Below are 57,671 nucleotides of genomic sequence, written 5' to 3' on the forward strand. Positions count from 1 at the left end.
CCCAATTATTGATTGATGGTCACAATAATTCTTACAAAGATTTAATCTTAAATTCTGGAAAAACATGGACAGATGCCATGTATTCTGATGACAATGCAACTCGTGTCGCAAAAGTTGGAAATGCTTCTTCTGTGAGTTTACCGCCAGATTTGTATGATTTTGCTAATCAGAAAATGATTACGCCAAAGTACAACACCGATTGGCAAGATGAGCTTTACCAAACCTCTATGGTACAGCGCCATAATTTGTCATTCACAGGTGGTAATGGTTCTACTCGTTATGCCATTAGCGGTGGATATTTGAGTCAGCCCGGTATTATCAAAAGTACTAAGCAAGACCGTATCAACTTCCGTGCAAATGTAGATGGACAGGTTAGTTCGAAGTTACGTGTAGCTGCCAACTTGGCTATTACGACCAATGAAAACCGTGAAGTGCAAGAAGGTCGTTTCAACCAAGGACCAATCATGGGAGCGCTTATTTATATGCCAATTTTCCGGGCGTATAATGATGATGGTTCATTGAGAAAAAATGAAGCTGCTGGTCTTTCAGCCAATTACGCCTACCAATCCGTTGAGAACCCTGTGGCGCTAGCGACTGAAACAAAGATTTCGAGAAAAGGCGTAAGAGGTACATTTAGTAGTAATGCTTCGTACCAGATTTTACCAAGTTTGTTGGCTAAAATTAACCTTGGGTTACAGACTTACAATGAGAAATACGAATTTTATCAACCAACAACTTTAAGTAATGGTGCTAACCCTCCAGGTTCTGCACAAGCAATTGCAGCGGCCAATGCAGTGGCACAAACTCGTTCAGAAATGGATAAATTGGTGGAATATACCTTGAATTTCAACAAGCAATTTGACGGACATTCGATTGGTGCATTGGCAGGTTATTCGGCGCAACAACTAGATGTTGATGTGATTAGTGTAACGGCGAAAGGTTTCCAAGATGACCGTATTCCAGAAATTACAGGTAAAGGTGCTGATGCTACCAATTTTACCTTGAATGGTGCAACTGGTAAATCAACCACTACTTTACTTTCTTACTTAGCTCGTTTGTCTTATAACTATAAAGAAAAGTACTTCTTAACAGCTTCTTATCGCCGTGATGCTTCTTCTCGTTTTGGTCCACTAAACCGTTGGGGTAATTTCCCTTCAGTATCTGCAAGTTGGGCACTTTCGAGTGAGCCATTTTTTACTGAAAAATTTGGTCCTGAAACAAGTCTAAAACTTCGTGCTAGCTGGGGATTAAGTGGTAATAATAATATTGGTAATTACGGTTTTGCTCAAACGATGTCAAGCCCAACAGGGGTTGTTTTTGGGAATGGAACGGTAGCGTCGGCGGTATATCCGAATGCCTTGCGTGACCAAAGTTTGGGTTGGGAATCTACTTCACAATACAATATCGGAGCAGACTTGGGCTTATTCAACAATCGTATTTTCTTGATGGCTAACTATTATTTGAGTCAGTCAACAGATTTATTGTTTAACCAACCAGTGTCAGCCGTATCAGGAACATCAACGATTTTAACAAACTTGCGTAATTCTAAAGTTCAAAACCAAGGTGTTGATTTACAGTTAGATGCAAGAGTTGTTCAAACGTCAGATTTCCGCTTAAACCTTTCTGGAAACTTCTCGCTTAACCGTAATAAAGTATTAGACTTAGGTGGTGCTAATACCATTTTGACTAACGGAGCAGAACGTTCATACTTGACACATATTACTCAAGAAGGTCAGCCAATCGGGATGTTTTACGGATTCAAAGTAAAAGGTATGGTTCGTGAGGCAGATATGGCCAACATTGCAGAGGATAACGCCAATTATAATGCAGCAACTCAGACTTATACTGCTGGTTATAAAATCAAAGGACCAGCTCGTTCTACTGCTTCAAGTAATCCTTTAAAACCAGGAGATTTGTATTTTGAAGATACCAATGGCGATGGCGTTGTGAATGATTTGGATAAAACAGTCATTGGTTCTCCTTATGCTAAATTTACGTATGGTTTTGCGATTACAGCTTCTTATAAAAACTTCGACTTTACTTCATCTTTCAACGGGGTTTATGGAAATCAAGTGCTTGATGGGCAGTATTATTATACTTTCAATATGGAAGGTTCGGGTAACCAATATGCAGATGCTGTGAATCGTTACCGCTCAGAAGCTGAACCTGGTAATGGTATGATTTATCGTGCTTCTCGTGGTGGTACACAAAGTAACAGTACTCGTTTGTCGACCTTCTATTTGCAAGATGGTTCATTTTTGAGATGTACCAACATGACCTTAGGATTTACGATTCCAGACAATTGGTTGAAAGGACAAAAAGGCTTGAGTGGTGCACGTATTTATCTGGCAGTAGACAACGCCTTTACGTTGACCAATTACAGAGGTTATAACCCAGAAGTAGACTACAACAACGGCGCAAACCTTACGCCAGGGGTAGATTATGGAAAGTATCCGCTTGTAAGAGCCTATACTTTAGGAGCTAAGTTGACTTTCTAGTCTTTTGTAGAAAACTATTTTAAAAAGAGAAAAATGATTAAGAAAATATCACTTTTGGCACTTGTAGCGCTCAGCTTAAGTGCTTGTTCGGACGATTTTGTAATGCAAAACGACCCGAATGCCGTAAATGCTACAGACTTTTTTAAAACCGAAAACGACGTTTTACAAGCGGTCAATGGCGTATATCAGTCTTTGAGAAGTTCAAATAACATTGGTGAAAATAGTGGTTTATATACCGACGAACGCTCAGACGATGCTGGTCGTAATGATAACCAATCAAATGCAGGAGAGCCATTTCAGTTTAATGACTTTTCAATTTTACCTAGTAATACTTACTTGAAAAGTCATTGGTTAGCACTTTACCAGACTATTTCTCGTGCCAATCAGGTGATTTCAAATATTGATAAGGTAACATACACCACAGCAGCTAATAGAGATATCTACAATGCAGAGGCGAAGTTTCTTCGTGCTTTAATCTATTTTCATTTGGTTCGTAAATGGGGTGATGTGCCTTTGGTTATTCAACAATTAAATACAACAACTGATGTAAAAAACAGCACTTTCCGTGAAAAGAAAGAAAAAGTATATGATCAAATCGTAGCTGATTTGAAAGAAGCTGTAAATTCTAACCTACCTAACCACCAGTCTGCATCTGACAAAGGTCGTGTGTCAAAAGCTGCTGCTAATGCCTTGCTTGGTCAGGTGTACTTGACTATGGCAACGACCTTAGATCAGGCGAATCGTGGGGCAAATTTAGGAAATGCTAAAACTTATTTGTTGGCAGCCTACAACATGAAGGCATTTACTTCATTGAAGGATATTCCTTATGCAGATGTGTTTGATGTAGCCAAGAAAACTACAAACCCTGAAATCATTTTCCAGATTGTTAGCAAACAAGGTGATCCAACGTATTCGTCTTCAATCGCAGCCAATAACCAAGCAAAAGGCGAAACGCTAATTTCTCTTAAGCCAAGTAGTGGTGTAGGAGGTAACGTAAAGGCGGACTTAGTAAAAGAATACGAATCGACTGATTTGCGTAAGGATTTCTCTATCAAATATGCCAACGATGCCACGGTGAAAGATTGGTATATCACCAAATTTAGAGATGTAAGTTCAGCCGCAGGTGCTAATGGTTATGGTGGAAACGACTGGCCTTTAATTCGTTATGCAGATGTGATTTTGATGTTGTCGGAAGTAAGTTTGTATTTGGGCGAAGAGGCTAACGCGATTATGTATCTCAACCAAGTACGTGAGCGCGCTAAATTACCGACCTACGAAGTTTCGAAATTAGACCCAACATACAGTCAGAAATTCCCAACCTTGAAGTTGGCTATCTTGCACGAGCGTCGTGTCGAGTTGGCGTTCGAACACCATCGTTGGTTCGATTTATTGAGATTCTTCAATGCTACAGAGTTAGTTAACTACATGAAATCCAAATCGCAATCAGATTATGGAACAGCCAAAGTTTCTAACTTTGGTACAAAGGACTATTACTTCCCAATTCCATTTGATGAATACAAATTAGACCCTGTGAAAATGTACCAAAATGCAGGATACTAGTTGTTAATTGTGAGTGGTGAATTGTGAATTATCTTTTGTCCTTGCCTAAACATGAGTCATCCTAAATTTAGTGATTATTTTTAATCTAGATGTTACTAGTAGAGACGCAATGCTTTGCGTCTAAAGAGATGTCATGTTGGAATATAGTATGTAAAAAGGTGGTCGAAATGAGTTTTTCGACCGCCTTTTTGCATAAACAGTACAATCGTTCACCTTGTTGAATCCCAATAAACACAAACAAGAGGTCTCTATTTTAAGTTATTCCAAAATTCGGGATGACTCATATAGCTAAAGTATTTAAACTGATTGAAAAAATAATCGCTCAAACACTCAATTACTAAATCACTAAATTTAGGATTTACACCAACTCCATTATACGCTGACGGTGTTTAACACCCCATTGGTGCATGGACATGACTACTTCTGAAAGCGTTTCGCTGTATTCTGTCAAGGCGTATTCTACTGTGACGGGTTTGGTATTACACACTGTTCTGGATACCAATCCATGACTTTCTAGTTCCTGTAATTCTTTCGATAAAATTCTAGGGCTAATATGTATTTCCCGAGAGAGCTCATTAAACTTTCGAGGACCATGTCTCAAGACTGAAATCAAGACTAATTTCCATTTTCCTCCAACAACATCTAGGGTATCTTGAATAGCTAGTCTTGCTTGTTTGCAAGATTTAGCTGTACGAATCTCTTCCATCTTATACTATTGTTTTTGATACTACTATCTATTTTGTAACTAATAACAAAAGTATAGTATATAGATTTAATTTTGTAAAAAAATAAACAAAATTATGAACTCGACGATGAATAAAATTATTACTTGGGGCTTAACTATTTTAGTAGCATTTGTATTTACTGGAAGTGGATTATTCAAACTATTTGGTGGTGAAGGAACTGCCGAAATGGCCAAAACTTTGGGAGGACAAGCGCATCTTACCTTTCTTGGAATTTTAGAGTTAGTTATTGTTGTTCTTTGGTTTATTCCAAGAACTGGCGTTGTAGGAGCCTTGTTAGGAATGACTTACATGAGTGGAGCCATTGCAGTTCACTTTGTGAGTAATCAGCCTGTTGCTATTCCTGTAGCTATTGAGGTTTTGATTTGGATTGCAACTGCGGTAAGATTTCCTGAAGTAAAAAACCGTCTATTTAATACTGCTGCTTAACATGAGTCATCCCGAATTTTAAGATTAGGATTATTCTCTAAATTTTCATCAAAAGGCGGTCGAAAAACTCATTTCGACCGCCTTTTTGCATACTATATTTCAACATGACATTTCTTTAGACGCAAAGTAATGCGTCTCTACTAGTAACATCTAGATTAAAAATAATCACTAAATTTAAGATGACTCATGTTTTATCACTATTGTACTTCATGTTCCATAAAAACTCTATAGTCATACGTTTTTTCTTGCACTAAATCTTCATAATGAATCGTAAATTCTTCTTTGGTGATACTGTATTGAGTGATAGAAATGGTTTTTAGTTGATTGTCAAAATTGACTTTAAGATTACTTTTTGCATGACCTTTTCCACCCAAATGATGGAAGCCTAATAAAGATTCTTTATTAGGAATTTCTTGTAAAAAATCATTAAACCAAGCCTCTCGTTGCTGAATTATTTCAGGTGAATAAAGGGTAACGGATGACCATATATGTGCAACGTTGGCTTCTTTTTCTTGATACAAAATTTCCTCACCAGTCCATCTGATTTCATGCAAAATTCGTTCTTTTTGACTTTCGATAATTACTAAAGTAAAAGGTTCTATTCCATTGAAACTGTAAGATTGAAGGAAAAATTGAACTGAATAATATTCAAAAAAATCTAAGATTACTTTGCCACGACTTTGCCGATAAGGAGGTTTGGGGGTATGTTTTTCAACGCCCCCATTCAGCAAACAAAGTGTAAAGTTTCCACAACTTCCAATCCAAGTTCCGTCTCCTTGGGGATCTTTTGGGAAAAACACATATTGCCCTCCAAGCTGATATTTTTTGGGTGGTATAGCCAAAACTCTTGAGACGGCTTCGTCTCTATTGGATGTTAATATAAATCCTTGATTTTCAGTTGGAAAATAAGTCAGTACGCACATGTGTATTAATGCAGAATATGAATGTAAAAAAATACTTATGCCGAAACACTTTCTCGATATTTAATGGTAGAATATGCTACGCCAAAGCTGTAAGGCAATGAAACCTCAGGGAAATTTTCTTGAACTCCAATGCGAACCAACGCAAAATGGTGGATAGAGTGCTCTATCAAATACACCAACTCTCGTTGCACATTAGAAACGACCATTTCTGGAATGACTTCATCGTAATAAGTAGCTATCAACATTAATTTTTGAGCATCAGATATTTCTAGAATTTGAGCTGAAATATTTCCTAAACAATCTAGCGTATAGGCTATATCGTTTTCAATTTTCATATCTCTTTTGCGAGCATCATAGTCAATAATTCCGTTTTTTAGACCACCAATAAAGCATTGAAAAAACTCAACGGTATGGCGTATATGTTGCCCCAAGCTACCACCATTAAAAACTGTCAATGGTTGGGTATATTGAGATTCATCCATAGCGGATAACAAATCCTCTAACTGCTTGATAATCTCCAAAGAAATGTTTTTGCTTCTCATATAACGATGGTATTTAGGGTAACAAAAATCGTAACAATATCACCTAGCAACGCACTAGACTCTCCAATGCTAAAGTCTAGCCGATTGATTTGAAAGGTCGCTCTAAATTGCCCTGTATTGCTGGTCTGAATGAAGTTAAATGGAATTTTAAGGCTCTTAGTTTTATTTTTAATAGTTACCTCAAAGGTTCCTAAGTATTCATTTGCTTTAGCATCACGTTCAACTTGAGTACAGGTTATTCTTATTGTAGGATATTTTTCTACGTCGAAATACTTTGTTCCTCTCAATGTTTTGTCCCGTAAGCCCAAATCTGTGTCTATTGTTCGGGCTTCGAGACTGGTATTCATACTTGTCTTGGATAATTGATTGGTGTCAAAATATATGGAGCTATTCAAACCTTTAAAACTACCTTCCGCAGTGGAGCCGAAGGCATGTTTGACTTTAAAAGTGATAGTATTAGAAACAAGTTTCCAGTTTTGAGAAAAGGCTAGATGACTAAAAACCATTAGTATTCCTGTAAAAATACTTTTGTAATACAGCTTATTTTTTATGACCAATTTGGTAAGATATTGCCAAAAATGGTTGCAAGATTTTGTGTCTAAAACGGTCATTTTCAAAGGTTAGTAAACGGTCTGTTTTATATTCTAAAAACTGAAAACTTACTCCTGAACGTAAACTCCATTTGGTGTTGAGGTGATAGGAGGCATAAAGTTCAGAATTCAGACTTCCTAAATCGCTATCGCTAATCAGTAGTAGATTGAATGTACTAGGTTTAGCTACTTGCGTGGTATTGTTGAGAGAGGCAGATTCAGCAGAGATAAATTTCCCAGTTTGATTCCCTCCAAAACTTACCCCAATCGCATCGATATTAAAGCCAATATCAAATTTTCTAAAACTATATTGTAACACTATTTTGGCATTAAATGAACCCAATGCCGTTTTTGATAATCGTAGAGTATCGATATTTCCAACGAGGTCATCAGAAAAAAGTGCAAAAATACTAGACTGTCCAGAGGTTAAACGGGCGGGCGCTGTTCTGTAATTTTTTTCACCACCCAAAAGAGCATTAGCCCTTAATCCCCAACCTATTTTAAATCTTTTATTTTGTCCCAAAGCATAAAGTTTCTGGTACGAAAATGATGGAGCAAATGACTGCCCAAAAGCGACTGAAAAATCAATACTTTCTTGTTTTTGAGCATATTGACCATAGCTTGCCAAAGCGTAAAACGATAACAAGACTAAAAGGATTTTTTTCATAAAATGGTTATTTGAGTTCTGCAACACCAAACAATACAGAGAAGCTTTTACACCAAATCAAAACATGATTTTGCTTCGATAAATCAACGCCTTTGGGAATCTCATACACGATATTGCCGTGTTGTACTTTGTCCGAAACCTGAATGAAATTAGTCACTGCACGGTCTTCGGCAAGGTATATCCGTAAGTCTGGTCCTGCATCTGTTTTGAAGTTCTCCAATACGAGGGTATAATGCTTTTGAGTCGAATCAACCAATATTTTCGCAACCCCAGAGGTTTGATGAACTGCATTCATGAAGTTTCCTATCAAAACCAGTTTTCGGTTGTTAGTAAGGTTTCGGGTACTGATACTATCTAGTTTTTGCGGAGTGGATGAGGTTTCTTGTTGCATTGGAGCAACCTCTTGTGTGCACGCAACAAGCCAGCCTCCGACACATAGCCAGAGGATTAAATATCTAATCATAAAAATTCAAGGGAGAAGATTAAGTCAATTATTAGCTTTTTACACCCATATAATTAGCTGCTACGCTTGTCTTTTTGAGAATGATTTCAGTTCGAGAATAGTCTAAAATCCCTTTATCTTTAAACTCATTGAATAGCTGAGTAACAGTTTGGCGAGTGCTACAAATCAAGCTTGCTATGTCTTGATGTGTGAGGTAATTGTGAAGCACAATATCCTCATCTTGCTGGGTGCCTTCTTTGGATGCCCACTCGTTCATGAAACTCATAAATCTGGTACGGACATCTTTGAACATCAAATTGGCATATCTGTTTTGTAACCTTTTAAATCTAAAACCTATCCATTTTGTATAAGATAGCCCTAATTGAGGGTTTTGCTCAAGGAGCTTTTCGAAATCCTCCATTTTAAAGCTACAACAAATCACATTATCAGATACTGCTACTGCATATTCATCGGTGTCGGATTCGGTGAGGGTAAACTCTCCAAAAATATCACCTTTTTGAATAATATCTTTAACGATTTCGTTGCCTCTATCATCTACTTCCACAATTTTCAGTGTACCTTTTTTCAAGAAATATACTCTTACAGCTTCGTCATGCGAGAATAGGATGATTTCGCCCTTCTTTGCAGTTTTGAAGTTGGTAATCATACAAATTGATTTTAACTCGGAGGAAGAAAGCACACTAAAAAGTCTGTGGTCTCTTAAATACCAATATTTTGTGTCTAAATTCATAGGTATTTGGGGGATTGATGATTCCCAAATATACAAAAATGCTAAAGCATTGTATAAATAAATACTTTAAGAGTACTCCGTGTTTGGTAAAGTGTGTAAATACAACCAATCAGTGCGACAAGAGCCATATAAAATAGTTGCCCACGATCGTCCATTACTTCAATGCCCAATATAAGCAGATGTGTAAAAATAGCACCAATCATAAGTCCAATACCTAAAATGGCTCCCCAAAATGCTTGTCGATTAAGTAGTAGTAAAAATGAAGCTAGTAGTTCTAATACACCAGTTCCAATACGCCCCCATGGTTCCAATCCAACACTACTAAAGATATATACACTTTCAGGAGCAGCCGAAAACTTAAAGAACAAGGTTTGGAGCATGATAATAGCAGGAATTATTCTAGCTAAGAGATTTAAAGTTTTCATAAAGATTACTTGAAAATTTTGTTCCAATTTGTATCTGCTTGTTTCTTTAACTTTACTTCATCTTTCTTCCAATCATCTAAAGTATTTGAGAAAAAGTTCTTGTAGAACAAGTATAATTTCCCTTCATAAATACGATAGTTTTCTGGGTCTACTTCAACTTTTTCGCCTTTAGCTCCCATTGCATAAGCGCACCATCCTCCGTAAGCAGGCTCATATTTTTCAGGTGTTTTTTTGAAGGTTTCCAAATTATTGGGATTAGCAAATCGGTAATTAATACCTTCATAGTTGTACGTCAAATTTGCTTTTCCTTTTAGAGGCTTATTTGAAAAATAGCTAACAGGATCATAGCCACTGATTGCTGTGTTTTTTTCAAGTAAAAAATGTTTTTGTCTGGTATTCTGTGCATTAACTACGATTGAGAATAGTAGCAATGCTATGCATAATATGTTTTTCATTTGTGTTCTCTGTTTGTTTATGATACAAAGTTGAACAAAAACCCAGAAGCCATTTGTCGGCTAGGTGACAAAGAGGAAATGAATTTGAGAATAGTTAAAATAAAAAAGGAGATGATTGCGGTAATCATCTCCTTGCATAAATTATATTTTAATCTTTTAAAAATTCAGCACATAAGTTTTACCTGCCTGCGTGCTTAAATCCCATAATTGTGTTGCCTTCAAAACAGACGGATTTATCTTAGCATTAGGGTTTACCAATGGCGTGGCCACTTTTTCCACCTGATAAAATGGATTTTGATTTTCGCCTTGTGCTTGTTTCAGAGCAGTATTGTTTGGTTTTGTCTCTGAGTCTAATCTCAAACGACAATTGCCTCCCAATTGAGAGTGAATGACTAATTTCGTTACTTTTTGGTTTTTCCAAGAAATATCAACGGTGAATCCCCCTCTTGCTTTTAAGCCTTTGATACTACCATCTTTCCATTCACTTGGTAAAGCTGGTAATACTTCAATACTGCCATCATGATTTTGTAAAAGCATTTCGGCTACGCCAGCAGTACAACCAAAATTTCCATCAATTTGGAAGGGTGGGTGTGCGTCAAATAAATTCGGATAGGTACCACCACCTTGTCCGCTTTGTACTTTTGGAGAAACAAGCGTCAACTGATTTTTAATCAAAGTATAAGCATGATTTCCATCTTTCATTCTTGCCCAAAAATTCACTTTCCAACCCATACTCCAGCCTGTTGAAATATCGCCACGAGAAATAAGGGTCTGATTCGCTGCCGAAAACAACTCTGGATTGCGATAAGGAGAAATTTGATTGGCAGGATATAAGCCATATAAATGTGAAATATGACGATGTTTGTCGTCAGGTCTATCCCAGTCTTTAATCCACTCTTGTAACTGACCAAATTGTCCAACTTGCATTGGCGGAATTTGCTTACGTATATTATCTAAGGTATCTGCAAACATTTGATCTTGTTTTAAAGCCTTACTAGCCTGTATGGTATGCGTCAATAGCTCAAAAACAATCTGATTGTCCATTGTTGTGCCATAGCTCAAACCTGCACTACCACCGATAGGGTCTTTGTACGTATTTTCTGGGCTCATCGATGGACTGACTACCAACCAACCATGTTCTGGCTCTTTTTGCATGGCATCTACATAAAAGGTTGATGCTCCTTTGAGAATGGGATATATTTCTTGCAAAAACTTTTTGTCACCTGTATATAAATAATGCTCCCACAAATGACGACTCAGCCAAGCACCACCCATTGGCCACATGCCATAAAAACCTCCATCGACAGGTCCTGTAATACGCCAAATATCCGTATTATGATGTGCCATCCAACCACGAGCATTGTAAAGCTTTTTCGCACTTTCTTGACCAGTCACGGCTAACTCCTTTAACATCTTGAACAAGGGCTCACCTAATTCGGATAAATTGGTTGGTTCGCTTGGCCAATAATTCATTTCGGTATTGATATTAATAGTGTATTTGCTGTCCCAAGCGGGTTTGACACGGTCATTCCATTTGCCTTGTAAGTTGGTAGGCTGCCCATTGGGTTGTGAACCAGCAATCATCAAATATCTGCCAAATTGGAAATAAAGGGCAATAAACTCAGGGTCAAACTGCGAATTGAATTGCTGTAAACGCTCATCGGTAGGTAAATTGACTGAACTACTTTTTCCTAAATCTAGAGAAACACGATTAAAATATTGCTGATAATTTTTAATATGCTCTTGGAGTAAATGAGAAAAGCTCTTCTTCAAACCTTTATTCAAAAAGCTCATTGCATTTGCGTGCGCATCAGCAGAAAGGTCTCTATAGTTTTTAAAATTAGTACCAATGCTAATATAAATGGTAGCTTCGGTAGCGTCGTTGATGACAATACTTGAATCGTTGGTACTTACCTTACCATCTTTTGAGAGGACTTTTACATCCACTTCATAATTGATTTTGGAAGCTAAATTTTCTTGCGCAGCTGGTGTGCCTGTTAGGGTTAATAGTCCATTTTTTACATAAATATGTTTTTCTTGGTGAGCAGAATTGATGCCAACCGAAAAATTAAGCGCTTTTGCTTTGCTCGCTTCACATTTTACCGCAATCACATTGTCTCCTAATGTGGCTATTGCTGTTCTCTTATATTTAACGCCATCGATCTCATAGCTTACTGTAGAAGTAGCCTTACTGATATTGAGGTCACGATAATAATTTTGTGGATTATCATGCCCTTTGAAACGAAGATATACATCACCAGAAGGCTGATAACTCATACCATTTTGAGGTGCAACCATCTTCTGTTTGGATAGCTCCTGTGCCTCAGCGTACTTTTTCTCAAAAAGGAGTTTTCTCAATAAAGGGATTGTTGCTCCTTGACTTTCAACCACATTATTATGAGGCTGTCCAGACCAAACCGTTTCTTCATTGAGTTGGAGGTGTTCGACTGCAGGATTCCCAAATACCATGGCAGCAAGTCTCCCATTCCCAATTGGTAGCGCTTCATTCCACGAAGAGGCAGGTTTTTTGTACCAAAGTTTGTAATCTTGTTGAGGACTTTGTGAAAAAGCTAATAAGCTAGATGTACTTAAAAAAAGAGCTTTGACGGCTATTGTTTTTAAATTCATAATTGGATTGTTTAGAAGTAAATGATAGTACTAGATGCTAGATTTTGGTGTTTAAAAAAAGTCATTAATACCATCTTACACATAAGTAATATTTTACGTAATTGTACTCATAGAAAAGTAAGGAGAATGAAAGATAAGTCTTTCGCTCTCCCCAATAGTATGGTGTTGCTAAATGATTTTGTATTTGTTTTTTAGGGAAATACCTGAAGTAAAAAGCGAATGTTATTACTAAATTTTGGTAGGAAAATTGTTAAGCCTCCGTTTGAGCCAAGACTATCAAATCAAAGTATAAAAGACGAGTAGTTAACCCTCTTTCTTCAGACATATTTGTATATTCTTTTTCTTGCTCTTCAGTACTAAAAAGCTCAATGAAGCCATTTCTTTTATAATACTTAAGTGGTAAAGTATCATTGTAAGAATCAACAATGATAAATCGGCAACCTGTTTTATTCGCTTTGTCAATAAACCATGATTTTATGAAATCCATTAGTTGGTCTCCAATAGATTTTTCCTCCCCTTCAATTTTTCGAAAATTTTTATTCACTCCTAGACGCCCAATTAATACAGCAGGGTAACTTTTCATTTGTTTTTGTCTAGGAATATCAGCGTTGATTTTCTTTTTTCTAGAATTTGGAAGGGTATAAGTTTTTATACTATCGTTTGAAATAGTGAAAGCTGTAACTATCTGACGTTCATCATCATCAAAAGTGAAGCAATAACTTTTACCAAGTAGTTCTGAGGTGTAATTCAGTGCATCGTTGGCAAAAAAATCATTTAGGTCATTATTACCACAATCAAAAGGGTCACAATTTTCTATGATGGTAGTATCATACGTTTTTAACGTACATCTTTCATATAAGAAGCTCAATTTTATAGGTATTTAGATTTTAGCTTTTGCTAAAATTTTTGTAGAAATAGCGATTTGCTTAGAAAACTTGATAGAAGATTTTTGAGCAATAGAAGCTTCAGCCGCACTATTAAATTTAAGCGCAGCTTCTTCTTTCAATACTGGGACTGTTTTAATTGCAATTGCCATATAAAAATATTCTGATAAGTTATAAATACTAAATTAAGGCTATTTTTATAAAAACACAAATGTTACCCTTTTGTGTTCCAAGCCTGACGCCTAATACTAATACGTGTTAAAGTAGAATTGTGAGTTACAAATTTTATCAGATAACAACTCCATTTATAAATCAATAGAGGTTTTAATTAAATAAAACTGATAATCAATTGATTACATTCGTAACTCACAATTCTACCTTATTCCTTAATTATACCCTGGGTTTTGCAAAAACTCATTTTTGTTCTGCAATACATCTATTTCCACACGAGGAATAGGGCGTAAAGTATGGTACGCTTTGATGTTTGGTGCAGCAAAAGGATTGTATTTGGTCGCACGTTCGATGAGTTTGCCTGTACGTTTTAGGTCAAACCAACGAAGTTGTTCTCCAACAAATTCTCTGGCTCTTTCGTCAAGAATAAAATCTAGGGTCATATCACTTGCTTTTACTTGCATAGCGGCTGCTTGTCCCGGAAGTGCTGCTCTTGAACGAACAACATTGACATAACTGGCAGCTTTTGCATTATCACCAAGTTTCATACTTGCTTCTGCTGCAATTAAATACATTTCGGATAACCTAAATACAAAAGCATCACGCTTACTGTTAATTACATCTCTTGCCGAACGAGTTGGATCTGCAAATTTGATAAGTGCAGGGAAGTGCCAGCGGGGAATCGTAGGTAAGCCATCTGCTTGGTAAATATCGTTTACATCATAAATCACATAAGGTTTTGATTTACGGTATTCAGCACTTACTGGCGTTTTTGATATTACTACAGATGTGTCGCCAAGTTTCATTCCCGAAGCAAGAGAAGTAGGGTCATTGGCATACCACACCATACGGAATGAGCCTGCCCAGCGAGCATCTTTTGTTTCATCAAATATATTCAATAGGTACTTTGAAGGCATATATTGCACTAATGGGCGCCCTGTTTCTACATCATAAGTCCAACCTTTATCTCCACCAAAATACGGCAAGTACAATACGTGAGCATGATTTCCGCCTTCCCATAACCAATAATATCCTAAGTCATCATAACGACCATAGTCATTGAGGTTGTTGTTTTCCGAATAATTTACAAACCATACTACTTCAGAGTTTTTGCTCCCATCGCTGTTGCTGATATTCCAAAGGGCTTTGTAGTCGCTCATGAGCTTATAACTATAATTGTTAATCACTCGGTCGGCCATTGTTAAGGCTTCGGTGTTTTTGTCACGTGTCAAATACAAACGTGCCAAAAGTGCTGCTACTGCTGGTTCGGTAATACGCCCTCCCTGTGGAGTTACCACTCCTTTCAACTGAGTTAGAGCAGTTTCTAAATCACTGAAAATCAATTTATAAATATCATCTTTTGAGTTTCTGAGTGCCGTTGTTTCTGGCGCTGTCGTCGATTTAGTACGAAGCGGAATGTCTCCAAATGTCTCTGTCAAGTGATAGTAATAAAAAGCTCTAAGAAAACGGATTTCACCCTCACGAACGGCTTTCTGACTAGCTGAAAGAGGCGATGTCGGAAGATATTCCAGCGCTGTATTACAAGCATTGATACCTCTATAAAAGCTTTTCCAAACAAATAAAAAGCCCGTTTCTGTTGCTTGTAAAGTGGAACTATAATCATGGAAATAGGTATAACCTGTAAATCCGCCCGGAAGCATTTCGTCTGTTCCTGCTTCGGTCAAAAGGTGACCAATTACTTTTCCATACCAAATACGTGTTGGGGCGTAGCATGAATTAACGAGCCCTTCCATTCCTTCGGCAGTTTTGTAAAATTGGTCTGAAGTAACCGTATTTTTATTGGTTTCTTCCAAAAAATCAGAGCAGGAATTGAGCCCTAATGTTCCTGTCAAACCGATTGAAGCTATTATATATCTAAAAATCTTTTTCATAATGAATCATGTTTGAAGTTTTACCAAGTACTTTCTTAAAAACTAGCATTTAAACCAAATACCAATTGTTTGGTAAGCGGAAAGTCGACCGAACCACCTCGCTCAGGGTCATAGTTTGCTATCTTGCTGAAAGTGAAGAAGTTTTTGGCTGTCGAATAAATGGTGACATTGCTTAATGGCGTCTTTTTCAACAAAGATTTTGGTAAATTATAACTCAAACGAATATCCTTGATTTTCCAGAATGACCCATCAATGTATTTGAGCGTAGAGATATACTGGTCCGTGCGATTCAAATATGGTTGTGGATATGAGTTAGTTGGATTGCTTGGTGTCCAATAGTCCACTACGGCAGTAGTACCTCCTGGATAGTAATAACCCAAGTAATCACTGGCAATGGTTTGCCCAACACGTGCATATACCAATACTGACAAGGATAAATCTCCATAAGTAAAATAGTTAGTAATTCCGCCCGACCATTTTGGTGAAGCTTGCCCCAATACTACACGGTCATCACTAGCAGTAATTTTACCATCTCCATTTTGATCTTTTACTTTGATTTCGCCAGGAGTTTTTCCATATTTTGCGGCTTCGTCTTTTTCTGAAGTTTGCCAAATACCTGCTTTTTCATAATCGTAAAATACTCTCAATGGCTTACCAACAAACCATGCTTTGGCTACGTCATCTCCACCTACACTTAATTGAACAATTTCTTCTTTGAAAGTGGCGAAATTGAGGTCTGTTGACCAGCTAAATTTCTTTGTATGAACATTATGCGTTGAAATAACTACATCCAAACCACGAGTTTTAGTTTTACCCACGTTCGCAACCGTTGTGCTGTATCCTGTCAAACTTGGTAGAATTCTATCCATCAACAAATCACTGGTGTTGGTGGTATAGTAGTCGATGGTACCTGTAATTCTGTTTTTCAAAATACCAAAGTCTAATCCAAAGTTAAGGGTAGCTGTTTTTTCCCATCCCAAATCTTGATTTGCTAGTAATTTCGGCCAGTATCCAAAGGCAGGATTTTCATCAAACGAAAAAGCTACTCGACTCAAGCCACCTTGTGTTTGATATGGTGAAATAGCGCTATTGCCCGAAACTCCATAACTTGCTCTCACTTTGAACTCAGAAAGTGTATTCTGAATATTGCTATTAGCCAAGAAAGACTCAGCCAAAGGACGCCATGCTAAAGCTAAGGAAGGGAAAGATGCCCACTTTTTGCCGGGAGCCAATACCGAAGCACCATCAAAACGAACTGAACCAGTTACAAAATAACGGTCTTTGAACTTGTAATTGATACGTCCAAAAAATGAAGCTAATGAGCTTTCTGTCAGACTACTATTGGTAATGATGTCGCGAGTATTGGTACCTAAATTATAAAATAGAGCAGACGAGAAAGGTTGGTCTTTACCTTCGGCAGAAAAGTTTACGGTACGATAACTAATCATACTCGTTCCGACCATGGTATTGAGCGTATGGTCTTTGAAAGTTTTGTTATAATTCAATACATTTTCCCAAGTCCAATTACGATTGCGTTGGTCTATTAATGCCGAACGAGAGTAGCCACTATTGACACCAGCCAAGGTGGTATTTTTTCCTTCAAAGATACCTTGTTGACTATTAAACATATCTACGTTGAAACTAGAACGCAACGACAAATCTTTTAAAATATTCCAATCAGCGTAACCCAACATAAATATTCGGCTGCTACTGGTTTCGTTATTATAGTTGGCAGGATCTTCGTCTAGTAAAGGATTATAAGTCAGATTGCCCGGGAAAGGATATGTTTTGATAGACCCATCTGCCTCGTAGGGCTCGCCCAGTGGAGAGTTTTTGATTAGATTCCAAAAACTGGTATTTCTACGTTGTTGCGTTGAGCTATTGAAGTTTAACACCATTCCCACTTTCAAGTTGTTAAAAATCTGATGGTCAAGGTTTAAGTGTTGGACAAAACGCTTGAGCTCATCATATTTTAATAAACCTCTTTCATCGAAAAACTCAGAAGATAATCTGAATTTGGTCTTTTCATTGCCTCCCGAAATAGCCAAATGGTTGTTTTGAACACTACCATTATGTAACATCAAATCTGCCCAATTGGTATTGACGCCTTTTTGAATATTGGGCAATAGTACATTGAAAATCTTGGCATCGTCTGCTGTACTACTCCACTGACCAGCGGCACGATATGCCTCACGTTGCATTGATACAAATTGCTGTGAATTAGTTACTTGCTGATAATCTGATAACAAATTAAGACCATAGTAGTTGTTAAACTCAACTTTAGTTTTGCCAGCCTTTCCATTTTTTGTGGTAATCAAAATAACACCATTGGCACCTCTCGAACCATAAATAGCTGTTGAAGAGGCATCTTTTAACACCTCGATTGATGCCACGTCGTTCGGGTTGATGTCGATATAAGAACCATATTGGACACCATCAACCAAAATCAAAGGCTGGTTGGAAGCATTCAAAGAGCGATTACCACGAATCGAAAAGTTCAAAGATGCACCACTTTCGCCACTGCTACGAGTCAAATCCATCCCTGCGACTTTTCCTTGAAGGGTCTCAAGTACGTTAGTAACGGGAGTTGAGGTAATTTGTGTTTCTTTGATTGAAACAACAGAACCCGTCAAGTCTCGTTTTTGTACTTGACCATAACCAACTACTACAACTTCGTCGAGGGCATTATTTTCCGGCTGAAGCTGTACATTGATAATAGTCTGTTCGCCTACAAGTTTTTCCGTAGATTTATATCCTACAAAACTATAAACCAATGAATTAGTTTTTTTAGGAACTGCAATTTTATAAAAACCTTTATCGTCAGAAGTTGTACCAGTTCGAGTACCTTTAATAATGATGTTTACGCCTGCTAGAGCGCTACCACTTTCGTCGGTAATCTTCCCCGAAACAGAAATATCAGCGGGTATCATTTCCTCAACTACTTGCGTTGTTTCTTCAATGGGTTCGGCGACATCCAACACGATTTGTCTGCCCGAAATCTCATACTTGATTTGCAAAGGCAGCAATAATTTATTCAATACTTGTCCTAAAGTAGTATTGTTGAGTGCCACTGAAACTTTGCGTTCGCTGTTGATTATACGTGAGCTATATACAAAGCGTACATCGCTATTTTTTTCAATGGTATGCAAGATTTCTTTTATGCTTTGATTACTAGCCTTGATAGATAAAGGCTGACGCAGCACTTCTTGTCCCTTGCTCGGTAAAGCAAGCGAAAGGTTGAAAAATGCTGCCATCAAGCAAAGCTGGTAAAAGGTTAGTTTCATGATTTGCCAAACAAAATGATAATTCTGTTGAATTTTTTTCATAACTTTAGATTGTTAAAATTTGGACGATTTTGACAAAAGAATAGCTGCAATCCCTGCAAGGATTGGTGGCTAAAGGGTCGATAAATTGCACTTTATCGGCTCTTTTTTTTGAGATAAAAAACAGGACGTAATCGACTGTATCACATAGGCACTAAGGATTTTGAGTTAAATAGATTTTCTTTCATAGCATTTGTTTTATTCACATCCAGCACCAGATACTACCACTTTCCCCTCCGACAGGACGTAGTTAGCTCTTACTGCTTTACAAATAAGGTGTAGCTTTTGATTTAAAGGTTCGTCGGTCAATGACGCTGTGACAGGGCAATTGCCCATCAAATGCTCATTGTACTCAACTTTTAAGTGATAAACCTGTTCAATTCGAGCGAAAACGTCTTTCAAGGGAGTTTCATTAAATTCAAATGAAATATGCTCAATCGACTGAGAAGTGTTTGGACTAACAGTCTCTGAAAACGGCTTTGGAGCTTGGACGGCGCCAATATTATTTTCTTCGACGACGACCCTTTCGCCTGGTGAAAGTACCAATCCTTCTAACTTTTTGGTTTGAGCTTGTTGGGTCTCCTCTTGACTATTGGCTAAAAAGACAGCAACTCGCCCAGTTTTGACATTTACTGTTACGGTAGGAGCATCTGCAACGGCTCGTATCGTAAAGCTTGTGCCTAATACTTTGGTAATAACTTGATTGGCGTGAACAAAAAATGGCTTAGTAGCATCTTTTGCTACTTCAAAAAAGGCTTCGCCCGTCAAATAAACTTCCCGTTTATCTCCTTCAAAAGATTCAGGATACGAGATGCGTGCTCCCTTTTTTAACATAATTGAACTACCATCAGGAAGACTTACTACTTTTTGTTCTTCGTTTAGGTTCAATGATTCAATAATTTCGTATTTCTTTTTGGCCATATTTACTTGTGCCAAATAGGTATTTTCAGATACTGTTCGAGTATTTTGCCACCACAAGCCTATTCCTATGGCTAATGAGGCTGCCACTGCTACCCATGCCCAGTTTTGACGGAAACGCCCCCAAATAGAAGGAGTTTCATATTGCGCAATTTGTTCGAAAATAGCACTTTTCAACTCCACCATCTCATCATCTGAAAAGTCAGAATCAGCCATTTGGTTTGTTAAAAGCACAATTTGTCGAGCTATTTCAATATCTTTTCTTTTAAAGGGATAGGTTTCGAGCCAATTTTGCCAAAAGTTTTCTGCTGCCAAATCGGTAGCATTAACCCACTGGATAAAATACTGATCCTGAGCTAATTCTTCGGGCGTATATGATACATAATTGTTCACATCAACATTAGTTTGGTTGTTAATAGGGAAATTTAAACGTGGCAAAGGCACAAAATGATTGAAGAAATAGTATCAAAACACTTTGTGAATTTGTGTCATTATCACAGCTCACTGTTTGAAAGTATTATCCCTTTACAAATACAGAGAAGCGTTTTGAATTTTACTACCACAAGAAATGTAATTTTTTTTTGATTTTTTTTAATCAAAGATGAAAAACAACACTATCGAGATTAAATAAGACAATTGTTGACGTAGTTTGGTCAAGGCTTTTTGAAGGATATTTGCTACAGTTTGCTCCTTGATTTCTAATAAGTTAGCAATTTCTCTGAGCTTAAGATTAGAGTAGTATTTGAGCGTAATGATTTCTCTTTCTCGTTCTGAAAGAATTTTTAAAGATTTTTCAATTTGTGCTTCTTGAAAACTTTCCGATTCGATTCTACACAATAGCATTTCTGGGGATAATTCATCAGCTTCAAAGTCCATAGGATACCATTGAGCTTCTGTATTTTCCTGATTATCTCTTCTAAGAAGTTTGGTCGTGGCTCTCCGTACACAACGATAGAGGTAAAATTTTACCTGAACGTCTTCATTCAAATTGCTTCGATACAACCACAAATCTACAAAGACATCTTGCACAGCATCTTTTGCCAAAGCTCTATCTAGCGAAATTTTATAAGCATAGCTAACTAACTCTTTACCAAGGGCATCAAACAGCTTCTCAAAGGCTTTTCTATCTCCTTTGATAATCTTTTGCCAAAGCTGCAAGTATGCGAATTCATCGAGCATGAATGAAAAATTTGAATTAGAAAGGTACAATATTAACTTAGATTTATCTTAAAAGTAAGGCAATTTAAAAATATACTTATAGAAAAACATACATTTTGATAAAAATTAAACCGATTGCATTTTTAAATCAATAGGTCAAACGTTTGGCAACGTTGCCGGCAACGATTGCGTAAAAAAATCAAAAACATTATTTGTGTGCACCAAACTTATATCTGAATTTCGAACCGTAAACCTATTTATAATTACAAAAAAACTTGTAATTCTTCCATAGCATTTTCTATTTCTCCGAAAAAATAGAGGTACGCATTAGGTCAATTTGTATTCCTCAAAATTCTAATTAATCAGATGATTATGTGTGGGTTATTTATAGCCTATTCAAAGAATAAAATATCATTTCCAGCTAGTTGAGATGGAATTATGTATTTAATATTTTCCTAAAAAATGAAAAAAAGTCTTATTTCAATGTTATTGTTTTTTTTGAGTTTATCGGTGGCGATAGCTCAAAAGACTACGACTTATCCGACCAAATTTACGGTTGCCTTAGACGGTTCGGGTGACTTCAAAAGTATCCAAGAGGCGATTATGGCTTTTCGAGATCATTCGCAACAACGAGTTATCCTATTTATTAAAAATGGTACTTATCACGAAAAAGTGACGATTCCAGCCAATAAACCCAACCTACATCTTATCGGTGAAAGTCGCGAAGGGGTGGTAATTACCAATGGTGACTATTCTGGCAAAACCTATTCTAATGGGCAAAAAGATGCTGTAGGCAAAACGCAGTTTAGCACCTATAATTCGTACACACTTTTGGTTGATGCGCCTGACATTATTCTTGAAAACCTCACGATAGTTAACAGTGCTGGAAGAGTAGGGCAGGCAGTAGCGTTGCATGTGGAAGGAGATAGGTTTGTTTGTAAAAATTGTACTCTCTTGGGAAATCAAGACACGCTTTATGCTGCCAGAGAGGGCACTCGTCAATACTATGTCAATTGTCAAATTGAAGGGACTACCGATTATTTGTTTGGCAAAGCTATTGTTGTTTTTCAGTCATGTATCCTAAAAAGTCTTTCAGACTCTTACATCACGGCAGCAGCGACGCCTGATTACCAGCCTTATGGATTTGTATTTTTTGACTGTAAACTTACGGCTGACTCCACTGCCAAGAAGGTATTTCTAGGTCGTCCGTGGCGACCAGCTTGTAAAACAGTTTTTATTCGTACTGAAATGGGTAGTCATATTTTGCCTATTGGTTGGAATAATTGGGGGAATTCAGCAAATGAAAAAACGGTATTATATGCCGAATATCAATCTACGGGCGAAGGTGCAAACCCTACCAAAAGAGCTACTTGGAGTCGTCAGTTGAGTAAAAAAGAACTACGTAGTTATACATTGGAAAAGATTTTTGGTACAAAAGAACAAATTACAAACTGGTGGAACTGAGGTGAGTGATGATTTTGAAGTGGTGAGTTTGGGGTGTTTGACTACTGTGTGATTACAGTTGAACTCTGTTATAAAGCCACTAATTCATAACTCTTAAGACTTTACATTTTCCTCATAATTAGACATTTATGAAATCATTTGGCAAATTATTAACTCTCTGTGCATTAGGGTTTTCATTAGGTACATTGGCACAAAATAGCCCAACAATTTCTAAAGTTTGGGTTTCAGATTTGGGTAATGGACAGTACAAAAATCCTGTCCTCGATGCCGACTATTCTGATCCAGATGCTTGTCGTGTGGGTAATGATTTTTATATGATAGCATCCAGTTTCGATGCAGTTCCTGGTTTACCTATTCTACATTCAAAAGACTTGGTAAACTGGACTATCATTGGTCATGCGCTAAAGCGTCAACCTCCTTTTGAACATTTTTCAAAAACTCAACATGGCAATGGCGTTTGGGCACCTGCGATTCGCTATCATGCTGGGGAGTTTTGGATTTATTATCCTGATCCTGATTTTGGTATTTATTTGACCAAAGCTAAAAATCCTACTGGTCCTTGGTCTGAACCTATTTTGGTGGAAGAAGGCAAAGGATTAATAGACCCTTGTCCTCTTTGGGATACAGACGGACAAGTTTATCTGGTTCATGGTTGGGCTGGTAGTCGTGCAGGAATTAAAAGCGTCTTGACTATCAAGAAGATGAATACCGAAGGAACCAAAGTTGTTGACGAAGGCAAAATCGTTTTTGATGGTCATGAAACTGACCCGACGGTAGAAGGACCAAAGTTTTATAAGCGTAACGGCTATTACTACATTTTTGCCCCTGCTGGAGGCGTTTCTACTGGATGGCAATTGGTGCTTCGTTCCAAAAATGTATATGGTCCTTACGAAAGAAAAGTAGTCATGAATCAAGGAAACAGCCCTGTCAATGGTCCTCATCAAGGAGCGTGGGTAGATACACCAACGGGAGAAGATTGGTTTTTACATTTTCAAGACAAAGACGTATATGGCCGAGTGATACATTTGCAACCCATGAAGTGGGTAAATGATTGGCCAGTGATCGGTAACGACCCAGACGGAGATGGTATTGGCGAACCTGTGATGACTTATCGTAAACCGAATGTTGGTAAATCCTATCCTATTGCAACGCCTGCCGAATCGGATGAGTTTAATGGAAATATGCTTGGCTTGCAATGGCAATGGCAAGCAAATCCGAAAGGAATTTGGCATAGTATTACCAATACAGGAAGTCTTCGATTGTATTCTCAGAAGGTACCTGAAAATGCTAAAAATAATTGGGAAGTGCCAAATTTACTGCTCCAGAAATTCCCTACCGAACAATTTACGGCAACTACAAAATTGGTGTTTAGTCCTAATCAAAAACTTGAAAATGAAAAGGTTGGACTGATTGTTTTAGGGAAAAGCTATGCCCATATAGGACTTAAAAGCAAAGGTAAAGAGGGGGTGGTATTGATTTATGGCGAATCTCAAAAAGCCTCAGATGGCAAACCAGAAATTGAAACGGTTATCGAAACCCCTATTCCTGCAAATACACCTGTATATCTGAGAGTGAAGGTATTGGACAAGGCTCGTTGCCAATTTAGTTATAGTCTTGACGGTCAAAGTTTCAAGAATTTTGGCGAGCCATTTCAGGCTGTTGTAGGTCATTGGATAGGTGCCAAAATTGGTTTATTCTGTACCCGCACTTCACAAATTAACGACTCTGGCTATGCTGATGTCGATTGGTTTAGAATAGAGGCATTACCTTAATAGCTATTAAACTTTGAAACAAGGCACAAAGGAGCAAAGGCACAAAGTGTTGCGACAGTTTTTTATTAATTCCTCCCTTTGTGCCTGTTTAACTTTTGCCTTTGTCCCTCTTGAACAACTATGCAACGAAGAACACTATTACAGATGGCCTTGGCGTATTCTGGTACATCGCTTTTGTATCCAGCCTTGGCAAACGATAAATCAAAAATACGTTGGTCGGTACGAATGGCCGATTCTGATATAAAACGAAATCCTGAGGCTTGGATGTTAGACTTTGCCAAAAAGCCTTTTTGGGGCTATTGTCAAGGATTAGTTTGTCTTTCACTACAAAAACTTTGGGAATACAATGGCGATACCAAGTACTATGAATATGTCAAAAAATATGCTGATGATTTGATTTTAGCAGATGGTACTATTACCACTTACGATAAAGAAAAGTATAATATTGATGCTGTAAACTCAGGAAAAATCTTGTTCGCCATTTATGAAAAGACAAAGGAAGCGAAGTATAAAAAAGCATTAGACACTTTACGAGATCAAATGCGTTCGCATCCTCGAACCACTGAAGGAGGTTTTTGGCACAAAAAACACTATCCACATCAAATGTGGCTTGATGGACTTTATATGGCAACACCTTTTCTGGCTCAATATGCCAAAGTTTTTCAAGAACCTACGCTTTTTGATGATGTTGCCAAGCAAATTCTACTGATTGATCAACACAATAAGAATCAAGTCACAGGTTTGTATAGCCATGGTTGGGATGAAAGTAAACAAGAAAAATGGGCTGATAAAGAAACAGGCAAATCTGCTCATACATGGGGGCGTGGTATGGGATGGTATGCCATGACCTTGGTAGATACATTAGAGTTTTTTCCCAAAAACCACCCTCAGTATAAAGCTATTTTAGACATAACTCATCAAGTAGCTAAGACTTTACAAAAATATCAAGACACTTCAACGGGACTTTGGTATCAGGTGATGGACGTAGGAGCAAAGGATGGCAATTACGTAGAAGCATCGGCTTCTACGATGTTTGTCTATACTCTCATGAAAGGAATACGTTTGGGAGTGATTGACAAAAAGTATTTAACCACAGCTCAAAAAGGCTACCAAGGTATTCTGAAACATTTTATTAAAGAACAACCCGATGGAGGAATTACCATTGCCGAGACTTGCGCAGGAGCTGGTTTAGGAGGCAATCCCTATCGCGATGGAACTTATGAATATTACTGTAAAGAAGCCAAAAGAGACAACGATCCTAAAGCTGTTGGTCCATTTATTCTATTAGCTATTGAGTTCGATAAAAGAAGTTAGTACGAATTGACTATAAAACATAATGCAATGAAAATCAAATTATTACTCATATTTCTATTGGTATTTTCTGGTAAAATGTCAATAGCACAATACAAGCCAATTCCAAGAGATACTACTTATAATGTCAAGAAAGTTCATAGCCAAATCAAGAGAGATTACCCCTATGCAATTCCAGTACCCGACCAAACACCAGCAAATGTGACTGAGGCAAGGGACTTGATTTATGCACATTTACCACAAACTCCTTTTGGTCCAAGAGACTTACATCTGGATATTTTTAGACCCAAAAAGAAAGGAAAATACCCTGCGCTATTGATGATTCATGGTGGGGGATGGCGTTCTGGAGAAAAATCGATGCAAGTTCCTTTGGCACAATTAATTGCCAATAAAGGATTTGTGACGATTCCTGTTGAATACCAATTATCGCTCGAAGCACCTTACCCTGCGGCTGTCCACAATATCAAAGCCGCTATTCGTTGGGTAAAAGCTCATGCGCAAGAATTTGATATTGACACTACCAAAATGGCGATTTCAGGTTGTTCGGCTGGTGGACATTTGGCATCATTGGTAGGGTTGACAGGTGGTGTACCTCGATTTGAAGGCACAATGGGAAATCATTTAGGGGTATCAACCAAACTTCAGGCAATCGTAGATATTGATGGTGTAATTAATTTTTTGGCGCCATCGTCCCTCAATCTTGAGCGCAAAAGTGATTCTCCAGACGCAGCTTGGCTGGGCGGTGTATTTTCAGAAAAACCTTTAGTTTGGAAAGAGGCATCACCTGCTTACTGGATTACTGAAAAGTCTGTTCCGATGTTGTTCTTGAATAGTGGCTATTCTCGTTTTCATGCAGGGCAAGATGAGCTTATCGGTCAGTATAAAGAGTGGGGTATTTACCAAGAAGTTCATCAGTTCAATGTGAAGGTACATCCATTTTGGTTATTTCATCCTTGGGCCGACGAGTCAGCTCAATATATGGCTGATTTCTTGAAAAAAGTACTTTAATATTTCTAATTTTTGTTCTGATGAAAATCTCAAAAGCGCTACTATGTTTATTTCTCTGTTGGGCATCAAACCAAACGTTATTAGCTCAAGAGTTTATTCCTTTATGGGAAAAAGGTAAAATGCCCAATTCCAAAGGCTTAAGTATCAAAGACAGCATCGCTAATGAACGGGTATATCGTGTTGGTACTCCAGGGATATATGCCTTTTTTCCATCAAACCAAGAAAATAAAGGTGCCGCTGTCGTGATTTGTCCCGGAGGTGGATATGAGCGTTTGGCTTATATTATCTCAGGGTTTCAGTTGGCAAAATGGTTTAATACCATGGGAGTTTCGGCTTTTGTGCTCAATTACCGCTTACCTAATAGTCCCGATTTAATCAACCGAGAGATTGGACCTTTGCAAGATGCCCAGCGAGCCATCAAATACATTCGTAGTAACGCTAGCAAATGGGGAATCAAACCCGATAAAGTAGGTATTCAGGGCTCGTCGGCAGGAGGACATTTGGCTAGTCTGGCAGGAGTAAGTACAAAAGATATTGCTTCGGTTGGCGATTCGCTCGACAAATTTTCAGCACATCCCGACTTTATGATTCTGGTTTCACCCGTCGTGGATTTGGATAAATATGCCCATAAAGGCAGTAGAAAAAACCTTTTAGGAGAAAATCCCTCGCAGGAATTAGTAAAACAATACTCAATTCAGCATCAGGTAACGCCAAAGGCTTGTCCAGCTTTCATTGTTTGTGCTTTTAATGACAACGCCGTTGATGCACATAATAGCTTGATGCTGTATCAGTCTCTTTTAGAAAACAAGGTTAGTAGCGCATTACATATTTTTCCACAAGGCGCACATGCCATTGCACTAAGAAATAACCCTGGTTCGGCAGAAATATGGACAGAAATCTGTGAAAAATGGCTTTCTGAAATAGGAATTCTGGTGCGATAATTCTTGGCTTAAGTAAGCCACAAAATTCTTTTATGCGTTTTTAGGCGGATTTATCCGCCTTTTTTTATTTCAAAAATCTTTAAGATGTATTTTTGTATATTACTTAACTTATCTCTTCAAGCCATATTGATCCAAAACTTTTATGAAAGATATATTTAAAGAATACTTACAAAAGTATATTCCCATTACCGATGAACAATTCGACCAGCTTTCTTCAGAATTGACTATCAAACACGTCAAGAAAAATACGATTCTCATCGAGCAAGATACCATTGATGATTCTACATTTTTTGTTTGTAATGGCTTGATTCGTGCTTATACCATCGACCATCAGGGCAAAGAGCATGCGATCTTTTTTGCGCCAGAACATTGGTGGGTCAACGATAAGAATAGTTTTTACTTTTGTGAACCTTCCCTATTCTATGTAGAAACCTTAGAAGACACAGACTTGGTACAGATTTCTCGAAAATTCTATGATAAAGCTGCCATTTTGATTCCAGAGTTTGCTCCTTGGCAAACTAAGATTTTGCACAATTCCATCAGATTTATGCAAAAGCGCATCAATCTACTACTAGCAGCACAAGCCGAAACTCGCTATTTGGATTTTATCAAAATGTATCCTAACCTCGTTCACCGTATTCCACAAACGATGATTGCGTCTTATTTAGGCATCACACCCGAGTCCCTCAGCCGTGTCCGAAAAGTATTGGCAACTAAGGGAATTTGAAAATTTGGTGATTTGAAGATTTGAAAATGAATCATTGAACTAGTAATAGGTATTCTATAGCCACGAAAAAGAGCGCCGTAGGTGCGAAAGAATAACAATTATATTGAAATCTTTCGCACCTACGGCGCTCTAAATTTTATTTCCATATTTATTCTACCAAACTGTCGCTCCTACGGAGCTTTTATCACTGATAATAATAAAAATCTGTTGTGAAAACATATTCAAATTCATCGTCTACGATAATTTTCAGTAGACATTTACTTTGCCTCTGTAACTTAAATTTTGAGGGCAACCTATTTTAGGCAAGGATAAAGGACAACTCCAAACTCATCACTCCAAACTCAAAACTCTTAAGATTCCCCTCTTCTCTCATTACTTATCATACATCAATGCACAGCCCTGAATAAGCTAGTAATTTTGACTCATCAAACAACAACAATTACTAAACGACTTATTCATTATGGAATCATACATCAAAGGCATGCACCATGTAACAGCTATCGCAGGTGATGCAAAACGCAATCTTCATTTTTACACAGAAGTATTAGGATTACGTCTTATCAAAAAGACTGTCAACTTCGATGACCCTCATACTTATCATTTTTACTTTGCCAATGCTAACGCAGATTTAGGCTCAGTATTGACATTCTTCCCTTGGGGAGATCGAGTAAAAAGAGGTCTTAAAGGAGCAGGTATGGCGACAGAAGTAAGCTATTCTGTACCAAAAGGAAGTTTAGATTTTTGGGTAAAAAGATTGGACGACAACAATGTCTTTTACAGCAAACCTACTGTAAAATTCGGTGAAAGATATATCGCTTTTCTTGACCCAGATGGTTTGAAAATAGAATTGATTGAAACAGATATTCCTCAAGGTACTTTGCCAGAAGTGTATGGTGTAAAACCTGAATATGCACTTAATAGCATTTATGCTGTAACGCTTACACTCAACAATATAGCGCCAACCGCTTCTATTTTGGCAGATGTTTTTGGTTATGAATTGGAGAAAAAAGAAGGTAATCGCACACGTTACACCATGACAAAAGATGGCTTGACTTCTAAAGTTGACTTGGTTGAATTACCAAACGAATCGAGAGGTATAGTGGCTGGCGGTATCGTCCACCACGTAGCTTTCAGAGTAAGTAACGATATTGATTTAATGAAAATGCGTGAAAAAATCGTAGCCTTAGGCTTGAATATCACCGAGCAAATAGATCGCCAATATTTCCACTCTTTGTATTTCAGAGAACCAGGAGGTGTTTTATTCGAAATAGCAACTGATAACCCAGGTTTTGATATCGATGAAGATGAATCAGAATTAGGACAGCATTTGATGTTGCCTTCAAGATATGAAGCTCAACGTGAACGTATCGAAAAAGCCTTGCCAGTATTAGCGTAAGGATTTGGACTATGGGCTTTTGAGCAAAGGGTTTTGCAGAAAAGCCCATAGTTTATTCTAACATTTAAACACGATTTACCATGGACTTTCAACCATTAAAATATATTCTTGAGTTGTCAAAAAAAACTAATGCTCCCGTGCTTGTCCTCTTGCACGGAACGGGTGGCGACGAACAAGACTTAATACCTTTAGCAAAAGATATAACCACAAATTTCCACTTATTGAGTTTAAGAGGAAATGTAAATGAAGGTGGTATGCCTCGCTTTTTCAGAAGAATCAGAATGGGCGTTTTTGATGAAAAAGATTTGGCTTTTCGTAGTGACGAAATGAAGGTGTTTATAGAAAAAGTCTTGCAAGAAAACCATTTAGAAAATGCCAAGATTGTCGCTTTAGGCTATTCAAATGGTGCCAATATTGCAGGAGCAACACTCCTAAAATATCCAAACTTTTTGGCTGGAGCTATCTTGTTTAGACCTATGTTGCCTTTTCAAGCACCAGAGTTAAGAGAAAAAGCACAGCAAGTCCCAGTATTTTTCTCGAATGGGAAAAACGACCCAACTGTTCCGCCCAAGGATACCACAACTTATCTGGAAATCTTAAAAGAACAAGGCTTTGAAGTGGAACATCATGCTTTGCCAACTAGCCATAATTTGACATACAATGATGTTGAACTTGCTAAAGTATGGTTAGAAAAGTATTTCCCCATCAACTAGATAGCAAAATTTTAGGCGTTGCAATGCAACGCCTAAATCTAACTATCCCCAAATTAATTTAATGAATTTTTTGTCTATTTGAATCTCTTTTACTTTTCTGAAAGAATAACAACAGGACCTAGAAGTCCAGCTTTTTCTAAAGGTCTACCCTCTAATCTGAATGGCGCCGTGGTAAAAGTTACACGCTGATTTTGTGGTAAACGATTATCGCCAATCAGTCGGTTATGCCACGTATTACTTACCTCAATTTCGACAGTATTTTTCCCCTTCACCAATGCCTTCGATATATCAACTCTAAATGGTGCTGTCCAAGCGACTCCACAATCTTTTCCGTTGAGTTTTACAGAAGCAATATTAGCAACCTCACCTAAATCTAACCAATAGGAGGCAGAATTGTTTCCATCCCAATCAAAGCTTTTGGTATAAGTGGCTGTCCCTGAGTAATATTTAATAAGTGAATCGCTACTTACACTCCAATCTGTCAACGTATTAAATAGCTGAGTCGTACTAGGACCTCCTTTTTCTTTTTCAAAATTTACCTGCCACGAACCTTCAAGAATTTGTATTTTTTGTACATCTCCAACAGGTTTTGTTGTTGTCAGTAATTTTTTGCTACCAATCATAAAAACAGAACCATTGGCAGGTAAGGTAAAAGTCAAGGTGCTAATTCCATTTCGCTTTTTCGCTTCTAAAGTATTCCAAGTATCTGTCACAGGATTATAGCTTTGAACAAATGGCATTTCCATACGCAAGTGATAAGTCAGCGTTCTTGCTGTATTGTACTGATTGGCAATGAAATAGATTTCTTTATCAACCTCTTTGCGATGTGTCCAAGCAATATCTGTCGCATATTTCCCTGAAGATTCCACTACTTCTACATCTCGTTTGATATCTAATCCTTGCAAATCTTCTGGAATTATAGGTGACAGAATGACTTTACCTTTTCCTAGTTTTTTTACCTGAAAACCATCATTTTCTTGAAAGTTGCCTCCCCAAATCTGTTCGATTAATGAAGGTAAATTGGGAGAATTACTTTTACTCAAACTCACTGCTGGTCTTTCGCTGATTACTACATTTGCTCCTGCTTGAATCAATTGAAGCAATTTTTGTAAAGTAGCCTCTGAAGTAGCATTCGTATTTGGACTCAATTTTAACGCTCTTGGCAATACCAATAATGCATAGCTATTCCCATCAGAGAAACTCACTTTTCCATTGATTACTTTGGCACTTTTTAAAGCATCAGGGCTAAATGAGTCGTAAGCATACCCTCGCAGTGGATTGACCCACTGATCGGCATCGGCCATATTAGCAGAATTACCCACTCCCGCAGGCATCTGACGCATAGGTTGACCTTCATTGGCAAGACGCTTTTGTTCTTGAGCTACTTTTTCCGAACCGAATAAGCCAGTCAAAGTACCCACTAATCTATCTGGTAATACTGAGCGTCTTGGTAAATCATCACTAGTAAATACGGCTATATCTGCTACGGGTTTACCTTGTTGCAATAATTCCTGACAACGAGTAGCATAATCTACCCAAGCTTTTGCGGGCTTCCACCATGTTTGATTTCGTTGAAAATACAAGCCAACACCATCTAAAGTCATCCCTGGCTGTTTGTCAATCCATGGATTATGAGAAAAGACATGATACACTAATTTGTTGATTCCTAGCGCATAATTTCTATCCTGTAGTGTTTTTAACATGGCAGGGTGTTCATTCCAAGCCATACGAACTGTCGTAAAACCCTCTGCCTGAATGATGTTTTTTCCGTAAATATGGGCTGCTGAAATAGCATCCAACATATCGTTGGGCTTATCGTGAGTGGGACTATTGAGCCAAAATTCGCCCATCGGAATATCTACCAACTTGTAATGTACCAGTCCGTCGCTCATCATGGTTGGTGCAATACTTTCTGCGGTGAAAATCAAGCCTTTTTCGGTAGTGATTTTGCGTAAGGTTCCATAAAATTTTTCCAAAACCAAATCCACAATCGTTTGACGAATGTCAAATAAAACTTGTTCGGATACACGACGACTTTGTACGGGAGTTCCAGTATAAACCAACAAATAAGGCATTAAAGAATAGTCACGACGCTTTGAAAATTCTTGAGCAAAATTCTTTGACCAATTTTGACTCCCGCATTCCCAACTATCTACGTGGAAATATCGTAAAACCTCCTTGCTCAACACTGGTCCAATTTGCTTTTGAGCTTCTCCAAACCAGTTATCAAACTGTATTTTTACGGCTTCTTCACTGAATTTATCACATTCAAGTCCCTTTCCCGCCCCAGCAGTTGCATTGGTATGTCCCGTAGAAGTATGTCCAATTCTTACAATCGTCCAAAGACCTTTGGGTGCCTTCCACGTAAGATTTCCATCCTTATCAACAAAGCGACTGATATCAATAATCTTATTACTCGGAACACACAGATTATCAGCCAACTGTTCAGAGGAACTTTGTTTACTCATTCGCCAAATTTCACCTGTTTTACTTTCGTATTGATGAATTTGAGGTTTGGCAAAAAGTTGAAGTTCCAATAATTTCAAAGAAGGTTTCCATTTGGCAGCATCCAAGTCTTCTGCGCCAGGTTCTGAGCCATTTTTATCATAAACAAAACGAAAATATTTTGCTGTGGTAGTGGGTATCGCATGTGTTACATCCGTGTCGGTATCTTGCCATCCATGTCGAGGGGGCTCTAATTGGGTAACTTTTCTAAAATTAATCCCATCATTGCTTACCTCAACAGCCAAACGATGCGCCTGATAAGTATTACCACCTGTTCGAATATAGATAGAGCGACAAGTGAAAGGCTTGTCAAAGGCATATTGAAACCACGCTTTTGTATCTGTTTTAAAACTCTCTTTATTGCCAACTTTAATTAATTGCTGTCCAGAAATATTGGGCAAACTACTTGTTATTGAGGGCTTAACAGATAATGTAGAAAGTGTATCTTCTGCCAAACGTGGATACGCCAACACAGCAATATCTTCATAATAGTTTTCCTTAGTAGGAGGTAAAGGCAATTTTTGTTGAATTATTTTTCCCCCTGATACATGCACAGAGGCAGATACCACTTTTTGCATAGATTGCTCAGGACGAATCCACGGACCACCTGCCAAAGCAAATCCATCGCTAACGTGCATACCCATTTGCAAGCCTAATCGCTTGGCTTCGGACATCGAAAAACGAACCATTTCCCACCACTCAGGCGTGAGCTGTTGTACCGCAGGTGTATATACAGGTGGATTCGCAGGACCTTTGATGGGCATGAGATAGGCTCCGCCAATACCAACCTCCTTCATTGCTTCAAGATCGGCGGTTATACCAGCTTTCGAAACGCCACCTTGCATCCAATACCAAAATACCCATGGTTTGGCATTTTGTGAAGGAATGACTTGATAAGAGCTTTGTGCCGTAGTTTTGAAAAAAACAAAACCTAATACTATCAGAATAAGCCTTTTAAACATATATTTTTTGATGATAATCTAAAGGTTAGTGGGCAAAATTGAATTCGTTTTACCCGCTTTAAGCCTAATGCCTAAAGCATTTTATTTGGTAACAATCTCAATTTCAGAAGACTCCAAACCTTCTGCACTGGCTTTCAATTTGATTTTGCCTACTTCCTTAGTAGCTTGAAGTATAGCCAAACATTTACCATGGTACGCACTGCGATAAGGAGCTTTAAATGATTCAAGACTTGCTTGATAACCATTGTCTACGCCGACCAAATTGCCTTTTCCTTCTACAGAAAATTGTACTAAATGATTGGCATCTGGTACGATATTTCCTTTTTCATCAGTGATTTCTACGGTTACAAAAGATAAGTCTAAACCGTCTGCTGAAATAGCTTTTCGGTCAGCTATCAAACGAATTTTTTGTGCTTTTCCTGCTGTAAATACTTCTTTACTAAGAACTTCCTTACCCGCTTTTCTAGAAATAATTTTCAGTACGCCTTCTTCAAAAGGTACTTTCCATGAAACATGAAACTCATCTTTCCCTTTTTTACGGATTCCTTGCGATTTATTATTCACAAATAACTCAACCTCATCTGCTTGGTTGTAATACGTCCATACTTCTACAGTTTGTCCAGCCTTCCAATTCCAATGCGGCAAAAGATGAAGCACAGGCTTTTGAGTCCACTCGCTTTGGTACATATAATACACGTCCTTCGGAAAACCCGCCAAATCGATAATACCGAAGTATGAACTTCGGGCTGGATAGCCATAAGGATGTGGTTCGCCGAGATAGTCAAATCCTGTCCACACATATAAACCTGCTACGTGAGGCGCATTTTTTACGGCCTTCCAAGACTCCTCGTGAGTCGTGCCCCAATAGGCTGCCGCAAAGTCATAGGCTGGGGCTGTCCAATCGGCATTACCTTCTACCAATGGACTTTTACTATCTTTTGGCCAAAGTTGAACTGCGGCTTTTGGTGTATCGTATTGTCCTCTGGTTTCTAATGCCGATGCCGTTTCGGTAGCGATGATGCTGTGGTTCGGAAAACGTTTCGGAAATTCCGAATAGGCTTCATGTTTATAATTAAAACCAAGAACATCCAAAGCTCCTGATTGGAAAATATGGTTCTTATCGGGTTCATTTTCGGTAAGCGCTGAAGTAATGGGTCTGGTGGTATCAAATTTTTTAACAATTCCTGCTAATTCCTTTGCGTAAGTTCTGCCAGTGCTATCAAACTGTTCTCTAATTTCGTTGCCAATACTCCATACAAAAATCGAAGGGTGATTACGGTCACGTTTAACCATGGCTTCCAAATCACGAGCGTGCCATTCTTCAAAATATTGTCCGTAATCTTTTTTAGATTTCTTCTTTTTCCACATGTCAAAAGCCTCATCCATCACAATAAAGCCCATTCTATCACATAAATCTAAAAGTTCAGACGCTGGAGGGTTATGGGACATACGAATGCCATTACAGCCCATCGCTTTTAGAATTTCAAGCTGACGCTCCATTGCACGCACATTGACAGCCGCACCCAAAGCACCCAAATCGTGATGCTGGCAAACGCCTAGTATTTTGGTAGGAACTCCATTTAAGTAAAATCCTGTAGCTTGATCAAACTTAAATGTTCGTATTCCCAAGGGACTAAGCTGTGTGTCAATAACTTGATTTTTTTGAAGAATTTCTGTTTTTACTTGGTATAGATAAGGTCTATCAAGCGTCCAAAGTTGTGGTTGCTGTAAGGTCAGATTTTGAGTAAAATTTTGTAATGAATCTTTTAAAAGAGAAAAACTTTCTTGTTTCGACACTAGTATTTTTCCAGTATTATCAACAATACTCTGACGAATAGCCAAATCAGATTGTTGATTTGTTGTATTACGAAGCGTCGTCTGTACTTTTACTTCTGCCAAGTTTTCTGTCACCTTGGGCGTACTCACAAAAACACCATGATAATCTATCGCCACCGCCCCTGTGACGACCAATCTAACATTTCGATAAATGCCTGATCCTGAATACCAACGAGTATTAGGCTGTTCGCTATTATCTACTTTTACTGCAATGATATTATTCTTCGTCAATAAAAAGGGCGTTAACTCATATCGAAAAGCATTATAGCCAAATGGTCTTTTGCCTAAATAATGCCCATTAATCCATACTTGGCTATTTCTATAAATACCATCAAATTCTATATATACTTTTTTGTCTTTGGCAGTCGGTGGAAGATTAAAAGTTTTACGATACCAACCGATACCAGTGGGTAATGCTCCTCCTTGATTAGTCGTTAGATGATTAGCCCCAAAAGGACCTTCAATACTCCAATCGTGTGGTAGCTGTAATACTCTCCATGTTCGGTCATCGAAAGAAGTGCTTTGAGCACCTTTTAAGTCAGCCTGTGCAAACTTCCAGTTATCGTTAAAGTTAAAAACAGTTCGACCTGTATTTTGAGAAAAACAGTTTGCATAGAGGTTAACTATGAAAAAGCAAACAGAAAAAATTTTGTACATGTCAGTCAATTTGCTGAATTAAAATGGGGATTCCTTATAGGATATTACTATCCAATACAAAGGTATTGGCATATATCTCCATTTTTATGTACCATTTTTCCCAACTTTTATACCATTTTATCTGGGTATATATCGACAAATATTGAGCTTTCGTTAGTTATTTCTTTAATAGAGGCAATAGGCTATTTTTATAGGTTTTTATCTTAGCTAATGAATTTCTAGTTTGAATTGCAGATTCTTTGAATGTAGCTACTACTTAATAAAATTGAACCAAAACAGTATTACATTGCCGATTTATTCCTAGTTTTTTCTTAAAATTCATATAAATAACTTTTCATCAGAAATCCTTCAAATGAGTCTGTGAGGGTCTGTAGGGTAATAGTCGCTGTCAAAATGATACAATATAAATTTGGATATAGCGTAAAAAGTATTCAAATTATTGTATAAACTTAGGTTTAAATCTGCATAAACATTCTTGAAATAGTACAAAGATAAAATCCTATAATTTATTGAGAAAATTGTATATCATGACCCTAGGGAATCCTTGTAATTTTGGCTCATCGAGTAGGGTTTTATTTAGTTAGAGAAGGACTAAAGAAAGACCTCAGGTTTTGGGAGGTACTTATTTCTTGAAATGAAACAACCAAAATCTACCAACAATAAGCATAATAAAAACTGATACATGAAAAAACTGCTGTTAAACGCACTAATTGCGCTAGGTCTTGTGGTATTACAACAAGAAATATCGATGGCTCAATATCCATCGATTCCTGACGATATTAAAAAGGAGAGTGATGAGTTGATGAAAGAGACAACACGTTTGTCTGATATTGCTTGGCAAAAAGCATTGCCTATTATTCAGAAAGAGGCAAAAGCTGGTAAACCATATATTCCTTGGGCTGCACGTCCGATCGACTTACCACAAGCTGATATTCCTGCCTTTCCTGGCGCTGAAGGTGGTGGTGCTTATTCATTTGGTGGTCGTGGCGGAAAAGTATATGTAGTGACAAGTCTTGAAGATGACGGTGTTGGTTCATTGCGTTGGGCTTGTGAGCAGGGTGGTGCTAGAATGATTGTTTTCAACGTTTCGGGTATCATTCGTTTGAAAAGACCTTTGATTATCCGTGCTCCTTATATCACGATTGCAGGTCAAACTGCTCCCGGTGATGGGGTTTGTGTAGCAGGCGAGTCGGTTTGGATTAATACACACGATGTAGTGATTCGTTATATGCGTTTCCGTCGTGGCGAAACTAATGTGGGTCGTCGTGATGACTCTATCGGAGGTAACCCGATTGGTAACATTATGATTGACCACGTATCTGCAAGTTGGGGATTGGACGAAAATATGTCGATGTACCGTCACATGTATAATGATAGCACAGGTAAAATTGAAGATAAATTACCTACAGTAAATATCACAATCCAAAACTCTATTTTCTCTGAAGCACTAGATACTTGGAACCATGCTTTTGGTAGTACTCTTGGTGGCGAAAACTGTACTTTCATGCGTAACCTTTGGGCAGATAATGCAGGACGTAACCCTTCTATTGGCTGGTTTGGTATTTTCAATTTTGTTAACAACGTAGTATTCAACTGGGTACACCGTTCGATAGATGGTGGTGACTACCGTGCTATGTACAATATTATCAACAACTATTTCAAACCTGGTCCTGAAACACCTAAAAATACGCAAATCGGACATCGTATCTTAAAACCAGAATCGGGTAGAAGTAAGTTGAAATACCTTACGTTTGGTCGTGCGTATGTAGATGGCAACATCATGGAAGGTAATGAGCGAGTAACTAAAAATAACTGGGATGGTGGGGTACAAGTAGAAGATTTACCAAATGCAGGTAAATACACAGATTCTATTCGTTGGAATAAACCTTTGCCAATGCCAAAATTGACGATTTTGCCAACCAAAACTGCTCATGATTATGTCTTAGCCAATGCAGGTGCAACGCTTCCAAAGCGTGATGCTGTTGATGCACGTGTAATCGAACAAGTAAGAACAGGTAAAATCAATGCTTTAGCAAATGTAAAATTGCCAGAAACGCAATTCAAACACCGTCGTTTGCCAATTGATTCTTACAAAAATGGTATCATCACAGATATTAGCCAAGTAGGTGGTTATCCAGATTACAAGGGTACTCCTTACAAAGATTCTGATAATGACGGTATGCCTGACGCTTGGGAAATCAAAAATGGCTTGAACCCTAAAGATGCCAACGACGCCAGCAAAGACCGCAACAAAGATGGCTATACCAACATCGAAGAGTATTTGAACAGTGTTGTGAGCGTGAAAAACGTGAAACCATAGTTTTTTTAATTGTGAATTGTGAATGATGAGTTGTGAATTATGGCAATTTATCATTCACAACTCATCATTAATTTTTGAAACACCACTTCAATTTGTTTTAAGCCACTAATTCACAATTCAAAATTCATCACTCGCCATTAAACATGATGTCTCGTTTCTCCATAATCTTATCTCTTTCCTTGGGTCTGAGTGTTTTTTCAGTATTAGGGCAAAAGCCAAAAGTTGCTCCACCCAAACCTCCTGTATATCTGGATGATGCAGGAAAGCTGGCATATACCCCTGAAAGTAAAGGAGATAGAATTCCTGATTTTTCTTTTTGTGGCTACAAAGCAAGCGAAGAAGTAATTCCATTTATAGCAGGAAAAGTGAAAGTAGAGGCAGCAAATGGGGATGCAACGACTCGTATTCAGGCTGCCATCGACTATGTGGCAGGATTACCAGTAGATGCTAAAGGCTTTAGAGGTGCAGTCGTATTAGGAAAAGGTATTTTCGAAATAAAAGGAAATCTGCTTATCAAAGCTTCAGGCATTGTGATTCGCGGTGCTGGTCGTGGACAAACCATTCTAAAAGGAATAGGTATTTCGAGAGAGACGTTGATTAGTATTCGAGGAAAAGATGATAAGAAAATTGAGAGTTCAGAAAAAATATTGGACACTTATATCCCTGTTGGACAAGCTTGTATAAGTGTAAATACTCCTGAGAAATATAAAGTCGGTGAGCGTATTTTGATACAACGTCCTTCTACCAAAGAATGGATTCAAACTTTGAAAACTGACCATTTTGGTGGGGGAGTTACTGCTCTTGGCTGGAAACCCAATCAAAGAGATATTACTTGGGAAAGAACGATTACTCAAATTACAGCAAAAGGGATTTGTTTAGATATTCCTTTGACTACAGCGCTTGATTCAACTTATGGAGCGGGAACAGTGACTAAATTTCAATGGAATGGACGTATCAATCAAATAGGTATCGAAAACCTTTCGCTAGAATCGTCTTATGATACCAAAAATCCCAAAGACGAAAACCATCGTTGGATGGCAATTGGATTAGAAAACGTAAGTGACGCATGGGTTCGTCAGGTTGATTTCAAACATTTTGCAGGTTCTGCCGTATATGTACAAGCTTCCGCTCGCTGTGTGACCGTCGAAGATTGTATTTCTACCCAGCCTATTTCTGAAATCGGCGGACAACGACGCTATACGTTTTTTACCAATGGTCAACAAACGCTTTTTCAAAGAATTTATGCCGAAGAGGGCTATCACGATTTTGCGGTAGGCTATTGCGCCGCTGGTCCAAACGCTTTTGTACAATGTGAATCCAAACTCCCGTATAGTTTTAGTGGTACAGTAGATTCTTGGGCTTCGGGTGTTTTATTTGATATTGTCAATGTGGATGGTAATGCACTACGCTTTTCAAATTTGGGTCAGGATGGACAAGGAGCTGGTTGGTCGGCTGCCAATAGTGTTTTTTGGCAATGTTCTGCCTCTCGTGTCGAATGTCAAAAACCACCTACCGCACAAAACTGGGCATTGGGTACTTGGGCTCAATTCGATGGAGACGGCTATTGGGATATGTCCAACGAGCATATCAAACCAAGAAGTTTGTTTTATGCACAACTTCAAAATCGCTTAGGCACAGAAGTTCAAGCAAGAACTTTCTTGATGCCAACAGAAACAGAGGCATCAAGTAGTCCAAAAGTAGAAGTAGCTATGGCATTGACCAAAGCTTCTGTTGAACCTGCCAGAACACTAAAGGAGTTTATCGAAAAGGCTTCCCAGAGATTATCTCTAAACATAGTAGAAAAACTTCAAAGTATAGAGCAAATCGGTATTCCTAAAATTATTACCCCAAATAAAGCGCCTGATTTGCAAGTGCAAAATGGTTGGTTAGTTCGTGGAAAATCTTTACAAACAGGCAAAAGACAAGAAGTTCCTTGGTGGTCAGGTGTATCCCGACCGCATGGATTAGCGACTAGCAAACCACATATTACTCGATTTGTCCCTGGACAAACGGGTAAAGGACTAACTGACGATTTAGTTGAATTAAGCGATTGGATGCAAGAAAGCCATGTAAAAGTGATGGATCATAATTATGGGCTTTGGTACGAGCGTCGTCGTGACGACCATGAGCGTATTCGTCGTATGGATGGCGAAGTTTGGCCTCCATTCTATGAATTACCATTTGCCAGAAGCGGCAAAGAAACTGCGTGGGATGGTTTGAGTAAATATGATTTAACACAATACAACCTATGGTATTGGAGTCGCTTGAAACAGTTTGCTGATTTGGCTGACCAGAAATCTCTGGTACTTTTTCATCAAAATTATTTTCAACATAATATCATAGAAGCAGGCGCTCATTATGCTGATTTTCCGTGGCGTCCAGCCAATAATATCAATCAAACTGGATTCCCTGAACCAGTGCCTTATGCTGGCGATAAGCGTATTTTTATGGCTGAACAGTTTTATGATATTAACCATCCTGTTCGCAGAAAATTACATCGTGCCTATATCCGTCAATGTCTAGATAATTTTGCTGGAAATACAGGAGTCGTACAATTGATTAGTGCCGAATACACAGGTCCACTACATTTTGTTGAATTTTGGTTGGATGTCATTGATGAATGGCAAAAGGAAAAACACAAAGATGTCTTGGTGGCATTAAGCACAACCAAAGACGTTCAAGATGCGATATTAGCAGACAAAAAACGTTCGGCGGTGGTCGACATCATAGATATTCGTTATTGGCATTATCAATTCAACGGACAAACGTATGAACCTAAAGGTGGACAAAACTTAGCTCCACGCCAACATGCTCGTTTGTTGAACCCCAAACGTTCTTCGTCCGAGCAGGTATATCGTGCCGTGAACGAATATCGCATGAAGTACCCTACAAAAGCAGTAGTTTATAATGGCGATAGTTTTGATGCAAATGGCTGGGCAGCTTTAATGGCAGGAGGCTCTATTCCTAGCCTGAGCTTTGATTTACCTCAAGAGATTTCCGCTCAACTCATTGGTATGCAACCGATTCAGTGGACGAGCCAAGCAACTACGCAATGGGTTTTGGGTCAACTAGGACAAGGATATTTTATTTACAGTGAAAGTTCAACAGAAATTACCGCAGATTTAAGTAAAGAAAAAGGAACATTTGAAGTAAAATTCCTTTCTCCTAAAGATGGCAATTTCTTATCTAATACTGAAATCTTAGAGGGCGGGAAAAGCTATCAACTAAAAAATCCCACCAATGGTAGTATAGCGATTTGGATAAAGAGAAAATAAGGTTTTAACCTGAAAAACTCTCATAGTCCACAAGAATGTTGCCACATAAACCTAATTAAAACAATCTGACATCCATGAAAAAAGGATTTTTAGCCTTTCTAATAGGCTTACTTCTCATCACAGGAAATATCACTAAGGCACAAGTGCCCGCTTTAAAAGTCTCTGATAACAAAAGATATCTTTCTACCAAAGATGGGAAACCGTTCTTTTGGCTTGGCGATACGGGATGGCTATTGTTTTCAAAACTTACTCGTGAAGAAGTAGAAACTTACTTGGAAGATCGTCGCCAAAAGGGATTCAATGTGATTCAAGCAATGGGATTACACACGCTCAATGTGGTCAACATATATGGTGATTCGGCTTTAGTGGGAGGCAATATTGCCAAGCCCAAAGTAACCAAAGGTTTGGATGTAGCTGATAATGAAGCTTACGACTTTTGGGATCATGTAGACTTTGTGATTCGTACCGCCGAGAAAAAGGGCATTTATATTGGCTTTGTGCCTTTATGGGGAGGCAATGTGAAAGACAAAAAAGTAACGCCAGAACGTGCCAATATCTATGCAACATTTTTAGCCAATCGTTACAAAAAATATTCTAATATCATTTGGTTAAACGGTGGCGATATTCAAGGTAGTACCGGTAAAAAAGTATGGGATGTTTTCGGGAAAACCATTCGTGCCATCGATAAAAATCATTTGATTACCTATCATCCACGTGGACGTACTTCGTCTTCAGAATGGTTTCATAAGGATACATGGTTGGATTTCAACATGGTGCAATCTGGTCACCGCACGTATGCACAGGATACTTCGGCTAAAGAAAAGTGGCATTATGGCGAAGACAATTGGCGCTATATCCAAGCGGACTATCAACTCAAACCAACCAAACCCGTTATCGACGGTGAGCCTTCTTATGAAGGTATCCCTTACGGCTTGCATGACGTAAACCAACCACGCTGGACAGATGCAGATGTGCGTCGTTATGGATATTGGTCTGTTTTTGCAGGGGCTTTTGGTTATACTTATGGACAAAATTCGGTCATGCAAATGCACCGTCCCAAATACAATGATACTTCATTCGGTCCTCAAGAATATTGGTATGAGGGAATGGCAAAACCTGGTTCTTTTCAGATGAAACACTTGAAGGCTTTGTTACTATCTAAGCCATTTTTTGAAAGAATACCAGATCAAAGTTTGGTAATAGATAATGGACAAAAATATGAGTATGTAGTAGCCACTCATGGCAAAAACTATGCGTTTTTGTACACTTATACAGGACGTACTTTCAAAGTGAATATGGGTAAAATTGCAGGAAAAACAGTAAAAGCTCAATGGTTTGACCCTCGTACTGGTAACTATCAAGCAATTGGAGATATAGAAAACTCAGGAATTAAAACGTTTGATGCTCCACTTGAGCCTAAAGATGGAAATGATTGGGTATTAGTATTAGAAAGTAAATAAGTATGCAAATACCACAGTTGTCTATTGCCTATTATGGCGATGATTTTACGGGTTCAACCGATGCCTTGGAGTTTTTGTCAAGAGCTGGACTAAATACCATTTTGTTTTTTGAGGTTCCCTCAGTTGAAAAACTACAGCAATATCCTCAATTACAAGCCATTGGCATTGCAGGGCGAACTCGTGCTTTGGGGGTAGAGGCTATGCAAAAGGAGTTAGCACCTGCTTTTGAGGCGCTTGCTCAACTACCTCTCAAGCATGTGCATTATAAAGTTTGTTCAACTTTTGATTCTTCTCCAATAATAGGAAACATCGGCTTGGTGCTTGAATTGGGTTTGGCTCAATTCAAAAATCAATGGACACCTATTTTGGTAGCAGCACCATCTTTGGGTCGATACTCTGTTTTTGGAAATCTCTTTGCTCGTATGGGAATCGGTAGCGATGGACAAATCTATCGTCTCGATCGCCATCCTTCTATGAGCAAGCATCCCGTAACACCCGCCGACGAAGCCGATTTACGTTTGCATTTGGGTAGACAAACTTCTGTAGAAATTGGTTTACTCGATATTTTACAAGTAGAAGCTAACAACTTAGCAAAAGCACATACTGAGCAAATTTCAGCAGGCAAAAAAGCGTTGTTTATCGATTCCATCAATGAAGATCATCTACTAACAATTGGAGAATTTTTAGAGGAAAAAGCACAAGAACAGTCTAACATCTTATTTTCAATTGGTTCATCAGGTATCGAAATGGCATTGGGTTCCTATTGGAACCAGCAAGGTGTTTTTTCACCTAAAAATACTTGGCAACCACTCGCAAAAGTAGATGCTTTGTTAGTGATTTCAGGAAGCTGCTCGCCTGTAACAAGCGCTCAGATTGATTGGGCAAAGCAACATGATTTTATCGAAATCATCATTGATGCTCCACTAATTGCACAGGAAGAGTTATCTGAGAATATCTTACAATCCTATATTAATCAAGCTATTAGTTACATCGAAAACGGGAAATCTGTTATGATTCATACCCAAGGAGGCTCACAAGAAAGTATTCCTCTGTCATCCGAAAAACTGGGAACTGCCTTGGGATTGATTGCTAAAAAAGTCATCGAATCAACGCATCTTACCCGTTTGTTGATTGCAGGAGGCGATACGTCGAGTTATGCAGCACGTGCACTTGAAATAGAAGCATTAGAAATGATTGCTCCAGTGGTAAAAGGTGCACCGCTTTGTCAGGTTTACTCTAACAATGAGGCCATCAATGGCTTAGAAGTTAATGTCAAAGGTGGTCAAGTGGGCGCGGCAAACTATTTTGGATTAGTTAGAGGGGATTTAGCTTAAAACTATTGAAGTTTCTATGAAAAAAATCAAATCATATATTCTATTAATACTTAGTTTTTGCTCGATTTTTTCGGTAAAAGCACAAATTGTCTTGCCTCGAATTTTGGGGCATAATATGGTTTTTCAACAAAAAAAACCTATTCATATTTGGGGAAAAGCCTCTGTTGGAGAGCAAATCAACGTCCAATTTTCAGGACAATCCGCCAAAACAACAGCGGATTCTGAAGGAAATTGGCAAGTATGGCTCAAGGCACTACCAGCCTCAAGTATTCCTCAAGATTTAAAAATTGAAGGAAAGGAAGTAATTACCCTTAAAAATGTCTTAGTAGGAGAAGTATGGCTATGCTCTGGTCAATCGAACATGGAATATACCATGCGAAAAAACAGTAAGGTAAAACGTCCCAATCTCCCAGATCCCAATCCTGTTGATGAGTTGGAGGTTGCCAAAAATCCACTCATTCGCATTTTTTTAGTCAACCGAAAAGAATTAGTAAAACCTGATCCACAACACAAAGGGTGGAGTATCGCACAAGACTCCGCCTTGCGTTCTTTTTCGGCTGTTGCTTACTTTTTTGCAAAAGAAGTTCACCAGCAGACAGGCGTACCTATCGGTATGATTTCGTCGGCTATCCCAGGCAGTAGAATAGAACCTTGGATTTCGGAAGAGGCTTTTGCTAGTTCTCCTTATTTCAAAGGACAAAAGGTAGAAGGTGAGCCTGCTAAATTTTATACCCCTATGATTCGCCCATTAGAGTCATTTGTTATGAAAGGCTTTTTGTGGTATCAGGGCGAAAGCAATTGTTTTTTGAAAGATTCGGTACAATATACCAACAAAATGGAAACGCTGATTAGCAGTTGGAGAAAAGCCTGGAAAGACGATAAAATGCCTTTTTACTATGTGCAATTAGTCCCTTATCTCTACTCAAAAAGTACAGGTAAGGTAGTTTTGGACAAGGAAACCCTTCCTACTTTTTGGCAAGCACAAGCCAATGTAGCTCAAAGAGTAAAGTACGCTGACTTTGTAACTACGACCGATTTGGCAGACACTTTGACCAATATTCATCCTTGGTACAAATGGGAGATCGGGAAACGTTTGGCACTGTTGGCTTTGAAGCATGACTATGGGAAAAAAGATCTAGTTGCCTCTGGACCTATTTTCAAAAAAATGAAAATCAAAAATGATAAAGCTATTTTATCCTTTGATTCTATGGGTGGGGGTTTGATGAGTAAAGATGGAAAAGACCTCAACTATTTTAGTCTAGCAGGTGCCGACGGAAAATTTTACGAGGCAAAAGCCATTGTTGTAGGCACCCAAGTGGAAGTATTTTCTGAGAAAGTCCCAGAACCCAAAACAGTCCGATTTGCATGGCAAGAGGATGCAGAACCTAATTTTTTCAACAAAGAAGGACTCCCTGCACGACCGTTTACCAGTAAAAAGTAATATCAATGAACAGGTATAGGGCATAACGGGAGCAAAAATTTGAAACGTTATCTCATTTTTCTATGTGCCTTTGTCCCTTATCCCTCATCAAAAACAATCATGAATAAAAGAATTTTACTTTTTCTCTTCTTAGTACTGAGTTTTAAGGCTCTCTATGCGCAAGAAACCCAAAAAGTTTATCTTTCTGGAAAAGGGCATGACCAAACGGTTCCTTGGGATTTTTTCTGTACCGAAGGTCGTAATGCTGGCAAATGGACAAGTATTCCTGTTCCATCCAACTGGGAATTGCAGGGATTTGGCAAATACAACTATGGCTTCGCCAAAGATAGCTCAAGAGGTAAGGAAAAAGGACTTTACAAATATCGTTTTCAAGCTCCCAAGTCATGGCAAGGCAAAGCATTAAACCTTGTTTTTGAAGGGGTTATGACCGATACTGAAGTAAAAATCAATGGAAAATCAGCTGGTGAAATTCATCACGGAGCCTATTATGCTTTCAAATACCCTATTGCACAATTACTCAACTACGACGCTGAAAATCTCTTGGAAGTAACAGTAAGTAAGCACTCTGAAAATCAGTCGGTTAATGAAGCTGAGCGTAAAGGAGATTTTTGGATTTTTGGTGGAATTTTCCGTCCAGTTTATATAGAGGTTTTGCCTACTCAGCATATTACTCGTGTTTCTATTGATGCCAAAGCTAATGGTAATCTAAAGGCAGTGATTCGTACTACTTCAAGTAATACAAATCTTACTTTATCAGCACAATTACATACCTTAAATGGTCAAAAGGTTGGTACTCCTATTCAAGCAAATCTCAAAGCTGGTCAGTCTGAACTGACCCTTGAAAAGCTTTATCAAAACATTCAACTTTGGACATCCGAAACACCTAATCGTTACAAATTGATTGTAAGTTTATTACAGAATGGGAAAGCAGTTCACGTGGTTGAAAAGAAAATTGGTTTCCGTACCGTCGAAGTAAAATTGCGTGATGGCGTATATGTCAATGGGACTAAAATAAAATTCAAAGGGGTAAATCGTCACTCGTTTTGGCCAACTTCTGGGCGTACTACTTCAAAGGCAGTGAGCTTACTCGACGTGCAATTAATGAAAGATATGAACATGAACGCTGTTCGTATGTCGCATTACCCTCCCGATGATCATTTTCTGGATACTTGTGATTCCTTAGGTTTGTTTGTAATGGATGAATTGGCGGGCTGGCATGGCAACTATGATACGCCTACAGGAACCAAACGTCTTGAAGAATTGATGGAACACGATGAAAATCATCCTTCTGTAATTTTTTGGATTAACGGAAATGAAGGTGGTCACAATTACGAATTAGACCCTATTTTTCCTCAAAAAGATTTACAAAAACGTCCTGTGATTCACGCATGGGAAGATTTTGCAGGGTTCGACACACAGCATTATCGAGATTATAACTATGGTATCGGTAATTATGACCACGGACATAGCATTGTTATGCCAACCGAATTTTTGCATGGGATGTATGATGGCGGGCATGGAGCTGGTCTGGAAGATTACTGGGAGCATATATGGACAACACCACTTTGTGCAGGTGGCTTTCTTTGGGATTTTGTTGACCAAGGTATAGTTAGAACCGATAAAAATGGCATCCTAGATACTGATGGCAATCGTGCTGCGGACGGCATCGTAGGTCCCTATCGTGAAAAAGAAGGAAGCTATTTTACCATCAAAGAAGTGTGGAGTCCAATCAAGTTTGAGGCAAAAGAAATTACTTCCGATTTTGATGGAAAATTTACTATCGAAAACCGCTATCATTTTACCAATACCAATCAATGTCGTTTTACTTGGAAACTCAAATCTTTAGGACTACATCAGTTGCCCGAACTTTCGGGTAAAGCTCTTTCGCCCAATTTGAAACCCTTGGAAAAGGGAACAGTGTCATGCCAACAACTACCACAAAATTGGCAAGAATATGACGTTTTGTATCTGAGCGCTTTTGATCCTTTTGGGAAAGAAATTTTTACTTGGAGTTTTAAAATTACCTTGCCAAAAACAATGGCACAGGCAATGGTAAAAACTTCGGGAAGTGCCAAACCTACGCTTCAAGAACAAGATTCGTTGTATGTAGTCAAGGCGAATGGTCTGACGATTAGTTTTTCTAAAAAATCAGGTTTATTAAAATCGGTACAAACGGAAAAAGGAGTTATTCCATTCAACAACGGTCCAATTGTACAAGAAGGAAGTACCAATTTCAAAAATATTACTACTCGTTTTGAAGGTGAAAATGTAGTGATTGAATCAACTTACGACAAAAAAGAGGCATTCAACACACTGCAGTGGATCATTTATCCATCGGGTTGGGTAAAATTGAAAGTTAAATATTTTCCAGCAGCTTATTTAACGAATTATTTTGGACTTAACTTTTCTTTTCCAGAATCTGAAATTAAAGGTGTAGAGTATTTAGGAAATGGTCCATATCGAGTATGGAAAAATCGTTTGAAAGGAAATCAATTTGGTATTTGGAAAAAAGATTATAATACTACCGAAACAGGTGAAATACCTTTTGTTTATCCAGAATTCAAAGGATACCATGCCAATATGTATTGGTGTAAGTTTATAACCAAAGGTCAGCCTTTTACCGTAGTTACTGAGACAGAAGATGTATTTTTCAGGTTGTTTAGTCCAGCCTTCAAAACAGATTCATATCAAAACTATGTGATTAATTTCCCAAGTGGCGATATTTCCTTTATGCAAGGTATTTCGGCTATTGGTTCTAAAACTAACAGAGCTGACAACACAGGTCCTATGAGTATGAAACACGTCTTTTATGACTACGAAAAAGAGCCTAAAAGAGCTGTTGAAATGGTTTTGTATTTTGATTTTTTAAAATAGGGGATAGGCATTAGGGGTTAGGCAAAAAGTAAAAACACTTACCCCTTGTGCCTATTCCCTGACCCCTAAAAACTTATGAAAAATATCCTCATCACTATCACTTTACTAACTTCTTGCTTTTTTATACAAGCACAGACGGCAGATCAGGCGTTTAAAAAACCTTTAAAAGAGGTTATATCGACGATTGAATCTCGTTTTAAGGTGAAAATACGCTATCCTGAAGCCTTGGTGGCTGACAAACAGGTTACCTATGCCGAATGGCGTTTTAGACCTGATTTGGAAACAACGCTCCATCACGTTATGGACTCGCAGGATATTACTTTTACCAAAGAGGGAGAGGGGAAATATAAGTTACAGGCTTTTCAATATCACCTCAAAACTCCAGAAGAAGGCAAACTGCAATTAAACTATCTGTCTACGCTTTCGCCAGATATTACTTCTTGGGAATTACGTAAAACCAATTTGAAAAACTGCATTTGGCAAGCACTCGAAATAGCAAAAGCGCCAGCCAAACCTCAGTCTCAAGCTATTATAACTTCCAAACGAATCATGGATGGCTACACAGTTGAAAATGTGGCTATCGAAACTTTGCCAGGGGTTTATGTAAGTGGCTCTTTGTATCGTCCTTTAAAATCAAAAGGTAAAATTCCTGTTATTCTGAATCCTGACGGACATTTTGGGGATGGTCGTTATCGTGCCGATTGTCAGTATAGATGTGCGGCTTTAGCCAAAATGGGCGCTATGGCTTTTAGTTACGACCTTTTTGCTTGGGGAGAATCTACCTTGCAGTTCAAATCTGAAGACCACCGTCGTAGCCATGCTCAAACGATTCAAATGCTCAATGGAATTCGTATTCTGGATTGGTTACTAGCCCTCAAAGATGCCGATCCTACACGTGTAGGCATTACGGGCGCTTCTGGCGGGGGTAGTCAAACGATGTTGTTAACTGCTATCGATGACCGTATCAAAGTAAGTGTTCCCGTAGCCATGATGTCCTCGTATCACAGTGGGGGTTGTCCTTGCGAAAGTGGCATGGGTGTGCATTTGTGTGGAGAAGGTACTAACAACGTAGAAATAGCCTCCATGGCAGCTCCAAGAGCACAAATGATTATATCGGATGGAAAAGATTGGACGCAGTTTGTCCCACAAACCGAATTTCCATTTGTACAACGAATTTATGATTTATACCATGCTTCTAATAAAGTTCAAAATGCCCACTTTCCAAGCGAGGGACATGATTATGGAGCTAATAAACGTAAAGCCATGTATGGCTTTATGGCAAAAGAATTAGGCTTAGATCTTCAAAAAATTCAGGATACTTCTGGTAATATCATTGAAACAGGTATTACGATTGAGCCTTTTCCAGCCTTATATGTTTTTGGTGAAAAAGGCGAAAAGCTACCTTCCAATGCCATCAAAGATTTTGAAGTAATTGAGAAGATGTTTTCGAAATAGTGGCACAGGCAAAGAGGCACAAGGCAAGAGTTTTTTATTTACTCTTGCCTTGTGCCTGACTACTAACCCCTCAAAGAAATGCGTTTTTTATTGATTTTGTTAATGATAGCTAGTCAAGGACTGGCACAAACGACTCGTTACAAAGTAGGTTTGATTGACCTCATGTTGTTGAAACGACAAAAATTGGGAGCCATTACGCTCACACAACAAATTGGCGCCGACGGACTTGAATTGGATATGGGAGGTTTAGGGAAAAGACCCACTTTTGAAAACCAACTTGCCAACGATTCTATTCGTCAGGTTTTTATGGATAAGGCCAAAGAATTAAAACTTGAAATATGTTCCTTGGCAATGACAGGCTATTATGCTCAATCATTTTGTGGTCGAGAGGAGTATCAACAGTCAATTCGAGATTGTATAAAAACCATGAAAGCCATGAATGTAAAAGTGGCTTTTTTACCGCTTGGTGTACAATGCGACTTAAAGAAAGACCCATCTATTCGTGATTCGGTTGTTAGCAGATTAAAAGTTGCTGGAAAAATGGCAGAAGAAGCAGGCGTGGTAATCGGCATCGAAACAGCATTAAGTGCCAAAGAGGAAGTAGCTTTACTCAAAGAAATCGGTTCTCCAGCCATTCAGATTTATTTTAACTTTTCTAACCCTCTCAAAGAAGGTCGTGATTTATATAAAGAATTAAAAATTCTAGGAAAAAATCGTATCTGTATGATTCATGCCACCAATAAAGATGGTGTTTGGCTAGAGAAAGACCCTGAAATAGATATGCTTAAGGTAAAAAAGACTTTAGATAAAATGAAATGGTCAGGCTGGTTAATCATCGAACGTTCGAGGGATGCCAGCAAGCCTAAAGATGTCAAAGGAAATTACAGCGCCAATACAGCCTATTTGAAAAAGATATTTCAATAAAATGACACGAGTTATTTAGTGATTTGCGATTGAGTGGATGAATGATTATTTTTTTTGACAATATTCTGCTTCTCACGAAATTTCAGTCAGGATATTTCGGTTTTTTGGGTAAAAATCATTTTGAAAATAATCACTAAATCACTCAATTGCTCAATCACTAAATAAAGGATAGCTCGTATCCTTTTGCTAATTTAGCAAGAACTCTCCCTATGCAAATATCCTATAATTTTCAGAGAAAATGGTAGATAGTCTGACCCTCCTAAGCATATACCTTTGTATGTGTTAAATCTGATTTATTCCGAAAAAAATACAAGATTCATTGAGCAGCAAGCCAATATCATATCAAAATACCTTTCGGATTAATCATAAGCTCTCAGATTCAGGACTATAAGTTATGTACAAAATTTCACTCATACTCTGTTACCTCTTCTTAAACATATCTCATTCTTTTGCTAGTATCACGAGCAATGAGGATGGAGCAAAGACGATCTATTTACAAGTTTCCCAACCATCACAACCTCGTATTGCTTACGGTGTTAGTAAACTAAAACTTGCTTTAGAATCTGTTGGATATAAGGTTTCTACAACCTCAAAATCTACGAGTCCAACTATTTGGATTGGCACTCAACAAGGGTTAAACAATAGCAATACCTTATCCAAAAAGGAAAGTTTTCGTCTATTTAAATCTGCTCAAACTCCTTTGCAGGTCATTGGTTTTGATGAGTCGGGTGTCTTATATGGTTGTTTGGAATTAGCAGAAAGAATCAAACAGCAGAAGACTATCCCGCAGTCTCTGGTCTATCAAGACCAACCCGAAATGGTACTTCGTGGTACTTGTGTAGGTATGCAAAAACCCACACTTTTGCCTGACAGAGAGGTATATGAATATCCTTATACAGAAAAAGATTTCCCTTGGTTTTACGATAAAAAACTCTGGATTAGATACTTAGATATGATGGTCGAAAACCGTTATAACTCACTCTACATCTGGAACGGACACCCTTTTGCATCCTTGGTTCGGGTAAAAGAATACCCTTATGCCGTAGAGGTTGATGATGCCACTTTTAAGAAAAACGAAGAAATGTACCGTTTCTTGACTGAAGAAGCGGATAAAAGAGGTATTTGGGTAATTCAGATGTTTTATAACATCATTGTTTCCAAACCTTTTGCCGAACATCATAAAATCAAAACACAAGACCGTAATCGCCCAATTATTCCAGTCATTGCAGATTATACACGTAAGTCTATTGCAGCATTTGTAGAAAAATACCCTAATGTTGGTTTATTAATTACCTTGGGCGAAGCCATGGAAGGAGCAGGACAAGATGACGTGGATTGGTTTACCAAAACCATTATTCCAGGGGTACAAGATGGTCTAAAAGCTTTGGGTAAAACAACTGAACCGCCCATTGTGCTTCGTGCGCATGATACAGATGCGCCAAGAGTCATGAAAGAAGCTTTACCATTGTACAAAAATTTGTACACGATGGCAAAATACAATGGAGAGGCTTTAACGACTTATACACCAAGGGGTTCATGGGCAGAATTACATCGCAAATTAAGCCAAATTGGTACGGTACATATCGAAAATGTGCATCTTTTGTCAAATCTCGAACCATTTAGATATAGTTCGCCTGACTTTATCCAGAAGTGTGTACAAGCCATGCACAGCGTTTATGGCGCTAATGGACTGCATTTATACCCTCAAGCTTCATACTGGGATTGGCCATATACCGCAGATAAAACGTCCGAAAGACTTTTACAAATCGACCGAGATGCGATGTGGTACAAAACATGGGCAAGATATGCTTGGCGTGCAAACCGCCCTGCTACAGAAGAACAGCAGTTTTGGAAATCCTATCTTGGAAAAGAATATGGACTGGCGTCAAATCAAGCACAAGGAATCTTAGATGCCTACAACGAAACGGGAGAAATTGCACCTAAGCTTTTGCGTAGATACGGTATCACCGACGGTAACCGTCAGACTTTGACCTTGGGGATGTTGATGACACAATTGATTAATCCTTATCGTTATGGGCTGTTCACGATGCTATATGAATCAGAAGCACCTGAAGGTGAGATGATTATTGAATATGCCGAAAAGGCATGGAAAGGACAAAAACACATCGGAGAAACGCCTGTGCAGGTAGCCGATGAAGTAGTAGTTCATGGGAGAAAAGCGCAGGAATCCATTGACAAAATAGCACAAAATGTCACTAAAAATACGGCTGAATTTAAGCGTTTACAAAATGATGTTCATTGCTACAATGCAATGGCGCAGTTCTTCTCTGAAAAGGTATATGCCGCTCTGGACTTAGTGCGTTACAAATATTCAAATCAAATTAGTGATTTGGAAAAAGCATTACCACACTTAGAACGTAGCGTTGAGCACTATAGCAAACTGGTTGAATTGACAAAAGACACCTATTTGTATGCTAACAGTATGCAAACCAAACAGCGCAAAATTCCTATGCGTGGTGTCGACGCGACTTTCATTCATTGGAAAGAAATGCTACCCGTTTTTCAAAAAGAAGTAACGAGATTACATACTGTTATTGATTCGTTGAAGCAAAGTTCAGGTAATGGTGTAAAGGCTATTCAATATCTCAAGCCCGCTCAGGTACAACTTGAAGATGCCAGTTTAACAACCTATCCTTTAGCGAGCAATCAAAAAGTTTTTAGCGATACCAGCATTGTGATTCAAGGTATAGCACCTGAACTAAAAAACCTTTCTGGTATTGTTTTATCTAAAAAAACACAGATTACGAAGGGCACTCAAATAACTTTTAAAACGGACAAACCTGTGAAAGTATTAGTGGGCTATTTCAATGAGAAGATAGGGATTTATGATGCGAAGAAAAGTGATTTTCTACCAAAACCACAACTTGAAATTGATGCCAGTGCCAATAACTTCGGACAAGCAGAAAGTAAGATTACCAATGCCCTGTTGCTAGGCGACTGGCCTCCTGTGAATATCCATACTTTTTCATTCGAGGCAGGAACACATACGCTGAGCCTTGCCAAAGGAACGTGTTTAGTATTAGGCTTCGTTGATGGCTCACAAGAGATAAAAATCTTCGACGCAGGTTTTGCAGGTAATCAAAAAAATATTGACTGGACAGTTGAATAGTGATGAATGATGAGTTGTGAGTGATGAATGGCTATTTTATTCATCACTCACAACTCATCATTCACAATTAAGAAATCATGTACATTAAAAAAATATTAAGCCTTTGGGGCTGTATTCTTCTGGGGTATGGGAGTGTGGCTCAGAAGACCGATTTTGTTGGAACCAAAACCTTAGCCACGGCAGTTGAGCGCTACAATGCACTTGATAAGGAAGAAGCTGTTATTAATTTTATTCCGAATGCACAATCATATAATTGGTTAGCGCAAAATATTCCTTTATTGGATTGCCCCGACTCATTGATTCAGGAGATATACTATTATCGTTGGTGGGCATTGAGAAAGCACCTCAAGCAAACGCCCGATGGCTTTATTTTTACTGAATTTATCACCAAAGTAAATCACGCTGGTAAGCACAATGCCATCAGTAGTGCTTTGGGACATCATATTTATGAAACTCGTTGGCTCCGCAATCAACAGTACACAGACGATTATATTCGCTTTTGGCTTTATATCGATCCCAAACACAATGTACAACGTTTTCACGCCTTTAGTAGCTGGATTGATGACGCTGTGTATCAACGTTATTTAGTCAATTTGGATAAATCTTTTTTAGAAAAAAACCTTCAGACACTTGTAGCAGATTATAAAAAATGGGAAGAAGAACGCCAATTACCAAACGGAATGTTCTACCAGTTTGACGTAAAAGATGCCATGGAAGAGTCTATTAGTGGGGGCAGAAAAGATAAAAATATTCGTCCGACCATCAATAGCTATATGTATGCCAATGCTAAATCTTTAGCCAGAATGGCAGAATTACTGGGCGATGCAAACACACAAAAGATTTTTACAGATAAAGCGAACTTCCTTAGAAAAGCCGTTGAAGATACGCTTTGGGATAGCAAGGCCTCTTTTTTTAAGGTAAAATTAGAAAAAACAAAAGCTTTCTCAGACGCTCGCGAGGCTATTGGATTTATTCCTTGGTATTTTAATTTGCCAGAAGATAAGGCTAACTATGTCAAACAATGGAGTCAGCTTACCGATACTTTGGGCTTTAAAGCAAAATGGGGTATTACCACTGCCGAGCGCCGCCACCCATTGTTCCGTACACATGGCTCAGGACATGGTTGCGAATGGGATGGACCACTTTGGCCGTATGCCACCACTCAAACACTTAAGGCTTTGTCCAATTTGCTCAATAATTACAAGCATAAAGGCGATATGACCCCTCAGGTTTTCTATGATGAACTAAAGAAATATGCCTTTTCGCATCAAATGAATGGTAAACTTTACTTAGGCGAGTATCAGGATGAGAAAAATGGAGAATGGCTCAAAGGCGACAATCCAAGAAGTAAGTTCTATAATCACTCCGCTTATGCAGACTTGATTATCAGCGATTTAATAGGACTCAAACCTCGTGAAGACCAAGTATTAGAAATTAGTCCTTTGATTTCAAGCAAACAATGGGCTTGGTTTTGTCTAGAAAATATTTCTTATCATGGAAAACTCATTACAATTCTTTGGGACGAAACTGGTAAAAAATACAACAAAGGCAAAGGCCTACAAGTCTTTGCGGACGGCAAACTCATTGGCAAGTCCAAAAAACTCAAAAAAGTAAAGTTTAGAATCTAATCGGAGCTATTAGTGATAACAGCTCTTAGTGTACATTCATCTTAATAAAATATTAGAAATGAAAAGTTTATGAAGTTTTGAAATCCTATTGTTTGAGCCGCAGGCGAGTTTAGGATTTCTTGACTTTCTTTTGCGGCCGCCGCTGCGGTTACTTTTCTTGTGTCAAGACAAGAAAAGTAAGGTGTGGCGAAGAGAAATTTAGTCCTTTTCGCCACTCTTTACAAAATTTTGAATATTTCTTAACATAACTTATTTCCCCTCATTTTATTACAAAATCCTCAACCCTAACTATGCTTTCACCTCTAGCAGAAAAACTCACTTGGCTTGATTATACCATTGTGGGCATATATCTAATTATATTGTTGGTCATTGGCTATCGTGCAAGTCGCAAAAAAAATACTGACGAAACACTATTTCTAGCCAATAAATCACTGGATTGGTATAGTATCGGTTTTAATATGTGGGGAACAAATGTGGGACCTTCAATGCTTTTGGCATTTGCTAGTATTGGCTATAGCACAGGCATTGTGGCAGTTAACTTCGAATGGTATGCCTTTGTATTCTTGTTTTTGTTAGCTATAGTTTTTGCCCCAAAATATATTGCCTCAAAAGTATCCACCATGCCAGAGTTTATGGGTAAGCGTTATGGCGATTCTACCCAAAATATCTTAGCATGGTATGCGCTCATTAAGATTTTGATTTCTTGGTTATCCCTGGGTCTTTTTTCAGGTGGTTTTTTGGTAAGACAAATCTTAGGCATTCCAATGGCTCCTGCGGTAATTGTCTTGGTGCTTTTTGCAGGACTATTTGCCTATATGGGCGGACTCAAAGCCATCGCAAAGGTGAATGTTTTTCAAATGATTCTTTTGATTGGAGTTTCTACTACGCTCACTATCTTAGGATTACAGAAAGTTGGGGGTATCTCAAACATGTATCATCAAGTACCAGCAGACTTCTGGACATTAATTCACCCTGCCAACGATACCAAATACCCTTGGCCTGCTATTTTGTTGGGTTATCCTGTTTCGGCTATTGCATTTTTCTGTACTGATCAAGCTATGGTACAATCGGTTTTAGGAGCGAGAACACTTGAACAAGGTCAACTGGGAGTAAACTTTATCGCTTGGTTAAAAATCCTATCTCTACCGCTATTTATCTTGACAGGTGTCATTTGCCATATTCTTTTCCCTAACCTTACTGACCCATCTATGGCATACATGACGATGGTAACCAACTTATTCCCTGCGGGATTAAATGGTTTGGTCATTGTTGTGTTGATTGCGGTATTAGTCGGAACAATTGGTTCGTCACTCAACTCTCTGAGTACCGTTTTTACGATGGATGTTTATGTCAAAAAAATCAATCCAAGTGCTAGTAACGAACAAATTATCAAAGTCGGTCGCTTGACGGTACTGGCAGGTTGCGTATTTGCGGTATTGATGGCATTGGCTATAGATTCTATCAAAGGGCTTAATTTATTTGATGTTTTTCAGTCAGTCTTGGGTTTTATTGCACCACCACTTTCTGTAGTTTTCTTAT

General features: G+C 38.3%; 40 protein-coding genes (2 of these 40 cut by a window edge). 22 read left to right on the forward strand and 18 right to left on the reverse strand.

What is annotated here, in order from left to right; genetic code table 11:
- Together QM481_RS18080 and QM481_RS18085 are read left to right on the forward strand one after the other, a co-directional pair.
- A protein-coding gene (locus tag QM481_RS18080; RefSeq protein WP_283382763.1) for a SusC/RagA family TonB-linked outer membrane protein crosses the window boundary here: on the forward strand, window positions 1–2,498 show its 3' portion. 823 nt of this gene lie to the left of the window's left edge; 2,498 of the gene's 3,321 nt are visible here — the last part of the coding sequence; its start codon lies beyond the left edge, outside the window; its stop codon occupies window positions 2,496–2,498.
- A gap of 33 nt (window positions 2,499–2,531) precedes the next feature.
- The gene (locus QM481_RS18085) at window positions 2,532–4,058 is read left to right on the forward strand and encodes a RagB/SusD family nutrient uptake outer membrane protein (RefSeq protein ID WP_283382764.1); all 1,527 of its coding nucleotides are present in this window, start codon (window positions 2,532–2,534) and stop codon (window positions 4,056–4,058) included.
- A gap of 358 nt (window positions 4,059–4,416) precedes the next feature.
- Here the strand turns inward: QM481_RS18085 and QM481_RS18090 are convergent, their stop codons facing one another.
- Window positions 4,417–4,764 carry a winged helix-turn-helix transcriptional regulator gene (locus QM481_RS18090; RefSeq protein ID WP_283382765.1) on the reverse strand — a complete coding sequence of 116 codons (348 nt, stop codon included), beginning with the start codon at window positions 4,762–4,764 and terminating at the stop codon, window positions 4,417–4,419.
- A 106-nt stretch (window positions 4,765–4,870) separates the two neighbouring features.
- On the opposite strand from QM481_RS18090, the gene QM481_RS18095 reads away from it, so the two are divergent.
- Window positions 4,871–5,230: a DoxX family protein gene (locus QM481_RS18095; protein ID WP_283382766.1), complete on the forward strand. Its 360-nt coding sequence runs from the start codon at window positions 4,871–4,873 to the stop codon at window positions 5,228–5,230.
- Window positions 5,231–5,427: 197 nt separating this feature from the next.
- Here QM481_RS18095 and QM481_RS18100 read toward each other — a convergent pair whose 3' ends face one another.
- The 15 genes from QM481_RS18100 to QM481_RS18170 form a co-directional block, all read right to left on the reverse strand.
- Complete coding sequence (locus QM481_RS18100; protein ID WP_283382767.1) at window positions 5,428–6,153, reverse strand: NRDE family protein; 726 nt, start codon at window positions 6,151–6,153, stop codon at window positions 5,428–5,430.
- A gap of 35 nt (window positions 6,154–6,188) precedes the next feature.
- On the reverse strand, window positions 6,189–6,695 hold the full coding sequence (locus QM481_RS18105; protein ID WP_283382768.1) for a DinB family protein: 507 nt from the start codon (window positions 6,693–6,695) through the stop codon (window positions 6,189–6,191).
- Window positions 6,692–7,306 carry a YceI family protein gene (locus QM481_RS18110; RefSeq protein WP_310589674.1) on the reverse strand — a complete coding sequence of 205 codons (615 nt, stop codon included), beginning with the start codon at window positions 7,304–7,306 and terminating at the stop codon, window positions 6,692–6,694. Before QM481_RS18110 ends, QM481_RS18105 begins: the two co-directional genes overlap by 4 nt.
- Window positions 7,236–7,952: a hypothetical protein gene (locus QM481_RS18115; RefSeq protein ID WP_283382770.1), complete on the reverse strand. Its 717-nt coding sequence runs from the start codon at window positions 7,950–7,952 to the stop codon at window positions 7,236–7,238. The genes QM481_RS18110 and QM481_RS18115 overlap by 71 nt, the downstream gene beginning before the upstream one ends.
- A 7-nt stretch (window positions 7,953–7,959) precedes the next feature.
- Window positions 7,960–8,415, reverse strand: coding sequence for a DM13 domain-containing protein (locus QM481_RS18120; protein ID WP_283382771.1), 456 nt, complete (start codon window positions 8,413–8,415; stop codon window positions 7,960–7,962).
- Window positions 8,416–8,446: 31 nt separating this feature from the next.
- The gene (locus QM481_RS18125; RefSeq protein ID WP_283382772.1) at window positions 8,447–9,145 is read right to left on the reverse strand and encodes a Crp/Fnr family transcriptional regulator; all 699 of its coding nucleotides are present in this window, start codon (window positions 9,143–9,145) and stop codon (window positions 8,447–8,449) included.
- 41 nt (window positions 9,146–9,186) lie between these two features.
- Window positions 9,187–9,570 carry a DoxX family membrane protein gene (locus tag QM481_RS18130; protein ID WP_374760918.1) on the reverse strand — a complete coding sequence of 128 codons (384 nt, stop codon included), beginning with the start codon at window positions 9,568–9,570 and terminating at the stop codon, window positions 9,187–9,189.
- Between the two features lie 5 nt (window positions 9,571–9,575).
- Window positions 9,576–10,025, reverse strand: a complete 450-nt coding sequence (locus QM481_RS18135) for a YHS domain-containing (seleno)protein (protein ID WP_283382774.1) — start codon at window positions 10,023–10,025, stop codon at window positions 9,576–9,578.
- 156 nt (window positions 10,026–10,181) lie between these two features.
- Window positions 10,182–12,653 carry a glycoside hydrolase family 95 protein gene (locus QM481_RS18140; RefSeq protein ID WP_283382775.1) on the reverse strand — a complete coding sequence of 824 codons (2,472 nt, stop codon included), beginning with the start codon at window positions 12,651–12,653 and terminating at the stop codon, window positions 10,182–10,184.
- 250 nt (window positions 12,654–12,903) lie between these two features.
- Window positions 12,904–13,521 (reverse strand): GNAT family N-acetyltransferase, encoded by a 618-nt coding sequence (locus tag QM481_RS18145; RefSeq protein ID WP_283382776.1) that lies wholly within the window; start codon window positions 13,519–13,521, stop codon window positions 12,904–12,906.
- 12 nt (window positions 13,522–13,533) lie between these two features.
- Window positions 13,534–13,689 (reverse strand): hypothetical protein, encoded by a 156-nt coding sequence (locus tag QM481_RS18150; RefSeq protein WP_283382777.1) that lies wholly within the window; start codon window positions 13,687–13,689, stop codon window positions 13,534–13,536.
- Between the two features lie 234 nt (window positions 13,690–13,923).
- Window positions 13,924–15,600 (reverse strand): RagB/SusD family nutrient uptake outer membrane protein, encoded by a 1,677-nt coding sequence (locus tag QM481_RS18155; protein WP_283382778.1) that lies wholly within the window; start codon window positions 15,598–15,600, stop codon window positions 13,924–13,926.
- Window positions 15,601–15,635: 35 nt separating this feature from the next.
- Window positions 15,636–18,926: a TonB-dependent receptor gene (locus tag QM481_RS18160; RefSeq protein ID WP_283382779.1), complete on the reverse strand. Its 3,291-nt coding sequence runs from the start codon at window positions 18,924–18,926 to the stop codon at window positions 15,636–15,638.
- A 195-nt stretch (window positions 18,927–19,121) separates the two neighbouring features.
- A complete protein-coding gene (locus tag QM481_RS18165; protein ID WP_283382780.1) occupies window positions 19,122–20,234 on the reverse strand; it encodes a FecR family protein in 1,113 nt (370 codons plus the stop codon).
- Window positions 20,235–20,432: 198 nt separating this feature from the next.
- Window positions 20,433–21,020: an RNA polymerase sigma factor gene (locus QM481_RS18170; RefSeq protein ID WP_283382781.1), complete on the reverse strand. Its 588-nt coding sequence runs from the start codon at window positions 21,018–21,020 to the stop codon at window positions 20,433–20,435.
- Window positions 21,021–21,461: 441 nt separating this feature from the next.
- Here QM481_RS18170 and QM481_RS18175 point away from each other — a divergent pair, with 441 nt between their 5' ends.
- The 8 genes from QM481_RS18175 (at window position 21,462) to QM481_RS18210 (ending at window position 30,331) form a co-directional block, all read left to right on the forward strand.
- Window positions 21,462–22,463: a pectinesterase family protein gene (locus QM481_RS18175; protein WP_283382782.1), complete on the forward strand. Its 1,002-nt coding sequence runs from the start codon at window positions 21,462–21,464 to the stop codon at window positions 22,461–22,463.
- Between the two features lie 128 nt (window positions 22,464–22,591).
- The gene (locus tag QM481_RS18180) at window positions 22,592–24,235 is read left to right on the forward strand and encodes a glycoside hydrolase family 43 protein (protein ID WP_283382783.1); all 1,644 of its coding nucleotides are present in this window, start codon (window positions 22,592–22,594) and stop codon (window positions 24,233–24,235) included.
- Window positions 24,236–24,355: 120 nt separating this feature from the next.
- Window positions 24,356–25,549 carry a glycoside hydrolase family 88/105 protein gene (locus tag QM481_RS18185; protein ID WP_283382784.1) on the forward strand — a complete coding sequence of 398 codons (1,194 nt, stop codon included), beginning with the start codon at window positions 24,356–24,358 and terminating at the stop codon, window positions 25,547–25,549.
- 27 nt (window positions 25,550–25,576) lie between these two features.
- On the forward strand, window positions 25,577–26,554 hold the full coding sequence (locus QM481_RS18190) for an alpha/beta hydrolase (RefSeq protein WP_283382785.1): 978 nt from the start codon (window positions 25,577–25,579) through the stop codon (window positions 26,552–26,554).
- Window positions 26,555–26,574: 20 nt separating this feature from the next.
- Complete coding sequence (locus tag QM481_RS18195) at window positions 26,575–27,495, forward strand: alpha/beta hydrolase (RefSeq protein ID WP_283382786.1); 921 nt, start codon at window positions 26,575–26,577, stop codon at window positions 27,493–27,495.
- Between the two features lie 142 nt (window positions 27,496–27,637).
- Window positions 27,638–28,222 (forward strand): Crp/Fnr family transcriptional regulator, encoded by a 585-nt coding sequence (locus QM481_RS18200; protein ID WP_283370624.1) that lies wholly within the window; start codon window positions 27,638–27,640, stop codon window positions 28,220–28,222.
- A 460-nt stretch (window positions 28,223–28,682) separates the two neighbouring features.
- Complete coding sequence (locus QM481_RS18205) at window positions 28,683–29,618, forward strand: ring-cleaving dioxygenase (protein ID WP_283382787.1); 936 nt, start codon at window positions 28,683–28,685, stop codon at window positions 29,616–29,618.
- An 80-nt stretch (window positions 29,619–29,698) separates the two neighbouring features.
- Complete coding sequence (locus tag QM481_RS18210) at window positions 29,699–30,331, forward strand: alpha/beta hydrolase (RefSeq protein ID WP_283382788.1); 633 nt, start codon at window positions 29,699–29,701, stop codon at window positions 30,329–30,331.
- 89 nt (window positions 30,332–30,420) lie between these two features.
- Here QM481_RS18210 and QM481_RS18215 read toward each other — a convergent pair whose 3' ends face one another.
- Complete coding sequence (locus QM481_RS18215) at window positions 30,421–33,798, reverse strand: glycosyl hydrolase (RefSeq protein WP_283382789.1); 3,378 nt, start codon at window positions 33,796–33,798, stop codon at window positions 30,421–30,423.
- Between the two features lie 81 nt (window positions 33,799–33,879).
- Window positions 33,880–36,291: a beta-galactosidase GalB gene (gene galB, locus QM481_RS18220; RefSeq protein WP_283382790.1), complete on the reverse strand. Its 2,412-nt coding sequence runs from the start codon at window positions 36,289–36,291 to the stop codon at window positions 33,880–33,882.
- A gap of 682 nt (window positions 36,292–36,973) precedes the next feature.
- On the opposite strand from galB, the gene QM481_RS18225 reads away from it, so the two are divergent.
- From QM481_RS18225 to QM481_RS18275, 11 genes are all read left to right on the forward strand, one after another.
- Complete coding sequence (locus QM481_RS18225; RefSeq protein WP_283382791.1) at window positions 36,974–38,611, forward strand: polysaccharide lyase domain-containing protein; 1,638 nt, start codon at window positions 36,974–36,976, stop codon at window positions 38,609–38,611.
- A 143-nt stretch (window positions 38,612–38,754) separates the two neighbouring features.
- Window positions 38,755–41,886, forward strand: coding sequence for a DUF6298 domain-containing protein (locus tag QM481_RS18230; protein ID WP_283382792.1), 3,132 nt, complete (start codon window positions 38,755–38,757; stop codon window positions 41,884–41,886).
- A 74-nt stretch (window positions 41,887–41,960) separates the two neighbouring features.
- Window positions 41,961–43,346: a glycoside hydrolase family 140 protein gene (locus tag QM481_RS18235; RefSeq protein ID WP_283382793.1), complete on the forward strand. Its 1,386-nt coding sequence runs from the start codon at window positions 41,961–41,963 to the stop codon at window positions 43,344–43,346.
- Between the two features lie 2 nt (window positions 43,347–43,348).
- Window positions 43,349–44,680: a four-carbon acid sugar kinase family protein gene (locus QM481_RS18240; RefSeq protein WP_283382794.1), complete on the forward strand. Its 1,332-nt coding sequence runs from the start codon at window positions 43,349–43,351 to the stop codon at window positions 44,678–44,680.
- 16 nt (window positions 44,681–44,696) lie between these two features.
- Window positions 44,697–46,121, forward strand: a complete 1,425-nt coding sequence (locus tag QM481_RS18245; protein WP_283382795.1) for a sialate O-acetylesterase — start codon at window positions 44,697–44,699, stop codon at window positions 46,119–46,121.
- 99 nt (window positions 46,122–46,220) lie between these two features.
- On the forward strand, window positions 46,221–48,995 hold the full coding sequence (locus tag QM481_RS18250; protein WP_283382796.1) for a glycoside hydrolase family 2 TIM barrel-domain containing protein: 2,775 nt from the start codon (window positions 46,221–46,223) through the stop codon (window positions 48,993–48,995).
- Between the two features lie 75 nt (window positions 48,996–49,070).
- Complete coding sequence (locus tag QM481_RS18255) at window positions 49,071–50,450, forward strand: alpha/beta hydrolase family protein (RefSeq protein WP_283382797.1); 1,380 nt, start codon at window positions 49,071–49,073, stop codon at window positions 50,448–50,450.
- Window positions 50,451–50,528: 78 nt separating this feature from the next.
- Window positions 50,529–51,374 (forward strand): sugar phosphate isomerase/epimerase family protein, encoded by an 846-nt coding sequence (locus QM481_RS18260; protein WP_283370636.1) that lies wholly within the window; start codon window positions 50,529–50,531, stop codon window positions 51,372–51,374.
- Window positions 51,375–51,768: 394 nt separating this feature from the next.
- Complete coding sequence (locus tag QM481_RS18265; RefSeq protein WP_283382798.1) at window positions 51,769–54,504, forward strand: alpha-d-galacturonidase; 2,736 nt, start codon at window positions 51,769–51,771, stop codon at window positions 54,502–54,504.
- A 77-nt stretch (window positions 54,505–54,581) separates the two neighbouring features.
- Window positions 54,582–56,132, forward strand: coding sequence for an MGH1-like glycoside hydrolase domain-containing protein (locus tag QM481_RS18270; RefSeq protein ID WP_283382799.1), 1,551 nt, complete (start codon window positions 54,582–54,584; stop codon window positions 56,130–56,132).
- A gap of 290 nt (window positions 56,133–56,422) precedes the next feature.
- Window positions 56,423–57,671, forward strand: partial view of a sodium:solute symporter family transporter gene (locus QM481_RS18275; protein WP_283382800.1) — the 5' portion only. It continues 332 nt past the right edge of the window; 1,249 of the gene's 1,581 nt are visible here — the first part of the coding sequence; it begins with the start codon at window positions 56,423–56,425; its stop codon lies beyond the right edge, outside the window.

It is taken from the genome of Flectobacillus rivi, from assembly GCF_030056655.1.
Classification (GTDB): Bacteria; Bacteroidota; Bacteroidia; order Cytophagales; family Spirosomataceae; genus Flectobacillus; species Flectobacillus rivi.

Coding starts and splice junctions, on each gene's coding strand:
- QM481_RS18085 (WP_283382764.1), top strand. CDS start 2,532: ATGATTAAGAAAATATCACTTTTGGCACTTGTAGCGCTCAGCTTAAGT.
- QM481_RS18090 (WP_283382765.1), bottom strand. CDS start 4,764: ATGGAAGAGATTCGTACAGCTAAATCTTGCAAACAAGCAAGACTAGCT.
- QM481_RS18095 (WP_283382766.1), top strand. CDS start 4,871: ATGAATAAAATTATTACTTGGGGCTTAACTATTTTAGTAGCATTTGTA.
- QM481_RS18100 (WP_283382767.1), bottom strand. CDS start 6,153: ATGTGCGTACTGACTTATTTTCCAACTGAAAATCAAGGATTTATATTA.
- QM481_RS18105 (WP_283382768.1), bottom strand. CDS start 6,695: ATGAGAAGCAAAAACATTTCTTTGGAGATTATCAAGCAGTTAGAGGAT.
- QM481_RS18110 (WP_310589674.1), bottom strand. CDS start 7,306: ATGACCGTTTTAGACACAAAATCTTGCAACCATTTTTGGCAATATCTT.
- QM481_RS18115 (WP_283382770.1), bottom strand. CDS start 7,952: ATGAAAAAAATCCTTTTAGTCTTGTTATCGTTTTACGCTTTGGCAAGC.
- QM481_RS18120 (WP_283382771.1), bottom strand. CDS start 8,415: ATGATTAGATATTTAATCCTCTGGCTATGTGTCGGAGGCTGGCTTGTT.
- QM481_RS18125 (WP_283382772.1), bottom strand. CDS start 9,145: ATGAATTTAGACACAAAATATTGGTATTTAAGAGACCACAGACTTTTT.
- QM481_RS18130 (WP_374760918.1), bottom strand. CDS start 9,570: ATGAAAACTTTAAATCTCTTAGCTAGAATAATTCCTGCTATTATCATG.
- QM481_RS18135 (WP_283382774.1), bottom strand. CDS start 10,025: ATGAAAAACATATTATGCATAGCATTGCTACTATTCTCAATCGTAGTT.
- QM481_RS18140 (WP_283382775.1), bottom strand. CDS start 12,653: ATGAATTTAAAAACAATAGCCGTCAAAGCTCTTTTTTTAAGTACATCT.
- QM481_RS18150 (WP_283382777.1), bottom strand. CDS start 13,689: ATGGCAATTGCAATTAAAACAGTCCCAGTATTGAAAGAAGAAGCTGCG.
- QM481_RS18155 (WP_283382778.1), bottom strand. CDS start 15,600: ATGAAAAAGATTTTTAGATATATAATAGCTTCAATCGGTTTGACAGGA.
- QM481_RS18160 (WP_283382779.1), bottom strand. CDS start 18,926: ATGAAAAAAATTCAACAGAATTATCATTTTGTTTGGCAAATCATGAAA.
- QM481_RS18170 (WP_283382781.1), bottom strand. CDS start 21,020: ATGCTCGATGAATTCGCATACTTGCAGCTTTGGCAAAAGATTATCAAA.
- QM481_RS18175 (WP_283382782.1), top strand. CDS start 21,462: ATGAAAAAAAGTCTTATTTCAATGTTATTGTTTTTTTTGAGTTTATCG.
- QM481_RS18180 (WP_283382783.1), top strand. CDS start 22,592: ATGAAATCATTTGGCAAATTATTAACTCTCTGTGCATTAGGGTTTTCA.
- QM481_RS18185 (WP_283382784.1), top strand. CDS start 24,356: ATGCAACGAAGAACACTATTACAGATGGCCTTGGCGTATTCTGGTACA.
- QM481_RS18190 (WP_283382785.1), top strand. CDS start 25,577: ATGAAAATCAAATTATTACTCATATTTCTATTGGTATTTTCTGGTAAA.
- QM481_RS18195 (WP_283382786.1), top strand. CDS start 26,575: ATGAAAATCTCAAAAGCGCTACTATGTTTATTTCTCTGTTGGGCATCA.
- QM481_RS18200 (WP_283370624.1), top strand. CDS start 27,638: ATGAAAGATATATTTAAAGAATACTTACAAAAGTATATTCCCATTACC.
- QM481_RS18205 (WP_283382787.1), top strand. CDS start 28,683: ATGGAATCATACATCAAAGGCATGCACCATGTAACAGCTATCGCAGGT.
- QM481_RS18210 (WP_283382788.1), top strand. CDS start 29,699: ATGGACTTTCAACCATTAAAATATATTCTTGAGTTGTCAAAAAAAACT.
- QM481_RS18215 (WP_283382789.1), bottom strand. CDS start 33,798: ATGTTTAAAAGGCTTATTCTGATAGTATTAGGTTTTGTTTTTTTCAAA.
- galB (WP_283382790.1), bottom strand. CDS start 36,291: ATGTACAAAATTTTTTCTGTTTGCTTTTTCATAGTTAACCTCTATGCA.
- QM481_RS18225 (WP_283382791.1), top strand. CDS start 36,974: ATGAAAAAACTGCTGTTAAACGCACTAATTGCGCTAGGTCTTGTGGTA.
- QM481_RS18230 (WP_283382792.1), top strand. CDS start 38,755: ATGATGTCTCGTTTCTCCATAATCTTATCTCTTTCCTTGGGTCTGAGT.
- QM481_RS18235 (WP_283382793.1), top strand. CDS start 41,961: ATGAAAAAAGGATTTTTAGCCTTTCTAATAGGCTTACTTCTCATCACA.
- QM481_RS18240 (WP_283382794.1), top strand. CDS start 43,349: ATGCAAATACCACAGTTGTCTATTGCCTATTATGGCGATGATTTTACG.
- QM481_RS18245 (WP_283382795.1), top strand. CDS start 44,697: ATGAAAAAAATCAAATCATATATTCTATTAATACTTAGTTTTTGCTCG.
- QM481_RS18250 (WP_283382796.1), top strand. CDS start 46,221: ATGAATAAAAGAATTTTACTTTTTCTCTTCTTAGTACTGAGTTTTAAG.
- QM481_RS18255 (WP_283382797.1), top strand. CDS start 49,071: ATGAAAAATATCCTCATCACTATCACTTTACTAACTTCTTGCTTTTTT.
- QM481_RS18260 (WP_283370636.1), top strand. CDS start 50,529: ATGCGTTTTTTATTGATTTTGTTAATGATAGCTAGTCAAGGACTGGCA.
- QM481_RS18265 (WP_283382798.1), top strand. CDS start 51,769: ATGTACAAAATTTCACTCATACTCTGTTACCTCTTCTTAAACATATCT.
- QM481_RS18270 (WP_283382799.1), top strand. CDS start 54,582: ATGTACATTAAAAAAATATTAAGCCTTTGGGGCTGTATTCTTCTGGGG.